Origin of the sequence: Methanoculleus nereidis (genome assembly GCF_032944295.1) — an archaeon.
Lineage (GTDB): Archaea > Halobacteriota > Methanomicrobia > Methanomicrobiales > Methanoculleaceae > Methanoculleus > Methanoculleus nereidis.
Genome location: NZ_JABFFQ010000001.1, coordinates 164,811 through 218,476, shown reverse-complemented (window position 1 = coordinate 218,476; position 53,666 = coordinate 164,811). Strand labels below are relative to the sequence as shown.

At 63.8% G+C, this 53,666-nt stretch carries 64 protein-coding genes and 1 other RNA gene (2 of these 65 cut by a window edge); 32 read left to right on the top strand and 33 right to left on the bottom strand.

The window, feature by feature from the left end:
• A protein-coding gene (locus HL657_RS01225) for a tyrosine--tRNA ligase (RefSeq protein ID WP_317295036.1) crosses the window boundary here: on the bottom strand, positions 1–518 show its 5' portion. Its footprint begins 430 nt before the window's first position; the window shows 518 of its 948 coding nt (coding positions 1–518); its start codon is at positions 516–518; its stop codon lies beyond the left edge, outside the window.
• 64 nt (positions 519–582) lie between these two features.
• On the bottom strand, positions 583–1,608 hold the full coding sequence (locus HL657_RS01220; protein WP_317295035.1) for a type II glyceraldehyde-3-phosphate dehydrogenase: 1,026 nt from the start codon (positions 1,606–1,608) through the stop codon (positions 583–585).
• Between the two features lie 285 nt (positions 1,609–1,893).
• Here HL657_RS01220 and HL657_RS01215 point away from each other — a divergent pair, with 285 nt between their 5' ends.
• Together HL657_RS01215 and HL657_RS01210 are read left to right on the top strand one after the other, a co-directional pair.
• Entirely contained in the window at positions 1,894–2,463 is a 570-nt protein-coding gene (locus HL657_RS01215) for a GNAT family N-acetyltransferase (RefSeq protein WP_317295034.1), read from the top strand.
• An 11-nt stretch (positions 2,464–2,474) separates the two neighbouring features.
• Entirely contained in the window at positions 2,475–3,062 is a 588-nt protein-coding gene (locus HL657_RS01210) for a GNAT family N-acetyltransferase (protein ID WP_317295033.1), read from the top strand.
• Between the two features lie 190 nt (positions 3,063–3,252).
• Here the strand turns inward: HL657_RS01210 and HL657_RS01205 are convergent, their stop codons facing one another.
• Together HL657_RS01205 and HL657_RS01200 are read right to left on the bottom strand one after the other, a co-directional pair.
• Positions 3,253–3,462: a hypothetical protein gene (locus HL657_RS01205; protein ID WP_317295032.1), complete on the bottom strand. Its 210-nt coding sequence runs from the start codon at positions 3,460–3,462 to the stop codon at positions 3,253–3,255.
• Between the two features lie 52 nt (positions 3,463–3,514).
• Positions 3,515–3,808, bottom strand: a complete 294-nt coding sequence (locus HL657_RS01200) for a DUF5661 family protein (RefSeq protein WP_317295031.1) — start codon at positions 3,806–3,808, stop codon at positions 3,515–3,517.
• 112 nt (positions 3,809–3,920) lie between these two features.
• Between HL657_RS01200 and HL657_RS01195 the strand changes: the two genes are divergently transcribed.
• The 3 genes from HL657_RS01195 (at position 3,921) to HL657_RS01185 (ending at position 4,901) form a co-directional block, all read left to right on the top strand.
• The gene (locus HL657_RS01195) at positions 3,921–4,325 is read left to right on the top strand and encodes a hypothetical protein (RefSeq protein WP_317295030.1); all 405 of its coding nucleotides are present in this window, start codon (positions 3,921–3,923) and stop codon (positions 4,323–4,325) included.
• Positions 4,326–4,403: 78 nt separating this feature from the next.
• On the top strand, positions 4,404–4,616 hold the full coding sequence (locus tag HL657_RS01190; protein WP_317295029.1) for a KTSC domain-containing protein: 213 nt from the start codon (positions 4,404–4,406) through the stop codon (positions 4,614–4,616).
• A 45-nt stretch (positions 4,617–4,661) separates the two neighbouring features.
• Entirely contained in the window at positions 4,662–4,901 is a 240-nt protein-coding gene (locus HL657_RS01185) for a KTSC domain-containing protein (protein WP_317295028.1), read from the top strand.
• A 12-nt stretch (positions 4,902–4,913) separates the two neighbouring features.
• Here the strand turns inward: HL657_RS01185 and HL657_RS01180 are convergent, their stop codons facing one another.
• Genes HL657_RS01180 through HL657_RS01170 form a run of 3 tightly spaced genes read right to left on the bottom strand, consistent with a single transcriptional unit; the run spans position 4,914 to position 7,300 of the window.
• Entirely contained in the window at positions 4,914–5,339 is a 426-nt protein-coding gene (locus HL657_RS01180; protein ID WP_317295027.1) for a metal-dependent transcriptional regulator, read from the bottom strand.
• A 15-nt stretch (positions 5,340–5,354) separates the two neighbouring features.
• Positions 5,355–7,070 carry a ferrous iron transporter B gene (locus HL657_RS01175; protein ID WP_317295026.1) on the bottom strand — a complete coding sequence of 572 codons (1,716 nt, stop codon included), beginning with the start codon at positions 7,068–7,070 and terminating at the stop codon, positions 5,355–5,357.
• Positions 7,067–7,300, bottom strand: a complete 234-nt coding sequence (locus HL657_RS01170; protein WP_048113041.1) for a FeoA family protein — start codon at positions 7,298–7,300, stop codon at positions 7,067–7,069. Before HL657_RS01170 ends, HL657_RS01175 begins: the two co-directional genes overlap by 4 nt.
• A gap of 171 nt (positions 7,301–7,471) precedes the next feature.
• Between HL657_RS01170 and HL657_RS01165 the strand changes: the two genes are divergently transcribed.
• From HL657_RS01165 to HL657_RS01155, 3 genes are read left to right on the top strand one after another with little or no spacing between them, the layout of a single operon-like run.
• Entirely contained in the window at positions 7,472–8,398 is a 927-nt protein-coding gene (locus tag HL657_RS01165; RefSeq protein ID WP_317295025.1) for an ROK family protein, read from the top strand.
• Positions 8,399–8,407: 9 nt separating this feature from the next.
• Positions 8,408–8,917, top strand: a complete 510-nt coding sequence (locus HL657_RS01160; protein ID WP_317295024.1) for a dual specificity protein phosphatase family protein — start codon at positions 8,408–8,410, stop codon at positions 8,915–8,917.
• The gene (locus tag HL657_RS01155; RefSeq protein ID WP_317295023.1) at positions 8,914–9,282 is read left to right on the top strand and encodes a YigZ family protein; all 369 of its coding nucleotides are present in this window, start codon (positions 8,914–8,916) and stop codon (positions 9,280–9,282) included. The genes HL657_RS01160 and HL657_RS01155 overlap by 4 nt, the downstream gene beginning before the upstream one ends.
• Here HL657_RS01155 and HL657_RS01150 read toward each other — a convergent pair.
• The 3 genes from HL657_RS01150 to HL657_RS01140 form a co-directional block, all read right to left on the bottom strand.
• Positions 9,272–9,664, bottom strand: a complete 393-nt coding sequence (locus tag HL657_RS01150) for a hypothetical protein (RefSeq protein WP_317295022.1) — start codon at positions 9,662–9,664, stop codon at positions 9,272–9,274. The two genes, HL657_RS01155 and HL657_RS01150, sit on opposite strands and share 11 nt — an antisense overlap.
• A 73-nt stretch (positions 9,665–9,737) precedes the next feature.
• Positions 9,738–11,150 carry a hypothetical protein gene (locus tag HL657_RS01145; protein ID WP_317295021.1) on the bottom strand — a complete coding sequence of 471 codons (1,413 nt, stop codon included), beginning with the start codon at positions 11,148–11,150 and terminating at the stop codon, positions 9,738–9,740.
• Positions 11,137–11,853: an ABC transporter ATP-binding protein gene (locus HL657_RS01140; protein ID WP_317295607.1), complete on the bottom strand. Its 717-nt coding sequence runs from the start codon at positions 11,851–11,853 to the stop codon at positions 11,137–11,139. The genes HL657_RS01145 and HL657_RS01140 overlap by 14 nt, the downstream gene beginning before the upstream one ends.
• 347 nt (positions 11,854–12,200) lie before the next feature.
• Between HL657_RS01140 and glgP the strand changes: the two genes are divergently transcribed.
• From glgP to HL657_RS01125, 3 genes are all read left to right on the top strand, one after another.
• The gene (glgP, locus tag HL657_RS01135; RefSeq protein ID WP_317295020.1) at positions 12,201–14,414 is read left to right on the top strand and encodes an alpha-glucan family phosphorylase; all 2,214 of its coding nucleotides are present in this window, start codon (positions 12,201–12,203) and stop codon (positions 14,412–14,414) included.
• A 189-nt stretch (positions 14,415–14,603) separates the two neighbouring features.
• Positions 14,604–15,563, top strand: coding sequence for a hypothetical protein (locus tag HL657_RS01130; protein WP_317295019.1), 960 nt, complete (start codon positions 14,604–14,606; stop codon positions 15,561–15,563).
• Between the two features lies 1 nt (position 15,564).
• Entirely contained in the window at positions 15,565–16,182 is a 618-nt protein-coding gene (locus HL657_RS01125) for a hypothetical protein (protein ID WP_317295018.1), read from the top strand.
• Here the strand turns inward: HL657_RS01125 and HL657_RS01120 are convergent.
• The 3 genes from HL657_RS01120 to HL657_RS01110 form a co-directional block, all read right to left on the bottom strand.
• Complete coding sequence (locus HL657_RS01120; RefSeq protein WP_317295017.1) at positions 16,179–16,850, bottom strand: hypothetical protein; 672 nt, start codon at positions 16,848–16,850, stop codon at positions 16,179–16,181. The two genes, HL657_RS01125 and HL657_RS01120, sit on opposite strands and share 4 nt — an antisense overlap.
• Positions 16,851–16,942: 92 nt before the next feature.
• Positions 16,943–17,443 carry a HEAT repeat domain-containing protein gene (locus HL657_RS01115; protein WP_317295016.1) on the bottom strand — a complete coding sequence of 167 codons (501 nt, stop codon included), beginning with the start codon at positions 17,441–17,443 and terminating at the stop codon, positions 16,943–16,945.
• Positions 17,444–17,678: 235 nt separating this feature from the next.
• Positions 17,679–19,499, bottom strand: coding sequence for a PAS domain S-box protein (locus tag HL657_RS01110; protein ID WP_394804636.1), 1,821 nt, complete (start codon positions 19,497–19,499; stop codon positions 17,679–17,681).
• Positions 19,500–19,764: 265 nt separating this feature from the next.
• On the opposite strand from HL657_RS01110, the gene HL657_RS01105 reads away from it, so the two are divergent.
• Positions 19,765–20,502 (top strand): SAM-dependent methyltransferase, encoded by a 738-nt coding sequence (locus HL657_RS01105; protein WP_317295014.1) that lies wholly within the window; start codon positions 19,765–19,767, stop codon positions 20,500–20,502.
• A gap of 75 nt (positions 20,503–20,577) precedes the next feature.
• The gene (locus HL657_RS01100) at positions 20,578–21,270 is read left to right on the top strand and encodes a DUF72 domain-containing protein (protein ID WP_317295013.1); all 693 of its coding nucleotides are present in this window, start codon (positions 20,578–20,580) and stop codon (positions 21,268–21,270) included.
• A 268-nt stretch (positions 21,271–21,538) separates the two neighbouring features.
• On the opposite strand, the gene larC is transcribed toward HL657_RS01100, so the two are convergent.
• Positions 21,539–21,883 carry a nickel insertion protein gene (larC, locus tag HL657_RS01095; RefSeq protein WP_317295606.1) on the bottom strand — a complete coding sequence of 115 codons (345 nt, stop codon included), beginning with the start codon at positions 21,881–21,883 and terminating at the stop codon, positions 21,539–21,541.
• A gap of 166 nt (positions 21,884–22,049) precedes the next feature.
• Positions 22,050–22,541, bottom strand: coding sequence for a DUF367 family protein (locus HL657_RS01090; RefSeq protein WP_317295012.1), 492 nt, complete (start codon positions 22,539–22,541; stop codon positions 22,050–22,052).
• Positions 22,542–22,576: 35 nt separating this feature from the next.
• On the opposite strand from HL657_RS01090, the gene HL657_RS01085 reads away from it, so the two are divergent.
• A complete protein-coding gene (locus HL657_RS01085) occupies positions 22,577–23,416 on the top strand; it encodes a nucleoside 2-deoxyribosyltransferase (protein ID WP_317295011.1) in 840 nt (279 codons plus the stop codon).
• Here HL657_RS01085 and HL657_RS01080 read toward each other — a convergent pair.
• From HL657_RS01080 to HL657_RS01070, 3 genes are read right to left on the bottom strand one after another with little or no spacing between them, the layout of a single operon-like run.
• Entirely contained in the window at positions 23,408–23,815 is a 408-nt protein-coding gene (locus HL657_RS01080; RefSeq protein ID WP_317295010.1) for an ATP-binding protein, read from the bottom strand. The genes HL657_RS01085 and HL657_RS01080 overlap by 9 nt on opposite strands.
• Positions 23,815–25,182, bottom strand: coding sequence for a PP2C family protein-serine/threonine phosphatase (locus HL657_RS01075; RefSeq protein ID WP_317295009.1), 1,368 nt, complete (start codon positions 25,180–25,182; stop codon positions 23,815–23,817). Before HL657_RS01075 ends, HL657_RS01080 begins: the two co-directional genes overlap by 1 nt.
• A gap of 26 nt (positions 25,183–25,208) precedes the next feature.
• Entirely contained in the window at positions 25,209–25,565 is a 357-nt protein-coding gene (locus tag HL657_RS01070) for an STAS domain-containing protein (RefSeq protein WP_317295008.1), read from the bottom strand.
• A gap of 619 nt (positions 25,566–26,184) precedes the next feature.
• Between HL657_RS01070 and HL657_RS01065 the strand changes: the two genes are divergently transcribed.
• The 6 genes from HL657_RS01065 to HL657_RS01040 all read left to right on the top strand — a co-directional run bounded on the left by HL657_RS01065 (position 26,185) and on the right by HL657_RS01040 (position 32,447).
• Positions 26,185–27,861, top strand: coding sequence for a PAS domain S-box protein (locus HL657_RS01065; RefSeq protein WP_317295007.1), 1,677 nt, complete (start codon positions 26,185–26,187; stop codon positions 27,859–27,861).
• 122 nt (positions 27,862–27,983) lie between these two features.
• Complete coding sequence (locus HL657_RS01060; protein WP_394804640.1) at positions 27,984–28,559, top strand: LemA family protein; 576 nt, start codon at positions 27,984–27,986, stop codon at positions 28,557–28,559.
• A 6-nt stretch (positions 28,560–28,565) separates the two neighbouring features.
• Positions 28,566–30,389 (top strand): DUF2207 domain-containing protein, encoded by a 1,824-nt coding sequence (locus HL657_RS01055; RefSeq protein ID WP_317295005.1) that lies wholly within the window; start codon positions 28,566–28,568, stop codon positions 30,387–30,389.
• Between the two features lie 123 nt (positions 30,390–30,512).
• Positions 30,513–31,691: a putative hemolysin gene (locus HL657_RS01050; protein WP_317295004.1), complete on the top strand. Its 1,179-nt coding sequence runs from the start codon at positions 30,513–30,515 to the stop codon at positions 31,689–31,691.
• An 85-nt stretch (positions 31,692–31,776) separates the two neighbouring features.
• Positions 31,777–32,139 (top strand): STAS domain-containing protein, encoded by a 363-nt coding sequence (locus HL657_RS01045; RefSeq protein ID WP_317295003.1) that lies wholly within the window; start codon positions 31,777–31,779, stop codon positions 32,137–32,139.
• Positions 32,136–32,447, top strand: coding sequence for a HEAT repeat domain-containing protein (locus tag HL657_RS01040; RefSeq protein WP_317295002.1), 312 nt, complete (start codon positions 32,136–32,138; stop codon positions 32,445–32,447). The genes HL657_RS01045 and HL657_RS01040 overlap by 4 nt, the downstream gene beginning before the upstream one ends.
• A 7-nt stretch (positions 32,448–32,454) precedes the next feature.
• On the opposite strand, the gene HL657_RS01035 is transcribed toward HL657_RS01040, so the two are convergent.
• Positions 32,455–33,456: a DUF3821 domain-containing protein gene (locus HL657_RS01035; protein ID WP_317295001.1), complete on the bottom strand. Its 1,002-nt coding sequence runs from the start codon at positions 33,454–33,456 to the stop codon at positions 32,455–32,457.
• Positions 33,457–33,792: 336 nt separating this feature from the next.
• Here HL657_RS01035 and HL657_RS01030 point away from each other — a divergent pair, with 336 nt between their 5' ends.
• Positions 33,793–35,301: an SLC13 family permease gene (locus HL657_RS01030; RefSeq protein WP_317295000.1), complete on the top strand. Its 1,509-nt coding sequence runs from the start codon at positions 33,793–33,795 to the stop codon at positions 35,299–35,301.
• A gap of 42 nt (positions 35,302–35,343) precedes the next feature.
• Positions 35,344–36,699: a coenzyme F390 synthetase gene (gene ftsA, locus HL657_RS01025; protein WP_317294999.1), complete on the top strand. Its 1,356-nt coding sequence runs from the start codon at positions 35,344–35,346 to the stop codon at positions 36,697–36,699.
• 12 nt (positions 36,700–36,711) lie between these two features.
• On the opposite strand, the gene HL657_RS01020 is transcribed toward ftsA, so the two are convergent.
• Positions 36,712–37,251, bottom strand: coding sequence for a hypothetical protein (locus HL657_RS01020; protein ID WP_317294998.1), 540 nt, complete (start codon positions 37,249–37,251; stop codon positions 36,712–36,714).
• Positions 37,252–37,401: 150 nt separating this feature from the next.
• Between HL657_RS01020 and HL657_RS01015 the strand changes: the two genes are divergently transcribed.
• The 3 genes from HL657_RS01015 (at position 37,402) to HL657_RS01005 (ending at position 39,893) form a co-directional block, all read left to right on the top strand.
• The gene (locus tag HL657_RS01015; RefSeq protein WP_317294997.1) at positions 37,402–39,045 is read left to right on the top strand and encodes an MBL fold metallo-hydrolase; all 1,644 of its coding nucleotides are present in this window, start codon (positions 37,402–37,404) and stop codon (positions 39,043–39,045) included.
• A gap of 76 nt (positions 39,046–39,121) precedes the next feature.
• Positions 39,122–39,397: a glutaredoxin family protein gene (locus tag HL657_RS01010; RefSeq protein WP_317294996.1), complete on the top strand. Its 276-nt coding sequence runs from the start codon at positions 39,122–39,124 to the stop codon at positions 39,395–39,397.
• Entirely contained in the window at positions 39,390–39,893 is a 504-nt protein-coding gene (locus tag HL657_RS01005) for a ferredoxin-thioredoxin reductase catalytic domain-containing protein (protein ID WP_317294995.1), read from the top strand. The genes HL657_RS01010 and HL657_RS01005 overlap by 8 nt, the downstream gene beginning before the upstream one ends.
• Here HL657_RS01005 and codB read toward each other — a convergent pair.
• Positions 39,886–41,166: a cytosine permease gene (gene codB / locus HL657_RS01000; RefSeq protein ID WP_317295605.1), complete on the bottom strand. Its 1,281-nt coding sequence runs from the start codon at positions 41,164–41,166 to the stop codon at positions 39,886–39,888. The two genes, HL657_RS01005 and codB, sit on opposite strands and share 8 nt — an antisense overlap.
• Before the next feature lie 227 nt (positions 41,167–41,393).
• Between codB and HL657_RS00995 the strand changes: the two genes are divergently transcribed.
• Entirely contained in the window at positions 41,394–41,609 is a 216-nt protein-coding gene (locus HL657_RS00995; RefSeq protein WP_317294994.1) for a hypothetical protein, read from the top strand.
• A gap of 1 nt (position 41,610) precedes the next feature.
• Here the strand turns inward: HL657_RS00995 and HL657_RS00990 are convergent, their stop codons facing one another.
• Positions 41,611–41,976, bottom strand: coding sequence for a hypothetical protein (locus HL657_RS00990; protein WP_317294993.1), 366 nt, complete (start codon positions 41,974–41,976; stop codon positions 41,611–41,613).
• 70 nt (positions 41,977–42,046) lie between these two features.
• On the opposite strand from HL657_RS00990, the gene HL657_RS00985 reads away from it, so the two are divergent.
• Together HL657_RS00985 and HL657_RS00980 are read left to right on the top strand one after the other, a co-directional pair.
• On the top strand, positions 42,047–42,280 hold the full coding sequence (locus HL657_RS00985; RefSeq protein ID WP_011845280.1) for a winged helix-turn-helix transcriptional regulator: 234 nt from the start codon (positions 42,047–42,049) through the stop codon (positions 42,278–42,280).
• On the top strand, positions 42,277–42,594 hold the full coding sequence (locus HL657_RS00980; protein ID WP_317294992.1) for a transcriptional regulator: 318 nt from the start codon (positions 42,277–42,279) through the stop codon (positions 42,592–42,594). The genes HL657_RS00985 and HL657_RS00980 overlap by 4 nt, the downstream gene beginning before the upstream one ends.
• Before the next feature lie 4 nt (positions 42,595–42,598).
• On the opposite strand, the gene HL657_RS00975 is transcribed toward HL657_RS00980, so the two are convergent.
• Positions 42,599–44,275: a phospholipase D-like domain-containing protein gene (locus HL657_RS00975; protein WP_317294991.1), complete on the bottom strand. Its 1,677-nt coding sequence runs from the start codon at positions 44,273–44,275 to the stop codon at positions 42,599–42,601.
• A 40-nt stretch (positions 44,276–44,315) separates the two neighbouring features.
• Between HL657_RS00975 and HL657_RS00970 the strand changes: the two genes are divergently transcribed.
• The 3 genes from HL657_RS00970 to HL657_RS00960 are packed head-to-tail and all read left to right on the top strand — an operon-like array spanning position 44,316 to position 45,385.
• Entirely contained in the window at positions 44,316–44,918 is a 603-nt protein-coding gene (locus tag HL657_RS00970) for an amino acid kinase family protein (RefSeq protein WP_317294990.1), read from the top strand.
• Positions 44,919–44,963: 45 nt separating this feature from the next.
• Positions 44,964–45,128 (top strand): zinc finger domain-containing protein, encoded by a 165-nt coding sequence (locus HL657_RS00965; RefSeq protein WP_394804635.1) that lies wholly within the window; start codon positions 44,964–44,966, stop codon positions 45,126–45,128.
• 2 nt (positions 45,129–45,130) lie between these two features.
• Positions 45,131–45,385 (top strand): elongation factor 1-beta, encoded by a 255-nt coding sequence (locus HL657_RS00960; RefSeq protein ID WP_317294989.1) that lies wholly within the window; start codon positions 45,131–45,133, stop codon positions 45,383–45,385.
• A 23-nt stretch (positions 45,386–45,408) separates the two neighbouring features.
• Here the strand turns inward: HL657_RS00960 and HL657_RS00955 are convergent, their stop codons facing one another.
• The 4 genes from HL657_RS00955 to HL657_RS00940 all read right to left on the bottom strand — a co-directional run bounded on the left by HL657_RS00955 (position 45,409) and on the right by HL657_RS00940 (position 48,143).
• On the bottom strand, positions 45,409–46,362 hold the full coding sequence (locus HL657_RS00955; RefSeq protein WP_317294988.1) for a malate dehydrogenase: 954 nt from the start codon (positions 46,360–46,362) through the stop codon (positions 45,409–45,411).
• An 11-nt stretch (positions 46,363–46,373) separates the two neighbouring features.
• Positions 46,374–46,683: signal recognition particle sRNA (gene ffs / locus HL657_RS00950), an RNA gene on the bottom strand.
• 12 nt (positions 46,684–46,695) lie between these two features.
• On the bottom strand, positions 46,696–47,721 hold the full coding sequence (locus HL657_RS00945) for a hypothetical protein (protein WP_317294987.1): 1,026 nt from the start codon (positions 47,719–47,721) through the stop codon (positions 46,696–46,698).
• 29 nt (positions 47,722–47,750) lie between these two features.
• Positions 47,751–48,143 carry a SpoIIAA family protein gene (locus HL657_RS00940; RefSeq protein ID WP_317294986.1) on the bottom strand — a complete coding sequence of 131 codons (393 nt, stop codon included), beginning with the start codon at positions 48,141–48,143 and terminating at the stop codon, positions 47,751–47,753.
• A 127-nt stretch (positions 48,144–48,270) separates the two neighbouring features.
• On the opposite strand from HL657_RS00940, the gene cls reads away from it, so the two are divergent.
• A complete protein-coding gene (gene cls / locus HL657_RS00935; RefSeq protein WP_317294985.1) occupies positions 48,271–49,704 on the top strand; it encodes a cardiolipin synthase in 1,434 nt (477 codons plus the stop codon).
• 6 nt (positions 49,705–49,710) lie between these two features.
• On the opposite strand, the gene HL657_RS00930 is transcribed toward cls, so the two are convergent.
• The 6 genes from HL657_RS00930 to HL657_RS00905 form a co-directional block, all read right to left on the bottom strand.
• Positions 49,711–50,577 carry a PHP domain-containing protein gene (locus tag HL657_RS00930; RefSeq protein WP_317294984.1) on the bottom strand — a complete coding sequence of 289 codons (867 nt, stop codon included), beginning with the start codon at positions 50,575–50,577 and terminating at the stop codon, positions 49,711–49,713.
• An 80-nt stretch (positions 50,578–50,657) separates the two neighbouring features.
• A complete protein-coding gene (locus HL657_RS00925; protein ID WP_317294983.1) occupies positions 50,658–51,050 on the bottom strand; it encodes a SpoIIAA family protein in 393 nt (130 codons plus the stop codon).
• Positions 51,051–51,092: 42 nt separating this feature from the next.
• Entirely contained in the window at positions 51,093–51,707 is a 615-nt protein-coding gene (locus HL657_RS00920; protein WP_317294982.1) for a hypothetical protein, read from the bottom strand.
• A 119-nt stretch (positions 51,708–51,826) separates the two neighbouring features.
• Positions 51,827–52,348 (bottom strand): DUF1269 domain-containing protein, encoded by a 522-nt coding sequence (locus tag HL657_RS00915; protein WP_317294981.1) that lies wholly within the window; start codon positions 52,346–52,348, stop codon positions 51,827–51,829.
• Positions 52,349–52,421: 73 nt separating this feature from the next.
• Entirely contained in the window at positions 52,422–53,444 is a 1,023-nt protein-coding gene (locus HL657_RS00910) for an AI-2E family transporter (protein ID WP_317294980.1), read from the bottom strand.
• Between the two features lie 48 nt (positions 53,445–53,492).
• A protein-coding gene (locus HL657_RS00905; protein WP_317294979.1) for a SulP family inorganic anion transporter crosses the window boundary here: on the bottom strand, positions 53,493–53,666 show its 3' end. The gene runs 1,473 nt beyond the window's last position; only the last 174 of its 1,647 coding nucleotides appear in the window; its start codon lies off the right edge, out of view; its stop codon occupies positions 53,493–53,495.

The following is a 53,666-nucleotide window of genomic DNA, read 5'->3' as shown; positions in this document are numbered from 1 at the left end:
TCGATTCCCCCGACGGCGGCGTCCACCTTCAGGGTCGCGATATCGACCATCTGCATGATCGGGTAGACCATCTGAGAGACCGTCGGGTTATCCATCTGCCGCCCGACCTCGTCCATGCTCCTCTTCGCCCGGTTGAGGGTGATCGCCTGGGAGAGTTCGAGGACGGCAAGTTCGTACTCCGGCGTGAGCTGCACGTCCGAGCCGAGGACATAGTTTGCGCCGCGGAGGCCGAGCCCCTCGAAGCAGAGGCGGTTGTACTCGGCCGTCTCCCGGATCTCCTCCATGGTCCCCTTGCGGTTTAAGAACGCGTGGAGGTCGGCGATGAGCACCGTCACCTCGAACCCTGCCTGCTGCAGGTCCATCAGCTTGTTCACCGTCACCATGTGGCCGAGGTGGATCTCCCCGCTCGGCTCGTAGCCGGTGTAGACCCGCCTGACCGGACGGTCGATGAGCGCTCGCAGTTCCTCGTCGGTGACAACCTCTACCGTATTTCGCGTCACCAGTTCGTACGGATCCATTAAAAAGAATGGGTTTGCCGGGGAGTTAATCCTTCTTCCTCCTCCGGCTCCCCTGCCCGGCCGTTCACCCTATGGCGACGAGACCGAGCGCTTCGTTGGTCATCCGGATGGACTCCTCCGGATCCTTTACCGTTCCCACCAGGGCGCGGATGCAGTCGATGTTCTCAGGGACGACGTCGGCCTCCTGGTGGATGGCCTGGAAGCAGTAGAACTCCTTGCCGTCGAGGATAGAGACCGATTCCTCGAAGACCCCGTTCTCCCAGAGGTCGGTTCTCGGCCGGCCGAGGTCCTGGGTGTACTCCCGGAGCTGGGCGTTGCTCTTGATCCCCATGGTCTTGCGGACGAGCCCGATCCGGCTGTGGTTCTCAAAGACCTTCAGCACCTCGTCCCGGGTGGTCTCCTTCTTTAAGTCCATCTGGATGCTGTGCATGTGCATAAACGTCGTCGGGACGATCATCGCGAGGGTGACGATGTTTATGTGTGGGAGGACGGTCTGGAGATCGGGGCCGTGGTGGCTCGGGATGGACGCCGGGTTGAGAACGATCGCGTCGATCGGTCCCTTTTTCACGTCGTCGGGGTCCGCTCCGCGCCGGACCATCACTGCCCGGACCCGCTCGACGCCGAAGGCCTGATCCATCGCATGGATGACCCGGACGAGCCCGGTAGTGTTGCACGAGACGACCCGGGCAAACTGGTGTCCTTCGGCCTCGTTGTAGTTCGCGTGGGCGTTGAACGAGAATCCGGCGACCTCGTGGTCCTCGCCGCCCTGGAAGATCGCTTTTTTGCCGAGTTTCTCGTAGATCGGCCGGTTCTTCTCCCCGACGCCGCCGGGGGTGGCGTCCACGATGACGTCGGCGGCTTTCAGCATCGCATCGACGTCACCGGTGACCTCGATGCCGGCCTTCTCGAACGTCGGCTTTTTGCTGAGATCTGCGATGTAGAGGGGATACCCGCGCTCTTTTGCGATGTACGCCTCGGCGGAGACGCTGGTCTTTGAGACCCCTATCACTTCCATGTCGGGCTGTGCGGCGACCGCATCGGCGACTCGCTTACCGATGGTGCCGTACCCGTTGATCGCGACTTTGATCATGCATGTTGGAATACAGACCAAAAATTAATAAAGGTTGCTGGTTTGCGAATAGGAAAGATATGAACGATTATTATACAAAAAGGGTATTTATAATCATTCATAATCCTTGTTATTCAGCATATATGCGCCGGACGTGACCTCAAAATATAAACCGGGATGGTTTTCATGCAGGCTCATCGATCGGGGAGGCGGGTTCTTGCCAGACTCCTTGGATCGTTCTCTCGCCGCCGGTCGAGAGACGGCGCGGCAGGATTTATATCAGGCCGGTGCCATGAGCATATATTCATGGAGAAACAACCTACCCTCGCAACCGGCCGCCTTCTCCTGCGGTCGTTCAACCTTGCGGACGCCCGTGCGGTTCAGCAGCTCTGCGGAGACTACGCCGTTGCTGCGACGACTCTTCTTCCCCATCCGTACCCGGACGGCCTCGCCGAGGCATGGATCACCTCCCTCTGCGAGGGTATCGAGCGCGGTGATGCCGCAGCCTTCGCCGTCACGCTCGCCGGGGAGGGGACCCTCATCGGCGGCGTCCGCCTGCGGATCGATCCGGATCATGCCCGCGGGGAACTCGGGTTCTGGGTCGCGAAGCACTACTGGGGCCGTGGGTATGCCACCGAAGCGGTTCGGGCGGCGATCGAGTATGGGTTCTCGGTCCTCGGGCTGCACCGGGTCCATGCCATGCATTTCTCCCGCAACCCTGCATCGGGCCGGGTGATGGGGAAGTGCGGGATGGTCCATGAGGGCCGCTTCCGGGGGCACATCAGAAAGTGGGGCGTCTATGAGGATGTCGATCTCTGGGGGATTCTCCGGGATCCGGTCAGCCAGCCCGGGATGCACACCTTCTCACCCTTATGAAGGACAACTCCATGATCGGACAGCCCACCCTCGTAACCGATCGCCTTCTCCTGCGGCCGTTCACCCTCGCGGATGCCCCGGAAGTGCAGCGGCTTGCCGGCGACTATGAGGTTGCGTCCCGTACGCTCAATATCCCCTATCCTTACCCCAATGGAGCAGCTGAGGACTGGATTGCCACCCATCGGCCCGGGTTTGAGAAGGGGATGCACGTTGTCTACGCCGTTACCTGCCCGGAGAAGCAGGGCCTTGTGGGCGCGGTCGGGCTCGTGGAGGTGCATCGCCGTCATGAGCGGGCGGAGCTCGGCTACTGGATTGCGAAGCACTGCTGGGGCCGTGGGTATGCAACCGAGGCCGCCCGGGCGGTGATCGAGTATGGGTTCTCCGTGCTCGGGCTGCACCGGATTTACGCCACGCATTTCTCCAGGAATCCTTCGTCGGGCCGGGTGATGGAGAAATGTGGGATGGTGCACGAGGCGCATCTCCGCGAGCATGACCGGAAGTGGGGCGTCTATGAGGATGTCGACGTCTGGGGAGTACTCCATGATGAGTGGCGGGAGCAATGCACGGTCCCGGCGATCCGGGAGTGCCGGATGCATTAAACCGGCCGGTTCAATGCTCCTACTCCTGCCGTACGGGGAATATATCAATCCTCGGCGCGATGGTGTAATGGGGAATGTGGATGGGGTTCACCCCACCACTCTGTTGCTGCCCCGAACGAAATCACCCGAAAATGCATCCGCCTGTTCAGAATACTTTGTTTGCCGGAGAGGCGGCCGGGCGGCGGGAGCCTTATCTTCTGACAAAGACGGCGTAGCCCCGGTACCCGCCCTCGCTTGCGGTTGCGAAGACGAGGACGTCCGCTCCTCGATACTGCAGTTGCCGGGCATAGGTTTTTGCCGCCTGCTGGGTATCGTAGAGCCGTTCGGCGTAGTACTCCTTCTCGTCGATGACCCGCCGCTGCCGTATCCTGACCCACTCGGTGTTCGGGCGCCGTTCCATGCTTTGTAGTTGCAGCGAGCGGGCAATAGTTGTTGCGCATTCTCCTGCCGGCTTACGGTGTCTGCGGCGACTGCGCCTTTCGCTCCGCCCAGTACGCCTCCGCTTCTTCCTCCATCTTCTCGAGCCGGTCGTAGTAATCCGGGAACTCGTTTAAGTGCGCAAGCGCTATCTTTGCCGTCAGGAAGAGGTCGTCGTCGGTGACGTTCGTCGCCGGAGCATGGAGGCCGTGCTCGAGTTCCACGACCATACCGCGCCGAAACTGCTCGACGTCGAACTCCTGCCAGGTGATGCCGAGCTGCTCGCCCATCGCCTTTGCTTCTTGTGGGGTTACGTCTCTTCGTGCCATGTGGGTAGCCTCGATGAGTGAGATAGCTTCCCGGGGTTATGAGCCTGACGGAGCTCGGGTGCAAAGACAAGCCGGAATCTCTTTCCTTCCCTGAAGAGCAGTATACGTACGGATGACCATGACGGAACCGGTCAACCTCCATACAATGGGCATCCCCGGTGCGGGAGGGGACGCCCCGGTGGGAGAGAAGAAGAACCCGGTGTTTGCGGCGGGGCTTTCCCTCCTCTTCCCGGGGCTCGGTCAGGTTTATAACGGAGAGACGGGGAAAGGCATCCTGGTTCTTTTTCTGGTGCTCGCGGGGCTTCTTGTGATGCTCATCCCCGGTGTAGCCGTCTGGATCTTCGGGATGTATGATGCCTGGGCAACAGCCCGGCGGATGAATGAGGGTACCGTCCCGTTCCGTGAGGTGCGCCTGTTGACGATCGCCCTCTTTATGGTGCTCTGGACAGTCGGGGTGCTTGCCCTCCTCACACTCGCGGCGCTCGCGGCTTTTACGGCCTTCACCGTGGCGATATAGATCTCTTACCGACCGCCGTCGCCCGCCGGACCCTGCCCCCCACAACTCTTATCTCCCACGACCCCTCTACTTCCGCCCATGCAGCGCCAGCTCGTCGAGTCTACCAGCATAAAATCAGTCGGCTACGACCCGGAAGACGAGGTCCTGGAGGTCGAGTTCCACAGCGGCGGAGTCTACCACTACGTCGGCGTGCCGCCCGCGGTCTACGAAGGAATGCTCGCGGCCCGGTCGAAGGGCCGCTATTTCGGGGATTTTATCCGGCTGCGCTACCCTTACGAGAAGGTCCGGTGAGAGCCGCCGCAACCGCTATCACCACCGCCGATCACAACCCCCCGTATGTCTCAACAGCCACCTGGACGTACCGGCGGCGTACAATCCGTCGGCTATGACCCTGTAACGAAGACGCTCCTCATCATCTGCGAGAACGCCAACGCTTACCGCTACGCCGGTGTTCCAAAAGATGTCTACAGCAACCTCCTCGCGGCCGCGTCGAGGGAGCAGTTCGTCCGCGAGTCCATCGAGGGCAGGTACCCGCGGGAGAAGTATCCCTGTCTGGCGGTGGGGGAGGACGTCTGATACGAACCGGCCTCACTGCTGCTGCTTGCGGAACTTTTCGAACGCTTCAAGGCACCGCCGGCCGTCCGGGCTCTCGCTGAGGTACTCCAGGAAGAGGCGGAGGCGATCCAGCGTCTCCGGGCTCACGTGGTGCTCGAACTGGCAGGCATCGCCCTCTGCAATCTCCCCGGTGACGCCCAGGAGTCCCAGCAGGTCGGCAAACGTGCGGTGTCGCATCCAGAGATCCCGGGCCATCTTCTCCCCCGCCGGGGTCAGCCTCGCGCCCGCGTAGGATTCGTAGACGATGAGCCCCTCCTGCTCCAGCTTCTGGAGCATTGACGTGACCGACGGCGGTTTGACGTCGATCGCCTCCGCGATCCTGCCGGTCTGCGCCCGCCCCTCTTGTTTCTCGAGCAGGCAGATGATCTCGATGTACTCCTCCGTTGTCTTTTTGCGCATCTCTCCTTCCTCTTCCTAAAACCCGATCAGGATCACCCGCAGCGCGCCCCCGACGAGGAGCGCCGTCGTCACCATCACGCCTGCTGCGGCGAGCATCCCACGCGCCCCGAGTTCACGGAGAAGCACCACGAACGTCGCCACGCACGGGAAGTAGATCGTGAGCATCGTCACCGCGATCACGAGCTGTTCCGGGCTCATCCCGAGCGGCACCAGCATCCCCACCGCGAGATCCTTTCTGAGGAACCCGACGAGGAGCGCGACGGCTGCTCCGGCAGGGAGACCGAGCCAGGTTTCCATCACCGGGGCGAAGGCGGCCGCGAGCAGGTCGAGGAACCCGACCGAATAGAGCAGGTTGACGACCAGAATACCGAGGAAGAGGTAGGGGATCGCCTCGCCGACGAAGCCCCGCACCCGCATCCAGGTCTTTGTAGCGGTCGCCCGGAGATCCGGCGCCCGGTAGGGCGGGATCTCCAGGAATATCTCCGGGCACTCGCCCGGCACGACCCGGTTCAGGATCAGGCCCGCAACGACGTAGACGAGCGCGAGGGTCGCAAAGACCATCACCACGTACTGGAGGCCGAACGGCCCGAGAACCCCGAAGACCATCGCGATCTGCGCCATACACGGTATCGCAAGCGACATGAGGGTGGCGGCGATGAACCGTTGCTTCTTCGTCTCCAGCACCCGGGTGGCGAGCGCCCCCGGCACGTTGCACCCGAACCCGAGGAAGACCGGGATGATGCCGTAGCCGTGCATCCCGAGCCGGTGGAAGAAGGTGTCGGCCAGCGTCGCGAGCCTGGGGAGGTAGCCGGTGTCCTCGAGGATCGAGAGGATGAGGTAGAATGCCACGATGTAGGGAAGGATCATGGCGAACGGGACAAAGAGTCCGGTGGTGAGGAGTCCCATCGACTCGACGTAATCGATCTCGCCCCCGATGAGCCGTCCGATCAGGATATCGTGCAGGATCCCGGGGCCGAGGAGTTCGCTCGCCCTCATGACGATTGGGGTGTAGAGGTCGAAGAGCGGCTCGAAGACGAACGATATGAGCCCTTCGCCGATCCACCTGACCGCCAGGAACGCGGCGGCGATGACCGCGAGGGCTATGAAGATACCGCTGGTCGGCCGGATGCTCGCCTCCGCGAGCCGGTCGGCGAGGGTGTGGTGCCGGTGGGCGATCTTCTGCACCTCCCCGGTGATCCGGCCGACCGCCACCCACCGCTCCTCCTCGCTCATGGGCTGTATCGTCGCCGAGGGACGTGCCTCGCCGAGCCGTTCCACGAGTTCCCGGATCCCCTCCCCGGAAAGCCCCACGGTCGGGACGACCGGCACCCCGAGGAGTTCCTCGAGCCCGTCGACGTCGATCGTGATCCCCTGGTGCCCGGCCTCGTCCCAGAGGTTGAGCGCGACGGCCGCCGGAACCCCGCGCTCCAGGGTCTCGAGGGTCAGGTAGAGGTTCCTCTCCAGGTTGGTCGCATCGACGACGTTGACGACAACGTCGGCCTCTCCGAGGATCTCCGCGGCAACTTCTTCGGCCGGGTTCGTGGGGGTGAGGGAGTAGGTGCCGGGTGCGTCGATCACCTCTGCAGGGCCGTCCGGAAGACGCGTCTTCCCGCGGGAGACATCGACGGTGGTCCCGGCGTAATTCGAGGTGATGACCCGGGTGCCGGTCAGCCGCGAGAAGATCCCACTCTTCCCGACGTTCGGGTTGCCCATCAGGACGACGGTCTTCATGCGGCAACGTCCACGACGACTCTTACGGCCATTCCCCTGCCGAGCGTCACTTCCCGGCCGTCCACTTCGATCACCACCGGGCCGCCGAGGGGGTGGCGGGTGACGACAGTGAGGTTCTTGCCTTCCCTGATTCCGATGGTTCTGAGTTTCCGGACAAAGCCCGGATTCCCGATAAATCGGGCGATGGTTCCCTGCATGCCCGGTTCCAGATCAAGCAACGTTTTTTCCATGGTGATCATTTTTAGGTATACCTAAATCTTGGGTGCGGGAGGTAGATATACCTTGCTTCCGTAGCCGTGGGCTGTGTCCCGGCTCCGCCGTCCCGTGCGGAAGCAAGGTTTATCCGGGTGGTTCACGTAATCCGAGAAGAGAAGCACCTGCTACCCAGAGGAGTGACCCATATGCCGACCGTGATTGCCGTTGACCTCGGCGGAACCAACCTCCGCGCCGCCCTGGTAGGCTCCGACGCGACCCTGCTCGCCCACGACGCCGTCCCGACGCCGACTGCAGGAGCATCCGGGGAGGTGATCACCACCGCGATCGCCGCCCGGGTGGAAGCCCTCCTCGCGTCGCCGCAGGGGCGGGAAGCCGCGGCCATCGGCGTCGCGTCGGCCGGTCCGCTGGACCCCGGCCGCGGGTGGGTCGTTGGCTCCCCGAACATCGCGTTCCCGGTCGTGGAGATCGTCGAGCCGCTCCGGGAGCGGTTCGGGCTTCCGGTCGCCCTGATCAACGACGCCCGGGCCGGCGTTCTCGGCGAACGGTGGGCGGGCGCCGCCCGCGGCTCCGACAATGTCGTCTACGTCACCCTTTCGACCGGCATCGGCGGCGGCGCGGTGGTGAACGGTCGCCTGCTCCTCGGGATGAGCGGGAACGCCGGGGAGATCGGGCATATCCCCGTCGATACCCGCTACAACCTCGTCTGCGGGTGCGGGTTTGCCGGCCACTGGGAGGCCTACGCCTCTGCAAAGAACATCCCCGGGTTCTTCGCGGCGTGGCGGGAAGCGGCCGACGTCTGGGATATAGCCTTCGACCCCTCCTCCACCCGCGCAATCTTCGAGGCGGCCAGGGCGGAGGACCCCGTTGCCCTCGCCTTCATGGAGGCGCTCGGGGAGATGAACGCCCGCGGGGTCTCGGCGGTCATCGTCGCCTACAACCCCGAGGTGATCGTCTTCGACGGCCCGCTCGCCCGTTACTATGGAGATATCGTGATTCGGCAGATGGAACCGTTCATCGACCGCTATCTCGCCCTTCCCCGGCTTGCCGTATCGGATCTTGCGGGACAGGCGCCGCTTCTCGGGGCGGCGGCATACGCGCTCGAGGCGCGGTGAGGGGGGCATATGATCGAGATCTACCAGAACCTGTATATCGGGACACAGGAGGACTACGAGGTTGCGGTGGAGGCGCACGAGACCTGGTGCGTGGTGCACGCCTGCCGGAGCCCCTACCACTGCCTGGCGGTCACCTACTCGCCCCTTGGCATGGTGCCGCCGGATCACCCTGAGCACCTGGTCGCCCGGCGGGGGAACCGACTGATGCTCAACCTGGTCGATGTGAGGGACCCCGGCGACGTCCCGAAGGCGGCCATCGATGCCGCTCTCGCCTTCATCGACCGGTGTCTTTCGGAGGGGCGGCAGGTGCTGGTCCACTGCGGTTTCGGCGTCTCCCGGTCGGCGGCGATCGGGCTCCTCTACCTCGCGGCCTACACCGATGTCCTGCCGAGGGCGAGGTTTGCCGACGCCGAGGAGGCTTACCGTAAGATATACCCACCCTACAAACCCGGCCGGGGGATCCGGGGATTCCTCGAGGCGCACTGGGACGAGTACGCAAGGAGTCGGGTGGCGGCGTGACCGCAGAACCCCTCGGCGCCGCCGCGATCGAGGTCCGGCGATCGCGGTTCTACGCTCACCTCTACCGGTTCGAAGGATCGGAGGACGCCGCGGGGGTTCTCGCCGGCCACCGTGAGGCCTACCGGAAGGCCGCTCACCACTGCGCCGCCCTCCGGTGCGGAACACTGGAGGAGTTCAAGAATGACGGCGAGGTCGGCCGGCCGGGAAGGATCCTCCTCGACCTGCTCCGCAAGCACGGCCTCGGGAGCCACGCGCTGGTGGTCTCGAGGATCTTCGGCGGAGTCCTCCTCGGTCCGGGGAACGTCGGGCGGGCGTTCCGTGATGCCGGGGAGGCGGCGATCCGCGAGGCAGGGGTTACCCGGTGACGGGAACCTGCCGGCGGGCGGCCGGGATACCCGCGGGAAGGATTGCCGAGACGGGGGCAAACGCGGCCGTCCGGGCAAGAACGGTCCGGAGCGCCGCGGCCGGCACCGTGTAGCGCTCCCCGGTGACGAGCTTGAAGACGACCGCCTTCCCCGTCCGCGACCGCTCCGCGCGGCCGACCGTATCCCCGAGAACCGGACCCCAGTCGTCGTGAAGCAGCCTGATTCGGGCGGGTCGCCGGCCGCCGAGCGCCTGCTGGAGTTCGCCGACCCCGATCCCGAACCGCCTGCCGTCGAGGGTGATCTCGACGATCCGGCAGGGTCTCCCCTCCTCGTCGGCCGCGGCGCACCTGCTGTTCTGGAGGTAGCCTGCTCTCTGTAGCATACTCCCCGGGTCTCCCGCAGGGGTTTAAAAGCCGCGCCGCGCGGGGGGTGAAAGTGAAAGGTGCGGTGGGGTTTTAGTACCCCGGCATCTCCCATGCCTGCCACCTGGTCCGCCCGCGGGCGAGGAGAAGCGCCGCCGGCAGGATGAGGAAGAGGCTTAAGGCCGCGTATCCCGGGTCGAGGATCGAGGCGAAGATGAGGAGCAGGAGCGCCGGGCTTATCGCGAGGAGGTAGCGGAGGAAGACCCCCGCGGAGTAGAGCATCACGTTCGGGTGGAGCCCCGTGAGGTAGACCGTCACCGCGAGGGTGTAGGCCGAGACCGAGGCGAACGCGGCAAGTGCCGGGAGGAACGTCCCCATCCCGCCGGAGGTCGCCGCCGCGAGCACGAGCACTCCGAGCGGGAGGAGGTTTGCGAGGGCGTAGCTCTTCAGTTTCGCGTCGATCACCTCCGAGACCTCCACCGGCAGGAAGGCGTAGGAGGTGAAGGAGTCGAACTCGGTCAGCCAGTTGTAGATGGTGGCTGATATCACCCCGAGCAGAACCGCGAAGACCACCAGCGGGTCGATCCCCGGGATGAACCGGATCAGGACCCTCAGGCAGACCCAGACGAGGCCGAGGGGGAGGAGGAACGAGAAGATCACCTTCCCGGCACCGCCTTCGCTCCGGAGGAGGTCGAGGGCGTCCTTCGCGATGAAGTGGGCGCTCCCGAGGGTGCCGACTCTCTCCGCGAGGGGATCGAGACGGTTGTTAAACCGCTTCGTCCGGTCCGGGTAGTCGACGGTGACGAAGAGCACCGAGGCGGCTGCCGGGACCAGGATGAGCAGGAGCGAGATCGCGAGCGGTTCCACCGCGGGGTCGAGGAAGAAGGCGTACGGGGGGAGGGCGGCGGAGACGGTGATCGTCCCGAGGCGGAACGCCGCAAGCGCGATCACCGCGAGCACCGCGACGGTTCCGGCAAGGAGCGCGGCAGAGCGTGCGTAGAGGGTCGAGAGGAAGCAGACGGCGGAGAGGCCGAGGAGGAAGGCGAGCGCGAGCGAGACGAACGCGAGGACTGCCAGACCCGGATCGAGGCCGATGAACGGCGTCGCCGCGGCAAACCCGGCCGCGAAGGGGAGGACGTAGAGCAGGATGTAGTAGACGGTATCCTTCACGAGAAACGCGCCGAATATCCGCCGCTCGGAGACCGGGAGACTCCGGGAAGCGTAGGCAATCAGGCTCGCCTGCCCGAACCGCCGGTTCATGAACTCGCGGCCCATGAGGCCGAACGATCCCACCATCACGCCCATGAGCAGGAAGAGAGCGTGCGCGAGGAGCGCGACCACGTCGTAGGGAAATACGTCTGCAAAGAGCGGGAGGGTGAGCGACCCGAGAAGGGCAAAGACCGCGATGACCGCCGGGAAGAGGGCGAACCCGAGGCTCCCGAAGATTGTCGAGTGCATCCGCCACTCTTCCTTCATCATCGCGCAGAAGAGGTCAGGCACCGGCATCACCCTTGACCAGGTCGAGGAAGAAAGACTCGAGGTGCCGGCCCGATCCGACGAGGTCTCCGACCGGGCCGCAGTGAAGGATCCTGCCGTTGTGGATGACCCCGATACGGTCGCAGATCTCTTCGGCGATCTCGAGGATGTGAGTGGAGAAGAAGACGGTCCCGCCGCCCTGGACATACTCGCGCAGGAAGTCTTTGACCGTCCGCTGCATGATGGGGTCCAGGTTGATCAGCGGCTCGTCGATGAGGGCGAGCTCTGGTTCGTGGAGGAACGCCTGCGCAAACATCAGTTTCTGCCGGGTGCCCCGCGAGAGGTCCTTGCAGAGGACGTCCCGCTTGTCACCAAACTCCAGCAGGTCGAACCAGCGGTCGCACCGCTCGTCAACCGAATCGAGGTTGCGGATGCTGGCCACGAAGCGGAGGTACTCCTCCGCGGTGAGGAAACTCGGCGGCGTCTCCTGTTCGGGGATGATCCCGACAAGCCCCCGGACCCCGATGGGATCCTTCGCTACGTCGAGCCCCATCACCCGGGCCGACCCGGAGGTCGGCGGAATCTGCCCGGTCAGCATCCGGATCATCGTCGTCTTCCCCGAGCCGTTCGGCCCGAGCAGGCCGAAGAGTTCCCCTTCCGCAACGGAGAACGATACCCTGTTCACCGCGGTGACGTTGCCGTAGTTCTTCGTGAGTTCGGTTGCCTCTATCATCTGCCGCACGCGAGACACGCTCCTTTGGGTTCTTCTTGAAGGAACATCGGCAAGAGGTGCATATAATAACTTTCCATCTGCGTTTGCCGTCCTGACGCCGTATCCGTAAAAAGAACCACTACGAGCATGTTGTTCTTCCGGTATCATCGCCAAAGGCCGTGAGAAACGATCCGCCAACCGTCGTACACCTCCCGCTCCCTGCTCGCGCCCGGCGCCTTTGCAGTGTCTGGGAAGACCGAGAGATCCGGAAGTTCACGGGGCTCGAAGAGCGGCGGTGAGCCGGTTCCCGTCCGGCTGTCCCCGGTGACAGAAGCACTTATCAGGTGCAACAGGTAATGCCCGTCGCGATGAAGACGGAGATTCCCTACGACCGGTTCGCCCACGTTCCTGAACGGATCTTCGGGCTGGTCGACCTCGCGTACAACCTCTGGTGGAGCTGGCACTCCTCGGCGAGCGTGCTCTTCAAGATGCTGAACCGGGCGGAGTGGAAGATGAGCCGCCACAATCCGGTCAGGATGCTTCTCGATACCCCGCCGCGGTTCTTCGAGCGGGCGGCAGCGAACCCGGAGTACCTCCGCCGCTACGACATCATCATGCACCGGTTCCGGGAGTATATGGTGCCGGGAACGAGCTGGTTTGCGCAGCACTATCCCTCACGGACGCCGCTGACGATCGCCTACCTCTCGAGCGAATTCGGGCTGCACCACTCGCTCCCGTTCTACGCGGGCGGGCTCGGCATCCTCGCGGGCGACCACGTCAAGGCGTCGAGCGATCTCGGCGTGCCGACGGTCGCCGTCGGGTTCATGTACGCCGAAGGCTATCTCCACCAGCATATCGAGGGGAACGGGTGGCAGAAGAACGTCGCGGAGATCCTGGACCGCGACGCCGCCCCGGTTCTCCGGGTGCTCAGCGACGACGGGAAGCAGATCGTGGTGCAGGTGCCCTTGATCGAACCGCCGATCTACGTCGCGGTCTGGAAGGTGCAGGTGGGACGGGTCCCCCTCTACCTCCTCGACACCCATATCGACAGGAACCTCCCCGAGAACCGGAGCATCTCCCACCGCCTTTACTTAAAAGAGCTCGAGTGCCGGCTCCGGCAGGAACTGGTGCTCGGCATCGGCGGAAGGAAGGTTCTCCGTACCCTCGGCGTGGAGTACTCGGCGATGCACTTGAACGAAGGGCATTCTGCGTTTTCCATACTCGAACGGCTCCGGGAGCGGCTCAGTGCGGGGATGCCGCCCGACGAGGCGCTCGAGCGGGTCCGGGGCACCTCGGTCTTCACCACCCATACCCCTGTGGCGGCCGCCCACGACGTCTTCCCCGAGGATCTGATGGCGAAGTACTTCCGGAATTACTGCGCGTCGCTCGATCTGACCTGGGACGAGTTCATGGCGCTCGGCGACGATCCCCACAACCCGGGCGCCGGGTTCAACATGACCGCTTTTGCCCTTCGGATGAGCCGGTTCCACAACGGCGTCTCACAGAGGCACGGGGAGGTCGCCCGGGAGATGTGGCAGCCTCTCTGGCCAGACCTCGCCCCTGAGGAGGTGCCGATCGACGCTATCACAAACGGCGTTCACGTGCCGACGTGGCTGAATCACCGTATCGAGGCGCTCATCGACCGACACATGGACCCGGTCTACCCGAACTGGCGGGAGGATTACGACAACCCCATCATCTGGGAGGTGGTCGACGAGATCCCGGACGAAGAGCTCTGGCGCGAGCACCAGTGGCTGAAGATGAAGCTCTTTTCCCGGATCCGGGACCGGAAACGCCGCAAATGGGCGAACCTTCGCGACGAACCTGCAAATCTCGCGGCCGAGGGGCTCATGCTCGACACCTCGGCGCTGACGATCGGGTTCGCCCGCCGGTTTGCCGAGTACAAGCGGGCGGACCTGATTTTTGAGGATCTGGACCGGCTTGATCGGATCGTGAACAACCGCTGGAGGCCGGTGCAGTTCATCTTCGCCGGGAAGGCCCACCCGGCCGACGATCGGGGTAAGCGGATCCTGCAAAGGATCTACCAGTATTCGCAGGATCCCCGGTTCGGCGGCCGGATCGCGTTTGTCGAGGACTACGGCGAGCAGCTTGCGCGTTACATGGTCCACGGCGTCGACGTCTGGATGAACACCCCCGTCCCGCTCATGGAGGCGAGCGGCACGAGCGGTATGAAGGCGGGGATGAACGGGGCGCTGAACCTCTCGGTCCTCGACGGCTGGTGGGTCGAGGGCTACAACGGCAGGAACGGCTGGGGTTTCGAGGGTCGCGCTCCCACCGCGGAGGGTCATCAGCCGGATGCGGAGACGCTTTACGACCTCATCGAGAACGAGATTGCGCCGCTCTACTTCTCACGGACGATGGACGACGTCCCCCACAAGTGGGTCCGGATGATGAAGGAGTCGATAAAGAGCATCGCCCCCCAGTACTGCTCTCTCCGGATGCTCAAGGAGTACGTCACCAGGTATTATCCTTCGGTCTGCAGGTATGCGGCCGAGCCGGGAGAGCAGCTGGCCGGGCTCGAGGGGGTCTGCCCCCCCGGCCCTGCGCCCAGGATGAGGTGATACGGAAGCCGGCGCAAAGCGAAGAGGGGTGTCTCTCCCGCTGACCGGTTCCGGCAGGAAGATCCCCCCGTTCGCATTTTATTCTCATATTAACCCTTTTTGGCGTGATCCGAAACCTGAGCACAACAGTTAACGTTTTTTAACGGTAGATAGCAAACATCTCCACCGGAGGCCATTGTTGGTTCTGCTATGGAGTGGAAGGACGTTCTCCCGGTTCTCGTGGGCGGGCTCGTGATCCTGGTCGTCGCCCTCGTAGTGAAACCCGCCCTTCTCGGGGAGCCGATCGGCTTTGCCTCCTCCGGATCGGTGCCGGCCGGCGACCCGCCCGTATACGTCCCGCCCGCCCCGGTACCGACGGCGACCCCTTTCCCGGATGACGGTGAGGCCTACACCCGGAGTTTCCGCTGGACGGCGATCGACGGCGGCGTCCGGACGACGGAGGTCCGTGTCCCGGAGGCGCTCTTCCTCACGCACCGGGGGACCTCGCGGTTCAGCGACTATAATTCCTGGGGGAGGTATGCGCTTGCGGACGCCGACCGGCCGCTCCTCGAGGATCTTGCCCACCGGATCGCGCCCCCGGCCGCCAACCCGGACGAGGGCTACTTCCGGCTGATGAACCTCGTCTTCTTTGTCCAGCAGATCCCCTACGATAGGGACGATAACACGACCTCTTACATCGAGGGCGTCCTCCCCAGTCACGCCATGTACGTAAAAGACGGCGTTGAGTATCCGAAATACTCCGTCGAGACGCTCGTGGACGGGCGGGGGGACTGTGAGGATGCGGCCATCCTGATGGGGGGGCTCCTCGACGCTCTCGGCTATGATACAGTGCTGCTCCGATACTCGGATCACATGGCCCTCGGCATCCGGATGAACGAGTTCAATCCCTACTACGCGAAGTATACGCCGAGACACTTCATGTATGGGGGGCAGCACTATTACTACGTCGAGGGGACGGATTTTGATTGGGGGAACATCTCGGTCGGCTCGACGGCGATCTGGGGGAGACCGCACCCCATCGGGGACACTTCCGGCACGGGTATCCCGAGCGTGCAGTCGGAGACCCCGCAGATCATCCCGCTCCGCTACGTCCCCGAGCCGGGGGAGTACCAGATCCGTCCCGTCCGTCTGCCGGCGGGGGGAGCGTGAGATGGATCCCGACACCCCCGAACCGTCCGGCCTGAGGATCCCGGATCTGAAGATCCCGGGACTGCTGAAGTTGACCGCCGATCGGAGGAAGGCCCTTGCCACCGCCGCGGCGGCTGTTGTTGCGATAGCGGTTCTTCTGGTCGGAGGGATGGTCTTTGTGAGTTTTCATGAAGGCCAGCAGGTTGCGGCGTTCAACAGCCACGTCTCGGCATCGGAGGCCGACCTCTTCCTGGTCTCCGGGAAGATCACCTCGCATATGCGCACCCCCACAAACGATCTTTCGGTTGCCGAATGCGACGCTCATGTGCGGGAGTTCGCAGCAATCGCGAACTACGGCAGGGCCGTTACGGCCTACCACCGCCGGATCGTCGCGGTCGATGCCGTCCCGGAAGCCTACGCCGGAGCGCAGTCGGCCTACGTCCGGGCGCTCGACAACCTGAATCGTGCGTTCACGTTCTGGTCGTCGGCCGCGAGCGCTTACGAGGTGCGGGATTACAATGCGGCAAACCGGAACATCGCAGAAGCGGATAAGGCATGGCAGGAGTACAACGCCGCGATCACCGATTATGACCGCGAACTCCGCGTCGTAGAAGAGGGGCCGGAAGTGCCTCCTGCCTAGACAAGGTATTTCTCCGGAACCCTGATGGTGATGGTGAGCGACTTCAGCGACTCCGAGCGGATGATGAAGTAATAATCGTCGTACCCTTCCCGGATGATGAACGTCTCTGCCTTCACTATAGGCTTCCTTTCTGAACGGTTCGTTGTTGAGGTGTTCCCATAATGGAGTATATCACCCCGGAAATACCGGATCTCCTTGACGACCCGGTTCGGGTCGTCAGGATCGCGGATCTCTATCACGAGCGACGGGCAATCATTCATCGGCATTACGCTCACGTTGATGGCCCAGTAGGGAAAGGGGATGTGGTAGACCTCGGTGGCGAGAACGCGGGGGGGATGCTCGCAGGCCACCTCTGCGTAGTCCACCAATTTCTCGGAGATTCGAATGTCTTGTGGCGGTTTCGTCATCGCTATCGTGGGCGTCGGGGTCGGGATATGGTAGGTCGCGGGGTCGACGAACCCCACGCTCTGCGGCTGCTCCGCCCCACGGGCAGGCACGGGCGGCGTGGGAGCCGGCTGGGTCCCTCCCACCGTCTGCGCCTCTGCCGGCGCCGGTGTCGGGTTGAACGTGGCCGGTTGCGCATCCATGGTATCTTCCGGCGCCGTGCAGCCTCCGGCGACGGTGGCCGCCGTCAGAAGGATCAGGAGCAGGATGTGGCGCCCGTACATAGTCTTCTCTTTTGAATGGACCGTATTAGTAATTACGCATCTGCAGCGTCCCAGGAAGCAGTTAAAACCGTGTATGTTCCGGGGGCGTGGATTCACGTCCCCTCAAAGGCCTCCATGGCGAAGCCTGCGAACTTCTCGTCCGACTGCTCGAACGCTTTCTTTACCTCGGCTACGCCGGCCGGATCACTCAGTTTCAGCAGGGCCGCAGCGGTCAGGGCCCGGCAGCACTCGGACTGGCTGGTCCGGAGGGTGCCGACCAGCGGGTCGACCGCCCGGGGATCGCCTATCTCGGCAAGCGCCCAGATTGCCGGGTTCTTGATATCGTCGTCCGCGACGAGCACGACCCCGACGAGCGGCTCCACCGCTTCAGCCCCGGCCCGGGCGAGTGCCATCGCCACGGTCCAGCGTGTGTCACTGTCGACGCTGAGCAGGGCCTGCACCAGCGGCCCGACCGCCGGAGCCCCGATGGCCCCGAGGGCGCTGACGGCCCGCAGGCTGGTGTAGGTGTCGGCGTTGAGCATGACGTGCATCAACTCCTGGACCTGTGCCGTGTCCCCCTCCTTTACTTCTCTCCTCTCGATGGTCTTTTGCATCTTTGCACCTCCTGGCACGAACGCATGATGCAGTCGGGTTACAATAAACCTTTACAAACCAAAATCGCCGTGCAGTACTGCGAAACGGCATTGCCGGGCATAGATTTTTACACCCCTCTCGGGTGGTCGGCAAAAGATCCGCCTGTCCCGAAGGGACATGCGTCGCCACTCGCACCTGCGGTGCTCCAGCTCCGGCCCTTCGGCCTGTCGCTGCTTGAAAACGCTTCGCGTTTTCTCAAGCTCCGTTCCTTCGGAACGTCGCTGCCGCCATCATCCCGAGCACCCTGCCGTCTTCGGCCACGATCGGCGTCCCGAGGAGGTCTGTCCGGAACGCCGCACCATCACTCTGGATGCCGGTCTGCTCGCCGTGCCAGGACCCGCCGTCGATGACCGTCCGGACGATACCCCGGATCTCATCAGGACGCTCCCAGAACCGGGAGAAGTGCGATTCCTGCACCTCTTCCGCGGTTGGGTAGCCCCAGAGGGCCAGGAAAGCGGCGTTCGCGTAGGTCACCACCCCGCCCGGGTCGAGGATCGCGACCGCCCGGCGGGTGGAGGCTATTGCACGGTCCTTGAGAAGCATCTCCTGCTCCCGCCGCCGCAGGTCGGCGATATCCGCGACGAGGATCCGGTAGGCCCGCGCCTCTTCGGTGATATCCTCGCAGTTGACATACTGTGTCCCGTCGCAGAGGGTGACGGCGCGGGCGAGGACCGTCTTCCTCGACCCGTCCCGGGACCGGACCGTGAGCGTCCGGGGCCTGATCTGGCCCGAAACCGATCGCTCGAGATCCGACCGCCAGGCACTGAAGGCTTCCTGCCGGGCCGCTTCGTCCGGGAAGATCAGCCGGGTCCACTCCGCGACCGTCGGTGCATCGTCCGGCCCGTAGCCGAAGATCTCCACGAACCTCCGGTTAGCGTAGATGAACCGCCCGTCCCGGTCGATGAGGGCGACGCCACAGGGGGACGAATCGACCATGGTCCGGAACCGCACCTCGCTCCGCCGGAGCCGCCCGGCGGTCTGCCGCCGGGCGAGGGCGATCGAGGCCTGCCGGATGAACGACTCGATTGTCTCGCGGTTTTCAAGTTCCCTTCCCGGGTGGAGGAAGATGCCGGTGATGCCGAAGAGCTGCTCGCGCCAGACCAGCCCCATAATGCATAGTTTCGCAATATTGAACCGGGTGAGAAACTCCTCGCAGACCTCTTCTGGGAACGCCTCAAAGCAGAGGTCGTAGAACGACCACGAGGATGGTTCGGGGCGGAGAACGAATTCCTGGAGGCCGCGCAGCGACCCGGGGGTCTGGTGATAGGGGGCGTCGAAGACCCGGGCGACCGGGAGGACCAGGCCGATGGGGTCCCGTCCCAGGAGTTCGGTGAGCGCATCCCGGAACCCCTCTCCGGCGACTACCCGGACGACGAACCGGTGGCTGGCCTCGTCCCAGGAGAAGAGGTAAGCATACGCTCCCGGGACGAGTTCCATGAGCCGGTCGACGATGTACTGGTATATGTCATCCACCGGCGGCAGGTCGACGAGGTCCATTGCCGTCCGGGCGAGGAATGACGTGTTGCTGATGTAGTGCTTCCGCTCGGTGATATCTTCGAGCACGATCGTGCACCCTTTCTCCCCGCCCTCAAACGTCGTCGGGATCGCCTGCATCTGGTAGAAGAACTCTCTGCTGTCATCCCGCCGGTAGCAGATATCGGTGATCACCTGCTCCTGCTCGAGCCCCTCGACGACGGCGAGGGCTTCGGGGGAAGAGACGACGGGGAGGCCGGCCTCACGCAGATTTCGACCTACAATCTCTTCTTTGTTTCGCCCAAACCGCGCAAGACACCGGTCGTTGGCCTGGACGATGGTGAGGTCGGCATCAAGAATCAGGATCAGGTTCTTTGTGAAACAGAGAAATGCTGATATGGGTATGCGTTGCGCAAGAGAATAGACCTTGGCGTTGCCGACGAGCCGCCCCTCGACATGGCCTTCCGCCTGCATCACCTCAAGGTACTTCGAGACCGAGTTCCGGTTTGCGCCGAGGGCTCTCGCGAGTTCGGTGATCGTCATGCCCTTTGGCCGGAACTTGAGGGTTCGCAAAACCCTTCCCGGGATGTCCTGCTCGGGCGGCACACAGCGTCAGTGCTTAACTCTTCAGCAATGGTATATATAGCATTCCCCTTTCGCGCCAGGGCTCCCTCCCCGGCGAACCTCTCCTGCGAGGTGCCGGCGCTTCCAGAACCGAACAGCAGTAAGGGTCTCCTGGTATGCGGTGATTTATAGAAGGTCACGGCGTACCCTCTAGAGTAGGCCGGCGCCTGGAGGACCACCGATCATGGATATGAACGAACTCGTCAGTATATCACAGGGAACGCTCGCGATCATGAACCCCACGACGCCTGAGAAGGTGCTCGCCGCCGGACGGGCGGCGGGGCTCCGGGAGGGTTCCCGGGTCGTGGAGATCGGATGCGGGAACGGGACGATCCTCGCTCTCTGGGGGCGCGAATATGGGATATCGGGCCTCGGCGTCGAGGCCCGTGAGGATGCCTGCAGCCGGGCGGAAGAGACGTTCCGGGCGGCGGGGCTCGGCGGCCGGCTGGCCGTCCGGTGCATGGACGCCCGCAGTTACGTCCCCGGCGGGCCGTTCGACTGCGCCGCGTCGATCGGGGCGTCGCATATCCGGGGCGGGTTTGCGGCGACCATCGACGCGCTCCTCGATCTCGTCCACGATGAGGGGACCATCGTCATCGGCGACCGCTGCTGGCGGTCCGACCGCACCCCGCCCGAGTTTGCCCGGGAGTGGCCCGATGTCCTGACCGAGTACGAGATCCTCGGTGTCGCGCGGGAGGCCGGACTCGACGTCGCCGCAGTCATCCGGTCGGGCGCGGACGACTGGGACCGCTACGAGTCGGGGATCTGGCAGTCGGTCATCTCCTGGCTTGGCAGCCATCCCGATCACCCCGACCGCGACTTTATGATCGACTACCTCCACCGCCTCCAGGACGAGTACTTCGGCTACGGCCGCGAGCACATGGGCTGGGCGCTCTTCGTCCTGGTACCCGGGTTTTATTAGGCGGTTCAGGCTTCCCGGGGCACCTCCGGTTGCGGCCGGAAAGATTGTATTGCCCGCCCACCGAAGGGCCCCGGCATGGAAGTCCATGTCGGCACGAGCGGCTGGTCATACGCGTGGAACCGGGGGAGGAGCCTTGTGTGGTTTGTCGAGCACTCCGGTCTTGACGCCATCGAACTGAACGCGAGTTTCTACGGGTTCCCGTCGGAGAAATCCGTTCGTTCATGGGCCGCTGCGGGGTCAGGGCTGCGGTGGAGCGTCAAGGTGAACCGGTCGATCACCCACCGGCACCGGTTCAACGAGAAGGCCATCCCCGTATGGGAACGGTTCCTGGAGAGGTTCCTCCCGCTCGAAAATCTCGTCGACTTCTACCTCTTTCAGGCCCCGCCGACGTTCGGGGACGTCGATCGCATCATCGCTTTTCTCGAGGCGATCGATCTTGAGACGCGGTGTGCCGTGGAGGTTCGCAATCCTGCGGTGCTCGGCGACGACGAGGCGTGCCGGAGGCTGCAGGAAACGGCCGTCCTGGTCTCGGTCGACTCGCCTGATTTTTGGGAGCGGATATTTTCCGGCGACGTCGTCTACCTCAGGATGCACGGGAGGGAAGGCTGGTACCGGCACGACTATACGGAGAATGAACTCGCCGGTGTTCGGGATCGGATCGCCGGTATCGGCCCGGAACGGGCGTATATCTTCTTCAACAACGATCATGCCATGCTCGAGGATGCGAGAGCCATGGCGCGCCTCTTCGGGCGGCAGCCACCCGTCTGACGGCAGGAAACGATTGTCTTCTCTTTATGGCGTCATTTTCTCGTTTATTTCAATTCAGGAGCCGTGACGCAACAATAGTACGGGAAAATACCAGGCCTTTTGAAAGTTGTTCGGCAAATTGGGGCAAAAAAGGGGATTGATGGACGATATGAAATAGAATCGTATAAATATCGCATGCATCATCTAATATCTTGGGGAACTATTACCCCGGTGACATGAGAGAACTGTAGACGCGAGTGGGACACTTCCTACGGGGGAGTGTCCGCACTCACTCGTCGCGTGCGGCGTTTGCCGCGTTTGGGCGGTCTGGTGGGCATCCACCCCCTGCACCCCCTCTAATGGTGGCACGCTCTCTTTTCCATTCCGATATGCGTAGCCTGACCTCCTCGTCCACGAACCGGAGAGGAATGCCCTGTTCCCGCGCGATCGCGGAGAGGTCGTCGTACTCGGGTTTCTCTGCGATCAGACGGCCGTTCACGGTAGAGGTCTTCACCCGGACGGGATACACCCTGCCGCCGAGGCTGACCGGCACCGTCTCCTTCTCCCGGGCGGCCACCACCTTCCGGAACTCGTACACCCGCACCCCGAGGGTCCCGGTCTCATCCATGAGGATCTGGATCAGGTGGTCTTAGTCGGGCTTGAACGTCACGGCGTGGGCCGCCGCAAGGAGCGCCCTCTCTCGTTCGGTATCCATGATCCGGTAACCTCCTGTTCCTGGACGCGGACTGGAGGCTCCAGACATAAAAACGTGCCGCCCGGGGAGGTGCCGGGGGTTCCGGTTACATATACAGCGCCTGGAGGGCGACGACCTCGGCGCTGTCCTTTGCCCGCGAATAGTCCTCGAGAGGGTCGGTGTTCACCTCGAGAAAGCGCAGCCCCCACCCGAACGGGGCAAGGATGTCATGTGCCTGCTCCTTCTCGCCGATGATGTAGAGCACCGCGGCCATCGCCTCCACCGAGGTGAGCCGGAACGGCCGGCCGAAGTTCACCGGGTTTGCGGCCACCAGGAAGGGGAGCGCCCGGCGGTTGCGCCAGGAGGCGACGGCCCCGGTATCGAGCACCTCCCAGGAGCAGTCGAGCGCCGTTATCGAGGGGAGGTGCCGGTCGGCGGGAGAGACCGCCTGCTGTGCGGTCGGGTCGAGGAGGAGGGTCGAGCGGGGGATCTTTGCGATGCTCGGGACGATCCGGAGAAGCCCGCGCCGGGCAAGTTTCTTCACCGTGCACTTCCGGGGGTCGCAGGTGTCGTCCCGGTAGGCGTAGAGCGGTATCATCTGCTTTGTTATGGTACGCCGTCGAGGTACTATCAATGTACGTGCTCATCGCCCCCTGCATCCGGAACCCCGCATGCCGCGCCCGCGGGATAACGACCGATGAGGACATTCGCTGCTTTAATCATGCCGTGGAGCGGTGTCGGCGCTTTTCGATTGAGATGGTCCCGCTCCCCTGCCCGGAGACGATCTACCTCGGCGCCGACCGGGAGCCGGGATCATATCTTGAGCGGCTTGCGACCGACGAGTTTGCCGCGCTCCTCGACCGGCTCGAATCAGAGGTCCGTGCCTTGATACGGGAGCGCGGGGAGCCACCGCTCGTGATCGTCGGGGTGGACTCCTCCCCGACCTGCGGGGTGAACGCCACCTACTACTCATCGGTAAAACAGCCCGGGCGCGGGGCGTTTCTCACCAGGTTCCCGGATATCCCGGCAATCGACGTGAAGGAGTTCGCCCGCTACCGGGTCTACCTCGCAGGCCCGCTCTTCTCGGAGGCTGAGAAGACCTACAACCTCGCACTCCGGGAACTTCTCGAAGCGCACCTCTTCGACGTCTACCTCCCCCAGGAAGTAGGGGACACGAGCCACACCCGGTGCCGGGAGGAGCACCGGGCCATCTTTGCGCAGCACACCGCGGCGCTCCAGGACGTCGATACCGTCGTCGCCGTCGTCGACGGCGCTGACGCCGATTCCGGGACATCCTGGGAGATGGGGTACGCGTATGCTCTCGGGAAGATGGTCGTCGCGCTCCGCACCGACTTCCGGGTCGTCGGCCACCACGAGCGGGTCAACCTGATGCTCGAGGAGTCCGCGGCCGTGGTCACGGCAAAAGAGGACCTTCCCCGGGCGCTCAGGTCGCCGCTTTTGGCTTCAGGGTGACGCCGGCCGCTTCTTCTCCATCGAGAGGACGTTCTTTCCGTCCTTGCGGGCGTAGGTTACGCTGTCCATCACCGTCCTGATGAAATGGATCCCGAGCCCCCCGATAGGCCGCTCTTCTGCGGGGACGTCGAGAGGCGGCGGCGGGGCGGTGAGCGGGTCGAAGGCAACGCCGTCGTCGATGATCGTCACCCGGACAGCGTCGTCGTCTGCGGTGCAGGCGATCGTGATCGTCCCGGCCTCCCCGCCATACCCGTAGAGAATGGTGTTGCTGCAGGCCTCGTCCACGGCGAGCTGGACCGCAAAAACGAGTTCGTCGCCGCACCCGGCGAGCGTCTCCGCGAGGAAATCGGCGATGTTTGCGAGTGCGCTGAGATCCGCCTGCACGGTGAGTTCCGCCATCAGACCACCCGGAGGACCATGAGGGTCAGGTCGTCGAATTGCGGCTCGTCTCCCGAGAATTCCATGACCGCGTCGCGGACCCGGTCGACGATCTCGGTCGAAGGCCGATCGAGGGAGCCAGTGACGGTCTCGATCAGCCGCTCTTCTCCGAACTGCTCTTCATCGGGGTTGATCGCCTCGGTGATGCCGTCGGTGTAGAGCAGAAGGAGGTCCCCGCTCTCGAGTGCGACGGTCTCCTCACCGTACTCGGCCTCCGGCATGACTCCGAGGATGATCCCGGTCCCCTTCAGTCTCACGGGCCGGCCGCCGCCCGACCGGAAGAGGAGGGGCGGGTTGTGCCCCGCGTTGACGTAGGTGAGTGTCTTGTTTGCCGGATCGGCGGCCGCGTAGAAGAGGGTGACGAACATCCCGGACTTCGCGTCCTCGGCTATCAGCATGTTGGCCTCCCGAATGGCATCGCGTGCGCTCCGCGGAACCAGCGAGTTCGCCCGCAGCACCGTCCGCGAGAGCGCCATGAAGAGCGCTGCCGGGACACCTTTTCCCGAGACGTCGGCGATGACGAAGGCGGTCCGGCCGCCGGGAAGAGGGATGGCGTCGTAGAAGTCACCGCCGACCTCCTTTGCCGGGACCGAGAGGGCGGCGAGTTCAAAGCCGGGAACCGCCGGCAGCCGTTCGGGGAGGAAACTCATCTGGATGTCGTGCGCGATCCGGAGTTCGGCCTTTTTGCGCTCGAGTTCGGAGAGGTAGGTATCCCGCTCCGCCTTTGTCTGCCGCTCGGTGATCAGGTTCCCGATGATGAACGCGAAGATGAAGACCCCGGTGGCGTTGGCGACGATCATCGGGAAGGCCACCCCTTCGACGACCTCCAGCGCCTGCTCAAATGGCCGGCAGAGGAGGAGGGTGAGCCCCATATGGGATGTCTCCATCCCGACGGCGAAGAGGACCGCGCCGTGCATCCCGATAAATTTCCGGCCCGCAGCAAGGAAGATCAGCCCTCCGAAGAGGCCCGCGAGGATGGTTGCGGTCGCGCACGGGACGGCGGTGAACCCTGCGAGAGAGAAGCGGTGCGCCGCGCCGATCAGCCCGGCGCCGAGCCCCACCACCGGGCCGCAGGCGAGCCCCCCGACCATGGGGCCGAGGTCGCGGACGTTCGCGGTGGCGCCGAGGATGGTGATGCCGCTCTCGGTGCCGTAGATAGAGAGGGCCCCAAACAGGAGGGCGAGTATCACCTGGCTCTTCCAGGTGAATATGCCGTCGAGCACCTGCGTGAACGACTTCGTCCGGGTGATCAGGTAGGCGACCACGATGATGACGCAGATCATCTGCAGGAGCACGAGGAACATATCGCCAAAGACAGAGAACGCCATGCCGATCTACCCTCTCGTAGTTCCGCTCAGGTCTCCGCCGCGAATTCGGCAAGCGCCGCCGTTTCGTCGGGGAAGAGGGAGAAGATCCGGTGAAACCCCGCCATGGTGAAGACCTCGAGGATCTGCGGTTGTGCGCAGGCTATCCTGAGCGTCCCGCCGTCCTTCTTCAATCGCTTCAACGCGGCAAGCAGCACCCGAAGGCCGGAACTACTGATGTAGTCGAGGTCGCAGAGGTTGACGAGGAGGATTCTCCCCCCGGCATCGAGCACCTGGTTGATCCGTTCTTCCGCCTTCTCCGAAGAGCCGGCGTCGAGCCTCCCTTTTATAGTAATGATATCGACGGCGCCCGCTCTTCTTTCGGTGATCTCAACATGCCCGCTCATCAAGCGAGTTTTCAATCTGATTGGTGATAGATGTTGCTTTCCGCTCCGAGCGTTTCTTACGAAGAGAGCAAAAAGCCCTGGCAGCGTTGTATATCCTCTCACGCGTGAGGTCATATCGCGCGCCCGGCAGGAACCACACCGTTGGCCTCTGTCGACAACCGGGTGGTATCTGGAGGTGGTTTGAAGCACTTCTGCGGCGTCGTCAAAAAAAGAGGGTGTATTGTTGGGTGTGTGATAACCATGCGGTGGCTGCGGGCAGTTCCGGAGCGGTTGTGCCGCCCGCCCGGGCCCCCATCCACCGTGCCGGTATGAGTGTTTAGAGAGGTGTGCCTGTGTACCGGGGGTTTCCCGGCGTGTTGTGACGTTGACGCAATCAGCGTGGTGAATGTTTTGTTCACCGTTCCCAGCCGTTCTTGTGCCGGTCCGAACCACATGTGCCAGTGCAGCCCGGTTTGTCGAGGAGATTCCCCATCTCCCGACTCTGGGGATCATACATTGATCTGTTCCATTTATATTGTTTTTGGTCAATGCTTTGCATTATGGTGTGGCGTTATGTGTGGCATCATAGCATGCGACACTGCAAAACCCTATATCCCCCGGCGCGAAACTCTGTTTGCACATGGATCCCACTACCGACGCACTCTCTCTCTTGCTTGGCGCCTTGAAAGAGCACCCGCGGGGCATGTCGGTCTCCGATCTTGCCGCCGCCGTCGGGATCAACCGGAACACCGTCTCCCGGTACCTCGACGTCCTTCTCGTATCGGGCCAGGTGGAGATGGAGACCTACGGGAAGGCCAAGGTCTTCTACCTCTCGCAGAGAGTTCCGATCGCCGCCATGCTCAACTTCTCGTCGGATCTTGTGCTGGTGCTCGACCGCGACCGCCGGATCGTCCAGGCAAACGATGCCGTCTGTACGTTTGCAGGGAGGGAACGCGATGAGATCATCGGGAACGATATCGAGACGTCGCCGCTTGCTGCGTTCGACCACCCGCTAATACGGAGCCGGATCACCGATGCCCTGAACGGCCGCGAGGTCACGGAGGAACTCCGGTTCCTGCGGCTCGATAAGGAGCTCTTCTTCCGGATCAAGTTCATCCCCACCGTCTTCAACGACGGGGCGCCGGGAGTCACCATCATCCTCGAGAACATCACCGAGGGGCGGCGGGCGGAGGAGGCCCTCCGCGAGAGCGAGATGCTCTTCCGGAACCTCGTCGAGAACATCAGCGACCTTATCCTGAACGTCAACGAGGCCTGCACGTTCACCTACGTCAGCCCCAAAAGCCAGGAGATTCTCGGCTACACACCCGAGGAGATGCTGCAAAAGACACCCTGTGACTTCATGCCCCCTGAGAAGGTGGACCGGGTCAGAGAGCAGTTTGCCGAACTCTTCGCCGACCCGAAACCGGGAGTTCTCTTTGAGTGGACGATGCTTCATAGGGATGGGAGCCCCGTCATCCTCGAGGTGAGCGGCACGCCGGTTTACGACATGATCGGCGACTTCACCGGCTACCGGGTGGTCTGCCGTGACGTCACCGAACGGGCGCATGCCGCAAAACGGGTGGCCCAGTGGAAGTCATTCCTCTACTCAGTTGTCAATAACATCCCGAGCATGGTCTTCGTCCGGGAGGTGGAGGAGAACACGTTCGTCTTCTCGAATAAGGCCGCCGAGACGTTCCTCGGGATGACACAGGAGGAGATGGGGGGAAAACGGGCCACGGATCTCTTCCCGCCGGAGATGGTGACATTCTTCGCCGACGGCGACCGGGACCTCCTGGAGCGAACGGTTGCTCTTGAGGAGAAGGCCCACCTCGCAAGCGGGCGGACCATCTCCATGAAGAAGATCCCGATCTTCAACTCCCGGGGTATGCTGAAGTACATGCTCGGGATCGCCGAGGACGTCACCGACCGCGCCGCCGCCGAGGACCTCCTGATTGCCGAGCGCGACCGGGCGCAGGGCTACCTGGAGGCGGCCGGCGTGATGATCGCGGTGATCGGGGCGGACGGCACCATCGACCTCGTCAACCGGAAGGGGAGCGAGATTCTCGGGTATACCGAGGGGGGCCTCGCCGGGAAGAATTGGTTTGGGACGGTCGTCCCGGAGCGCCTGCGCGACCGTCTTGCCCAGAACTTTCAGCGCCTCGTGGCCGGCCGGATCGAGCCGCCACCTTTCGAGGAGAGCCCGGTCGTCACCCGGGACGGCCGGGAGCGGCCGATGCTCTGGCACAACGCCCTCCTGCGCGACGCTGACGGCAACGTCGTGGCGATGGTAAGCTCCGGCGAGGAGATCGTGGAGTAGCCGGCCCGGGTCACGGCGATACAGAGATCCCCGGGGGATCCGGCCGTATCATCGCTTTGCTCTTCCTTTCTACGGTTTCGGGGGTAATCCCTTAAATACGCCGCAGGGCACATAGAGTAGTGGTGACAACGTTGGTGGACATCATCTCCCTTGTCCTTATCGTCGTCGTGGTGCTGATCGTCATCGGCATCGTCGCGGCCGGCGTAGGCATTTACAACCGGTTCTTCTCCCTCAAAAACTCCGCGGAAGCGACGGTCGGGCAGGTGAAGGTCGCGATGAAGAAGCGGCTGGACATGATCGAGCAGCTCCTCGGTGCGGTGAAGAGTTACGCGGCCTTCGAGAAGGAGACCCTGACCGAGGTGACCGCGATGCGGTCACGCATCGGCAACGCCGGCCCGGGCGACCTGAACGAGCTCGAACGCGAGTCCCGGTCGGTCCTCGGGCGGCTGCTCGCCGTCGCTGAGAACTACCCCGACCTCAAGACCTCGCAGACGGTGCAGAACCTGATGGGCGCGGTCCAGGGTGTCGAGGACGAGATCGCCCGGCACCGCTACACCTACAACAACATCGCCCAGCAGTACAACACCATGACCGATACGATCCCCTCGAACCTGGTCGCCGGCGTCATGGGCTTTAAGAAGCTGGAGTACCTGGAGTTCGGTGAGGAGATCGAGCGGGTTCCGACGATAGCGTTCTGATGAAATATGCGCGTAACTGAACGGCAGCAGATTCTCGTCCTTGTTGCCATCACCCTGATCGTCGGGGTGATGGCGGTCGTCGGAGCGAACGCGCTCCCCGCCATCTTCCGGGGGAACCTGGACGTCGAGCAGTATGATGCCGTCTTCTACGAGAACGGGACCCTGGTCGAGCGCTATACCTACGACGTCCGTTCGGCTGGGGAGTACCGGATGCTCTTTCGCTACTGGGACGCGCCGCTCGCCTTCGCTTCCATCGACCGGCCGCATATCGAGTTTGTTGGGATGACCGCTCCGCCCGGAACCATCGGCTACGTCAAGGATCACCTGGGCGAGGTGCGGACGGCCGCCGGGACCGCGACCACCTCCGATCTCGCGGCGATCCAGAGCCTTGCGTTCGACGACGAGGTGGGCCTTTACAACCCTGACTACTTCGCCCCGGGCACCTATACGGTGGAGTACCGCTACATTGTCCGGCCGCCGATCGAGTATGACAGCCAGTGGGCGCACCTGAACCTGAAACTCGTGGACGAGCACGTCCCTTACCGCGACCTCCGGATAACCCTGCCGTTCTCCGGGCAGATCGAGGAGGTCTACACGCACCCCCCGACCCTCGAGATCGAGCCGGCGGGAGAGGCCGTCATCATCACGGGGAGCGCCCCCCAGGACGACGCGCTGAACGTCGAGATGATCCTCGACCCCGCGTTCATGGAAGGGATCGACGGATTCCCTGAGTTCGTCCCGGACGTGCAGCAGCAGGCGGCCGACGCCAACCGCTGGCCCCCGATCCTCTACGGCGCGGCAAGCGTTCTCTACGGCCTTGCGACCGCCCTTGTCCTCGCGATGCCGTTCATTCTCCTCGGCGTCTACCTCCGCTACGGCAGGGAGAAGCAGTTTACCGTGCCGGAGTACCTGAGTTTCACGCCGAATACCGCGCTCAAACCCTGGCAGGTGAACCTCCTCTTCAAGGGCGACGCCCTCGAGTTCGACGATAACGGGTTCTATGCGACGGTTCTCGATCTCCACCGGCAGAAAAAGATCGTGGTCGCCGAGAAACCGGACGGCGACGGTGTCACGGTCAGGATCGTCTCGGGGGAGTCGAGCGACCCCTACGAACAGCGGGTGCTCAATTTCCTCGCAAACATCGCCGACGACCATGTCGTGGACACCACCGGGCTTGAGAAGTTCGCCCAGACCGCCCGGCGGAGCCCTGGCTACCAGCACCGGATCCTGCAGTACCAGCAGTCGCTTGCCGCGCTGACCCGGGACGTGGATACCACCCTCGCACGGCGGTATGTGAAAGACGGCCGGACGATGATCCTCCCGCTCGTCTTCCTCGGCGCCATCCCCTGCGGGCTTGCGATTCTCGCGTTCATTCTCGCGCCCGGCGCGGCCTACCTCCTCATCCCGGCAGGCGTCCTCTCGTTCATCGTCGCAGTCCAGGTCGGGATCGCGGCCCTCTTCCCCTCGACGCTCTTTGGGTTCTGGAAGGGGGATCATTACAAGGAGAAACTCGAGTGGGACGCGTTCGCCTACTTCCTCTCGGACCTCGCCCTGATCCGGCAGTACTCCCCCGCAGACCTCTCGATGTGGGGGGAATGGCTGGTCTACGGGACAGCGCTCGGCCTTGGCGATAAGGTCGAGCAGGCGATGAAGAACCTGAACATCAACCTCCCGGACGTCGGGATGCCGCTCTACTCGAGGATGCCGGTGATCTTTGCCCCGATCGTCCTCTACTCTCCGCCGTCAAGCGGCGGCAAAGGAGGGTTCGGTGGCGGCGGGTCCTTCGGTGGTGGCGGCGGCTTTGGTGGCGGCGGCGTCGGGGGACGCTGACGCTCTCTTTCGACACTTTTTTCGCCCGGTACATAGCCTCGCCGGGTAAATAAGTCCGAATCCTTTCGTAGTTAAGGTAATCTACTTACCTCCAGCGGGAGAATGTATCCCTGTTGATGCCTTATGACGGGATCCTATCCAAACTATATGGTCATCGTCCTTGTTCTCTTCGGGGCCATCATCGCCTGCGGGTGCACGACCGCCGGTGAAGAGAACGGGCTGGCCGAACACGTCTCCGGGAACGGCACGATCGTTTTCGTCGATCTCGAAGGCGGGTTCTATGGTATCGTCGCCGATGACGGCGAGCACTATCTCCCCACCGATCTTCCGGCGGAATGCCGGCAAGACGGCCTCCGCGTCGCGTTCGTCGTCGATATTATGGAGGATACAGCGACCCTCCAGCAGTGGGGGACGCCGGTCGAGATCGTCGAGATTGAGAAGGGCGACACCCGCCGGACGGTTGCGACGAACGGTACGGTCACCTACATCGACCTCGAGGGTGGTTTCTATGGCCTCGTCACCGATGACGGCAGGAACTACCTGCCCGGAAACCTTCCGGCGGAGTACCGGCAAGATGGTCTCCGGGTGCAGTTCAGTGCTGACGTGCAGGAAGATGTCGCGGGAATCCAGATGTGGGGAACGCCGGTGGAGATCCGGTCGATCGAGCTGATCAGAGGCGCCTTGCTCGTCTCCGGAAATGCCACGGTCACTTACATCGATCTTGAGGGCGGTTTCTACGGCCTCGTCGCCGACGACGGCGGGCACTACCTCCCGCTCAACCTGAACGAGACCTGGCAGGTCGATGGGGCGAACGTGACGTTCGTCGCCCGGGTGTTGGAGAACACCATAACCATCCAGCAGTGGGGCACCCCCGTCGAGGTCATCGCCATCGATACGGCGGAGAACGCGACCTACGTAACGAAGACCGGGAAGGTCACCTATGTCGACCTTGAGGGTGGGTTCTACGGTATCGTCGCCGATGACGGCGAACGCTACCTCCCGCTCGACCTGAACGAGACCTATCACGTCGACGGGAAGTGCCTTACCTTCGCCGGTAAAGTCGCCCGTGACGTCGCGACGATCCAGCAGTGGGGAACCCCGGTCGAGATCATCGACGTCCCGTGGACTTGCGCAGCGTGCAGCGGAAGCGCCGGCATCGCGAACCCGGCCGCGGTCTGGTGCATCGAGCAGGGCCACACCTACGAGATCCGGAAGAACCCCGACGGCAGCGAGTATGGCGTCTGCATCTTTGCGAACGGCACTGAGGTCGATGCCTGGGACTATTTCCGGCAGACCCACTGACCACCCCTTTTTGGAGAGCGCACGTTTCGCGTGAACCCCGGTACAAAACGAGCGCTTTTTTCCTTGCTGCGCTGATAGGAATGTCATGGACGTAACAGTCAGTGAGCGGGAGGATACGGCGGTCGTATCGGTTGACGGCAGGATCGATGCAGAATCGGCAGAACGCCTGGATACGGCGATTTCCTCGGTGCTGGCGCGGGGCGGGAAACGGGTGCTCGTGAACCTGGAGAAGGCGGCTTACATGAGCAGCAGCGGCCTACGGGTACTGCTCGGCAAGTTTCGTGCTTTGAAGCGGGTGGATGGAGAGATGGCACTCTGCGCGCTCCAGCCCGACGTCTATCAGGTCTTCCTGATGGCGGGTGTCCACGAGGTCTTTCCTATCTACGTGGGCCTGGACGAGATCCTTGCCTCGAGCGAGCAGGAGAAGAAGGAGAACGAGTCGCCGTGACGGGCAGAACGAATGCGCTGATCGGTATCCTCCGCGACGGCGGGAGCGCCGACCGGATGTCGGCGGCGGCGGAGCTTGCTGCCCTCGGCCCGACCGCCCTTCCAGCCCTTCTTACCGCGCTCGACGATCCAGATCCCCGCATCCGGATGTGGGCGGCCTACACCCTCGGGATGATCGGGGATGTTGGAGCAGCCCCGGCGTTAATGGAGGCGCTCGAGGACACCGATCCGGGCGTCGTAAGATGGGCGGCCGCCGCCCTCCGCCGGATCAGGGACGCGGCTGGGGGCTGCGGCTGCCGGTTCTGCTGATTTTTCCTTACCATCGTCTGCCGGCGAGCGTCAGGGCGAACCCGATCGCTGCTACGGCCAGGGCGGCGGGGAGCGGTGCTGCGGTCGGCGTGGGGGTTGCCGGCTCCGTCGTCGCGGTTGTCACCGGTGTGACCGTCTCTGTTATCGTCGGTGCGGTCGTGGGCGGAGTTGTCGGGACCGCGGTCGTCGGCGTGGCCGTCACGGTTGCGGTGGGCGTCGGTTTCGCGGTCGTATCAACCCCGACGCGGTTTGCTACCGTGAACGTCACCGCCTCAGAGTCTGAGGCGTAAGCGTCGAACCCCGCCGGTGTTCTCCACACGGCCCGGACGGAGTAAGTTCCCGACGCACCAAGGTCGCCGAGCCGGACTGCGCCCGGCATGCCGGAGTCGTCGGTGTAGAACCGGGTCGAACTGACGTTCAGTCCGGCAAAGTTGTTACTGCCGATCCTGGTCGTCTCCGCACCGCCCGGTGTGGTGAGCACGAGGTCGATCGTCGCCGGGTAGACGCCGCCCGCCTGGTAGAACGCCCCGACGTCGGGGGTGACTACCCGGAACGCGATCCGGGTGTTCGGTGAGACCGTAAGCCCGGCCAGGGGCTCGTTGTGGTTGGGGCTCGCGAGCACAACATCGAGGAAGATCTCGGGCTCGCGGATGAAGACGAGCGCTGTGTTGCCGTCCGTGGGGTTGGAGGCGTAGTAGGGCCCGTAGTCGTCGCGCACCAGGAACTCCTGCACGTTGAAGTTGGTATCGTCAGTGACCGTGATACTTCTCGTGACCGCCCGGTCGGGGTTGTCGTCCTGGTACTTCCGGAGCGCTGTGACAGGGTTACCCGTGGCTGCGCTCCTCAGCTGCGAGAGATCGAGCCCCTCTTCGTAGACGAAGATCGTGTCATAGGGCTGGATATCGCTGATCGTCGGGCCGCGGGCCCCGGCAGGCCCCACGCAGAGTGCAAGAAGACAGACGGCGAGGAGGATCGTGAGGCCTCGCCTGCGAATCCAATATGGTGCCATGACACTCTGTGTGCTGATTCTGCTGATATAGGTTGGCGTGGCGGGGTCCGGCCCCTCCGTGCGGCCGGCCCTCCGCGCACAGCCCCGTCACGACGCCGGCGCCGCGATCCCGCGGCCAGGGCGATATTGCGCCCGGAGGTCCCGCGTGCTGATTTCTGCTGACAGGACAGTGTAACGCCGCTATGGCTCCTCTCCGTGCGGAGCAGGCCGTAGGGCCGCAGGAAACGGCGTGGAGGGGTGGGGGGCCCGAATTGGCCTGGTTTTCCTCCACATTCTCTGTAATCTTCTGCAAGAAGATTCCTTACGCTTAAATAATCTCTTCCCCAATTTCTGATGATGAACAGGGTCGCCGCTATCATTGCATCACTCCTCGTCTTCTTCGTGGTTCTGGCGATTCCCGTCGATCCCACCGTCCTTGCGCCCGAGGCCAAGTCCGTCGCAGCAGTGACCATCCTCATGATCCTGCTCTGGGTCACGGGCGTCATCCCCCTCGAGGCGACCGCCCTGCTTCCGCTGGTTCTCTTCCCGGTGCTCGGGGTTCTCTCGCCGGTGAAGGTGGCTGAGTCATACGGCAATGAGGTGATCTTCCTCTTCCTTGGGGGGTTCATCATCGCGATGTCGATGCAGCGGTGGGGTCTGCACCGGCGTATCGCGCTGCATATCATACGCCTCGTGGGGACGAGCCCGAGGCGCCTGGTGCTCGGATTCATGGTCGCCACCGCGTTCCTCTCGATGTGGATCTCGAACACCGCAACAGCGATGATGATGATCCCGATCGCGGTCGCGATCATCCTGACGATCATCCCCGGGAGCGAAAAAGCCCTTGAGAGCCTCGGCGTGAAAGATCAGGCACTCGCCCGCTGCCTCCTCCTCTCCATTCCCTACGCCGCGAGCATCGGGGGGATTGCCACGATCATCGGCACGCCCCCGAACGGGATCTTCATCTCCCAGCTCGCGACGATCTTTCCCGACGCGCCCACCATCGATTTCTTCACCTGGATGAAGTTCGGCGTTCCGTTCGCCGCCGTATTCCTCCTCCTTTCCTGGCTCTGGCTGATCGAGGTTCCGTACCGGCAGATGGGATCGAGCCTCCCGAGCGCCCGGGGGATCATCCGCGAGGAACTCGCGAAACTCGGCCCGATCTCCGCCGGCGAGCGGTGGACGCTGATCGTCTTCGCCCTGACCGCCCTCGCCTGGGTATTCGAACAGACGAAGGAGATCGGCGGGGTTGTCATCCCCGGCCTCGACATGATCTTCCCCGGGATCAAGGACTCCACCATCGCGATCTTCGGTGCGCTCCTCCTCTTCGTCCTCCCGGTCGACATGAAGAAGGGGATCTTTACGATGGAGTGGGAATGGGCGGTGAAGATCCCCTGGGGCATCCTGCTCCTCTTCGGCGGCGGCATCGCCCTCTCGAACGGGTTCCTCGCGAGCGGACTTGCCGCGGCGATCGTTGAATCGCTCACGCTTATCCACGGCCTCCCGGTCATCCTCCTGATCCTCATCGTGGCGCTGGGAGTCTCATTTGCCTCGGAGATCGCCTCGAACACGGCCATGGCCGCCGTCCTGATGCCGATCATGGCGGTCACGGCCGTCAGCATGGGGTTGAACCCAATCGTCCTGATGATGACCGCCGCGGTCTGCGCCTCGATGGCGTTCATGCTCCCGGTCGCCACCCCGCCGAACGCCGTCGCCTACGGAACCGGGTACATCGAGGCGAAAGACCTTCTCCGGTCCGGCTGGGCGCTCGACCTCATCGGCGTCGCGCTCTGGATGATCTGCCTTTACACGATCGTTCTCTGGGCGCTCGGGGTTCCCCTGGAGATTCCCGCCTGGGCGCTCTGATCCCCCGGCACCTATTTTATCCCCTGCGCCTATCCCGGCCGGATGACAGGCAACCGATATCATGATCCGGCGGTGGAGACGCTTGCGCGATCGGATCTCGATACGCTGATCGACGAGCGGATCCGCCTGACCGTCCGGTACGCGAGGGAGCACTCCCCCTTCTACCGCCGGTGGTTCGAGCGGCACAACATCCGCCCGGAGGCTATCCGGGAGCACGAGGATCTCCGGGATCTCCCCATCATCTCCGGGGCGACAATCCGGCGGTATCAGCCCCCGCACGAGAAGGAGTTCTGCTTCAAGAGCGTCCCCTGGGAGTCGGTCTTCACGGTCAACGAGACCTCCGGGACGAGCGGTATCCCGAAGAGTTTCTTCCTCACCTGGGAGGACTGGGAGCGGTATGCGGAGAAGTATGCCCGGCTTTTTGTCTCGCAGGGCTTCGAGGCCGGCGACCGGGTGGTGGTCTGCGCCTCCTACGGGAAGAACGTCGGCGCGAATACCATGACCCTCGCCGCCCGCGACATCGGGATGGCGATCGTCCCGGAGGGGAAGTGCACCTTCCCGGTCAGGGTGATGGAACAGTACCGCCCGACGGCGTTGATCGGGAGCGTCTTCAAGTTTCTGCGGCTCGCCCGCAGGATGGAGGCGGAAGGCCACCCGCCACAGGAGGCGGGCGTGAAGCGCCTCGTCGTCGGGGGCGAGAGTTTCGCCCCGGAGTCGAGGCGCTACCTGGAGGAGGTCTGGGGATGCCCGGTCTACAACTCCTACGGGAGCACCGAGGGGACGATGTGCGGCGAGTGCACCCGCCAGGTGGGGCTCCACGTCCCCGAGGATCTGGTTCACTTCGACCTCTACGACCCCGGGATGAACCGGTTCGTCCACGATGGCGAGACCGGGCGGCTGGTCTACACGACGCTGCTTGCGCCGGGCAAGCGGGCGGGGACGCTTCTCATCAACTACGATACGGAGGATACCTGCTCGGTCGCCTCCCGGGAGCGGTGCGACTGCGGGCGGACGCACATGCGGATCGCCACCCCCCGGCGCGAGGCGGAGACGGTCCGGATCGGGGATATCGCGCTCAACCGTGTGGATGTGGAGGCGGCGGTCTTTGCGCCCGAGAACATGGCTCACCTGAACGGGGAGTACGAGGCGTTCATCTACGGCGGCGACGAGGCGGGGGAGACCGTCCTCCGGGTGAGCATGGAGTGCTTCGATCCCGCCCGCGTCGATGCGGGCGAGGTCGGGGAGACGTTCCTTGCCGCCCTTTTGCGGTCGGTTCCGGGCCTTTCGGCGGCATACGAGGATGGCTCTCTCCAGATCCTCTGCACCGTCACGCCGCCGGGCGGGCTCGAACTCCACCGGGCGCCCGGCAGGCCGAAGCGGATCGTGGACCGGCGGTGAGGAGTATCCCCCCTACCGCCCCCGCATCAGGTAGCCGGCCAGCCCTGCCGCGAGGGCCGCCGCCACCGGGAGAGCAGGCCCTGCCGCGGTCGGGGTGGGGGTCGTCGCCATCGTCGTCGACGGCGTGGTGGCGGCCGGGGTCACCGTCGGCGTCGGGGTTGCCGCCGCCGCCTCGGCGATGGTGAAGATGGTGCTTGCGGCGGCGTCGCCCTCGACCCACTCCACGGTCACGCTGTACTCCCCGGGCTCAAACCCGGTCGTGTCGACCTCAAACGACCAGGTGTTCGCGGTGTTGTTCCCCTCCTCTACGACGGCCGTCCCGGCCGTCCCTCCCTGCACCGGGGCGTTCCCCGGCCCGAACCCGACCGGCGTCACCTCAACAAGCAGGCGGTTGCCGGGCGCAAGGTTCGTCGTCCCGCCGATCGTGATCGACTCCCCGGCGGTGACCATACCGATCTCGTTGATGCCCGTCTGCTGTGCGGCGACAGTGCCGCAAACCCATGCCGCAATCACGAGCGCGGCCGCGATTCCGGCAAGTCTTCTGACACTCATACGTTCACCTCACTTCTCCTTCCTGCACAGTGGGATAAGAAACTACCCGAGCCCCGCCATCCGGCCGGGCGTTCCTCTTTACGGGGAAAACCAGCCTGCTTTTTCTCCCCTGCAGTCTAACACTGGTCAGTTATCCTTGCAGGTGCAGACATGCTCAACGACCAACAATGGCAGCCGGTGCCGGGTACCGCCGGTGCCGAGATCTACCCCTTCCTCCGGAAACCAGACGTCACCTGCTCGAACGCCTACCTCATCCGGACACCCGGCGAGATCCTGCTCGTCGATACGGGGGCGGACCCCGGGCAGATGGAGCGGATCCTCGAACAGGTGGACGATCTCCTCGGGGAAACCCCGCGGCCGGTCACCCTCTTCCTCACCCACTGCCACGCCGACCACTGTTACCAGGCCGCCCGGGACCGGCGGTTCCGGTCTCTTCCGCATCTTTGCATCGCCGCAGAGGAGACAGGAGCCCGGGCGCTCGAGGCCGGCGATGCGGCCCTGACGGTTGCGGAGCTCATGGGGTGGGAGGTCGAGCCGCTTCCGGTCAGCCTCCCCCTTCTTGCTGCCCGCGACCGCGAAACCCTGGAGACAGACGGCGGCATCACCCTCCACCGGCAGCGGATCGCGCTCCGTTCCGGAGATGTCCTTTCGGTCTACCACACCCCCGGGCACACGCCCGACAGCATCTGCATCCGGCTCGGCGAGTATCTCTTCATCGGCGATCTCCTCTTCTCCGCGAGCCCCGGGATCGCCGGGCTTGCCGGCTGGGACCAGCCGGCGCTGCTTGAGTCCGTAGGAAGGGTCCGGTGGATCGTTGCCCACGAACCCGTGAGCCTCTGCTGCCCGGGCCACGGCAGGAGCATTCCGGCCACGGCGATGCCGGCGCTCCTCGACCGGCTGCAGGGGGAGACGGAGAAGATGGCCGACATCGGCACCTTCGACCGGGAACGGCTCGCTGACTCCCTGGAGCACGCCGTCGACCTGCTCCAGGAGGTCAACCGGACCTTTGCGGTGCTCGCGGGGCGCCTTTACGCCCTCGCCTACCGCCTCGACGACCTCGGCGAGGCCGAAGAGGCCCGGCGCTACCTGGAACTCCTTGAGTCCGACCAGATTGACGGGTTTCTCACTGACTTTTCACGGTTTACCGACGAGTTCAACGCCGGGGAGAAGTTCGAGGTCCAGCTGGTCCTCAAGGCCGTCCAGGTGATCCAGCGGATCGAGGCCCACTTTGCGGGAGACCGGCTGGATCACGTCGTCGATGCGTCGCTCCTTCGCCGGGCTGGCCGCCTGCTCACCGACTTCATGAACACGATCGTGGGCTACCGGGACACCGCGCACCTCTCCGCTGCCGACCTCCCGCCGGTGCTTCGCGAGCTCGTGGCCGGTCTCCTGACCCCGCCGTTCTCGGACGAGGCGTTCATCGAATCGGCGGACGACCCGGCGGCATACCGGGCGGAACTCGTCTCCCGGCTCGCCTACCTCCCGTTCTTTGAGGACGTCGATCTGGTTCTTGACGCCGGAGGTCCACTCCCGCCGGTGCTGATCGACCGGGAACGGTTCTGTGACGAAGTCGTCGGCGTCCTCGAGGATATGGCGACCGCCGGCGCCCGGGAGATCCGGCTCACCCTCCGGCGGGAGGGGGATGCGGTCGGGCTCCTGATCGAGGGTTCCGTACTCCTCTCTCCCCGGAGGCTCCGGTTCTACCGGCGGAAGTTCGGGCTCTCGGGAGCGTCGCTTGCGATCTCCGGGAATGGTGCCAGCCTGTCCCTTCTCCTTGAGCCCGCTTCCTCCTGACCCACCCCGCTCCAGGGCAAGCTACTTACCTTCGGCCCCCGTAGCAGGGTGAAACGGAGGAGGTTTTTTGGTAGAGATGCAGCACGTGCCTGGCGTCGACCGCGGCAGGGTAATGCTCTACGCCCTGAGCACCTGCGGCTGGTGTGCCCGGACGAAGGAACTTCTCACCGACCTCGGCGTCGGGTTCTCGTACGTCTACGTGGATCTGCTCGCGGGGGAGGAGCGTGATCATGTGGTCCGGGAGGTCGAACGCTGGAATCCCCAGGTCTCGTTTCCGACGGTCGTCATCAATGAGACGAAGGTGATCGTGGGGTTCCGGGAAGACGAGATCCGGGAGGCGGTCGGTGCCTGACGCGGTGAGTGACGGGGAGGTCGACCGGTTCACGCGCGACCTCGCCCGCGAGGCAGAGGCGGGCGGTTATCATCTCAACCCGGACCGGGAGTTCACCCGGGACCTCGTCAGGGGGCTGCTCGCGAACCAGGAGCGTTACGGTTACATCTCCTGCCCGTGCCGCCTCGCCTCGGGAGACCGGGAGGACGACCTCGACATCATCTGCCCCTGCGACTACCGGGACCCCGATCTCGACGATTACGGCGCCTGTTACTGCGCCCTCTACGTCACTGCCAACGTGGAGGCCGGGAAGCGTGCCGCCGATCCCGTCCCGGAGCGGCGGCCGGGGCCGGCGGAGCGCAAGCGGCAGAAAGAGGAGCGTGCTGCAGTCCCGGGAGACCTGAAGTACCCGGTCTGGCGGTGCCGGGTCTGCGGCTACCTCTGTGCCCGGAACGAACCGCCCGAGATCTGCCCGATCTGCCGGGTGCCCCGCGAACGGTTCGAACGGTTCATGTGAGCCGGACGAGGCACGCATAGGCGAGGCACGCGACGACGATCCCGTTCACCGGAGGAATGCCGGGGCCCACGAGGGCGGCGATGGAACCGGCAGCGTATGCTGCGAGCCCCGGCAGGTTGAACCGGGGAGTGGCCACCTCCCCGAGCGCGGGGTAGCGCCCCCGGTGCCGGATGAAGAAGTCGGCCATGATCACCCCCCCGAGCGGCGGAATGAATACCCCAAGGAGGGTCATGTAGGGGATCAGCCAGTCATACATCCCGAGGAGCGCGAGCAGCGTTCCCGTGGTTGCGCCGGCGAAGGTGACCAGCCGCCGGCGTTCAGTCCTGAAGAGGTGGCACCCGGCGACCGAGAAGTTGTAGATGGTGTTGTCCTGGGTCGTCCAGATGTTTAAGAAGAGCATCAGGACGCCGGCGGAAAGAAGACCCTGGACTGCCAGCACCTCAACGATGTCGGAGAGGCCGTATACGGCGGCGCCGACGGCCCCGACAGCGATCATCAGCCCGTTCCCGAGGAAGAAGGCGAGGAACGTGGAACCCACCGCGATGCGCGCTGATCCGGCGAATCGCGTCCAGTTGGCGACCTGGGTGCCCCCGGAGACGAAGGTGCCGACAACGATCGTGAGGGCTTCGGGGAGCGTGAGCGCGCATGCTGTTCCCGACGGGAGGAGGGCAGCTCCGTTGCCAGCATCCTGGAGGGCGACCGACACGCTCGCGACGATGAGAAGGAGCATCGCGGGGACCGAGACACGGGAGAGAGCTGCAATCCCGCGGTAGCCGATGTACGCCGTCAGGCAGAAGGCGAGGCCAAAGCAGACCATCAGGGGTGCCTGCAGCCGTGTATCGAGGTCCAGCAGGCGGGTGAGGATGATCGTGATCGTCGCGGTCCCCCAGGCATACCACCCGATCTGGGTGAACCCGAGGAGGGCGTCGGACCACCGGCTTCCCAGTTCACCGAAGGCGAACCGGGCGGAGAGGGCGGTGGAGAGGCCGCTTTTGTAGCCGACGTACCCGAGGCCGGCGACGTAGACTGCAAGGATCGTGCTCCCGCAGAGGATGATCACGGCGAGGTCTGGCCAGAGCGGGAACGCAACCCCGAGATTGCCGCCACCCCACATCGTGGCGGAGAAGAAGGTGAACCCGAGCAGCACCAGACTGATCGGCCAGAATCCCCGTCTGGCGTTGCCGGGGACGGCGGATAGCGGGTAATCCTCCGCACCGCTCCGGCCCGTTGTGTCGCCGGCTCTCTCTCCCCGGGTTACTGCTGCTCGCGCAATGGTTGCATATTTCTGTTTCTGTGTGGAAATTTTTTCCGGATCTCTGCCGCGTAATGCCCGCGCGGCGGCACGGCACGGTGCAAGGACCAGTCCTACGTCCGCTCCCCCCTCTGATCGCTGCCTCCTGCCTGATGGGTGGGGGGAGAGCGGCTCACTGTATCCAAAAATCCAGTATCATCGGCGGTTGATCCAGAGGTGTCATATAGCGGGCCGGGCGATTCTCCTGTATGCCGAGCGTGCGGATTAACGACGGAGACCTGCCCTCCGGGACCGGTGTGGAGGGACGACGGAAGGAGAGACGCGACGAGACCCCGGCCCCCGCTCGCCGGGAGCCTGAACCGGAGGTCAAAAAGGCGGAAGAAAACCCTGAAAAACCCCGGCGTGGACAGCCCCTCTTCGGGGACGCCGACGATGCTGATATCTTCTACACGAAGACAAAGTAGGTCATTTCACCACCCGGATATCCCCGGCAGAGGACACCACCACCTCTCGCGTCCCGCGGTAGGTCTGGACGATCCCGTAAAGCGTTATGTTCTCGTTCTCGTGGAGCTCGAGCCCGGTGGCCACGTTCTGCGGCAGAAAGACAGGGGTGCCGTTAATGGTGAGGATCAGGTGTCCACCGGTCGATGTCTCCCTGATCCCTTCGATGCTCCCTTCGAGGAGGACCAGCGCTCCATCGGGAACCTCTTCGGAATACGGATCCGCTACCAGCGACTGGCCGAATGCGGCGAAGAGAAGGTGTGCCGCAAGCACGATCCCGACGACGCATACGAGGACGGCGAGTGCTGCTTTCTCCTGTCGTTCCAGCATGGTACTCCTATCGACTCCCGGGCTAATAACTTCCGTCAGTTTGATATGTTAACAGCGTTAACTCACTTACATGGATGATGTGAACCTTCCCCCCTCCTCCAGAAAGATCCTCCTGCTGCTTGAGGGTGGGGGTGCCCTGACCCATAAGGAGCTCGTCCGTCTCAGCAGTCTGGCCCCCCGCACCGTGCGCTATGCTTTAAAGAGGCTCAAAGACAACGATATGATCGTGGAGAAGTTCAACTTCAGGGACGCCCGACAGATCCTCTATGAGTACAAAGACTCCCAGATGGTGTCTGCACAATGACCGAGCCTTATTCCTGCGACATCATGCGTTGCGATACCCTCGCACGAAGGCTGCTTCCCCAGATGCGCGCCGAGATGGTCTACCGTCTGGTGAACGAACGCGGGATCAGCCAGAGCGAAGCTTCGAAGCGGCTCGGGATCAGCAGGGCCGCGATATCCCAGTACATGAGCAGAAAACGCGGATTTAATCGGGAAAACTTCCCCGGAGACCTCGAATCAGTCATTGAACGGTGGGTCTCCGCCGTCGCCTCGGGCGAAGGAACGATCACCATCTGCGACGTCTGCCGCTCCGCTGACCTTGCCGGCAGACGGTGAGGCCTCAGATGCGTCTCCGCCGGTAGATATAGAGCCCCGTGAGCCCGGCGAGTATGCATGCCGCCGCCACAATCTTGAGCAGGTCCGGTCCGGGAGCATCTCCCGCTCCTTCTTCTTGCGCGGCGTTCCAGTCGTCTTCAAAAGCCTCTCTGTAGTAGGCAGCGATATCCGGTTGCTCGATGATCACACCGGCTTCCCGGTTGAACGCCGGTGAGTTGGCGTTCCAGTTGATGCTGCTGACGAGCACCGCCCGGTCGTCGACGATGACGCCTTTATTATGGATCTTCGCCAGGTTGTTCGCTTCAAGGTCGGCGAGCCGCGCTTCGAGCGGCAGCCCTTCGGCGGCCGCAATCCGGTTGATGGTCTCGACCATCTCGTCGTTGTCCGCGTTGCCCTCGGTGTTGAACCAGACCGAATCGAGGAGCACCCGGACAACGACTCCCCGCCGTGAGGCGTCGATCGCGGCCGTGAGGTAAGGGTTGAGATCGTATGGCGTCTCGTTCGTGATGTAGGCCTGCTCGATCGCGATACTCTTTTCCGCCCCCTCGATCAGCCCGAGAATGAGCGTGCTCGTGTCCGGGGAGAGGACGGGGGTCACCCGGGCTTCTTCCGCCCGGCAGGGAGCGAACTCCACGGTGTAGTCGGGTGCCCAGGGTGTGCAGAGCTCGGCCGCTGTCACTTCAAGCGGGACGATATCCCCTCCCGCCGAGTCGAAGAGGAAGACTTCCCGGAAGTAGGCTGCGAGTCCCGGGTCCTCGAGGAGGACGCCCCAGCCGCGGTTGCCCTGCAGCCCTGGTGCCGGGTAGCCGCCGGGCTTGAAGTTCTCGCTCCCGAGCAGAACGGTGCTCCCGTCGATGACGAGGTACTTCGCGTGGTCGTAGCGGTACTTCGCGTGGGCGGCATCCGTCGTCGTCATCGCAAGAACCGGGATGCCGCTCCGGTTGAGGGCGCCCGCGACTGCTCGCCCTTCTGCGGAGACGCCGCCCACCGGCCCGCCCTCGAGGAGAACGGTCACGCCCACCCCCCTATCAAGGGCGCAGATGAGGTCGTTTGCCATCTTTTCGTCGGTGAACTCGTAGACATTCACCAGGATCTCGTGCTCCGCCTCCGCGACGGCCGCCGAGAAGATCTCGTAGGAGCAGTCCGGGGCGACGAACGCGGTCACCGCGACGCCGTCGAACGTCGCGGGTAGAAGACGGGACTGGCCGATAAAGAGCGGGCGCGGGTCCCAGACGCCGTCCTCCAGGTAGTGAATCTGTCCTTCCCGTGGATGGACGTCACCGGGCCAGACGATCTGCTGGACGAGGGTGGTCCCGTGGTAGAGGAGGAGTTCGTCGGCCCTGTTCGCCATCAGGAGGTTCCCGTTCGGGATCACGTCCGGCACGGCCGCTGTCCGCGCCTCGATCTCGAAGTCGGGAAGGTAGCCGTGCGCCTGCTCGAACGCCGGCCCGCCTCTCGCGATCACCAGCCGCCCGTCGATCCGGGTTCCCGGCGGGAACCGGTAGCCGCCCTCGCCGTCCGAGAGGACGTAACCATCGAGCACCCCTGTCCCCTCGAGCGCGAGATACTCGTCGGGATCGCCGGGCTGATAGGGGTCTGGACAGAACTCGACAATCTGAATACCACCGGCCGTGCCGGCAAGGAGGCATAGGAGTATTAAAACGGCGGCGATCAGGCGCATACGCAAAGTTATGTCTTTTCCGGTTTAATAGCAAAACGATATGACTTCGCCTGCATCCCCGCTGGTCGTCAAGGTGGGCGGAAGCCTCTTTGACCGGACTGTCCCCCTGCTCGGGATCTTCCTGGAGGCCGGGCGCCCGGTGCTGATCGTGCCCGGCGGCGGAAAGTTCGCCGACCTCGTCCGGCGCCTCGACGTCTCCGAGGACGCCGCCCACTGGATGGCGGTCGCCGGCATGGAGCAGTTCGGGTGGTACATCGCCTCGCACGGCATCTCGGCGGTTTCCACCCTCGCGGACCCCACGGAGGTGGCGGTCTTCCTCCCCTACTGCGCTCTCCGCAAGACCGATCCTCTCCCCCATTCCTGGGACGTCACCTCCGACACCATCGCCGCCTGGGTCGCGCACGAACTCTCGGCCGATCTCCTGCTCCTGAAATCGGTCGACGGCATCCACCACCGCCGCAAGCTCCTCACGCAGGTCGAGGATCCTTCCATCACCTCCGACGAGGTCGATCCTGCGTTTTTCCGGTTCATCTTCGAGCACAACATCCGGGCACGGGTGGTGAACGGCAGGCACGACGACCGGGTCCGCCGGGCCCTCCGGGATGAGACGGTCGTCGGGACTCTCGTAGATCCGAGATTTTAATTGCTGCGGGGGCGATATGATAGGTTAACATTCGAGGAAACGACGATGATAGCGAGAGATCGATGTACCTCATGCAACGCCACATTGGCTGAGGAAGGATCCACCTGGTTCCCGTGCCCGGTGTGTGCGCACGAGATTAACAGGTGCTACCGGTGCAGGGAGCAGAGCATAGGTTATACATGCCCGAAGTGCGGGTTCCAGGGGCCATAATAATGGGAAATGTAGCCATAATCGTGAAGATAATGCCGGAATCCCCCGATGTTGACCGTGAAGCGCTCAAAGCAGCGGTCAAGGCAGCCGTCCAGGTCGACGATATCCGGGAAGAACCGATTGGGTTCGGTCTCGTGGCGCTGAAAGCCGCCATCGTCGTCCCCGACAAAGCCGGGGCTCCTGATGAAGTCGAAGCAGCACTCCAGCAGATCGAAGGCGTTGCAAGCGCCGAGATCATCGAATCCACGCTCGTATAAGTGGATTCCCGATACTCTTTTTCTTAACGAGCCGCTTCGAGCCGTTCCATCACGTCGGCAGTTACTTTGCGGATCTTCTTGACCGACTCGCGGAATCCGGCGACCTCGTCCTCTTCGAGGCTGAGCGGAACTGGAAAGACGCCGTCACGGTTGATGCGGGCGGGTACGCCGATGCAGACATCGCCGATCCCGTGAATCTCGCTTTTGATGTAGCTTGAGACGGTGAGGATACGGTTTTCGTCCCCGAGGATCGTCTTCACAAGGGTTGCAATTGCCTCCCCCGGCCCGTAGACGGTAGAACCCTTATCCCTGATGATCGCCTCGCCGCTTGTTCTGACAGCGTCGATCATCTCCTGCGCGGGCAGGCCCGAGAAGGTGGGCAGGCTGTTGATCCGGATGCCGCCGATTGTCGTTGCCGACCAGAGCGGAACCATGCTGTCGCCGTGCTCGCCGATGATACGCGTATGCACCTCACTGACGTGAACGCGGAAGTACCGCGCAATCAGGGATTTCAAACGCATCGAGTCGAGGTGCGTTCCGAGGCCGAAGATCTGTCTCGGCTGGAGCCCCGAATACTTCAGGGCGACGGCGGTCGTGACGTCGACGGGGTTTGTTACAAGAAAGAGAATGGCGTCGGGTGAAGACCGGCCGATGGTTTCGGCGGTTTCGGCGATGATCTTTGCGTTCTCAAAGGCAAGGTCGTTCCTGTCCTGTCCCGGCCGTCGGGGCACACCCGCCGTACATATGATGATGTCTGAGTCTTTTGTGTCTGCAAGACTGGTTCCGTATGAAAGCCGGACGTCAGTGCCTCGTGCAGCAAACGAGTCGGATAAGTCACGGCAGCAACCCGCGAGGAAATCTTCGCGTCCGGGCCTCCCAACAAGCAGCATATCGCTGACATACGGGATCTCGGATATGGTGTGGGCCGCAAATACGCCGACGTTTCCTGTAGCCCCAAGAATCGTTACTTTTGCCATGGAAATCGCCGTTGGGGACACGTCCTCGGTCGGCCGTGCGCACAAGCATTCACCGCTGCATCCCTCCTCCACCCCGCGACCCCATGGGCGCCGAACGTCCACGGTAAGTCTGCTCCCTTCCGGGCCTGAACCGGTACCCGCGGCAAAAGGTCGCCGCCCCCTCCGGGGCATTGATCCCTTTCCGCCGACCTCATGGGACGAGGCTTCTCAGTCGGGACGCAGAGGATCCTGCAGGCCGCTGCGGCCTTCCTCAGACTTCGCCCCCCGCTAACGGCGGTTTCGGGTGACAGGTGACGCCGAGCCACCCGGGCTAGTCCCCGTATATACTGGAGTCTATGGGATAAAAATAGCTCCGCCCACCCGGGCACGCCAGGCCCGGGTGATCGCTTCGATCTTCCCGGCGTCCTTCTTCTCGAAGAGGTCAAGGGCGGCAAGGTCGATCCCTGGCGGGAGGACAGTCGGAAGCAGCCGCAGATCGCCCTGGTAGATCTCGATCTCGTGCGCGCCGTTGGCAGTGGCGACGAGGATGGGGTCCCGCGCGACCGGCAGGCGTCGGAGGTCATCGTAGGACCGGTGCATCGTCACCTCCCCAACACCGCAGGATTCCCGGTTCACCCGGAGGTTGCAGGCGGTCCAGTAGGCCGCCGCGTACCAGGCGTCGTTCGCAATCACGTGGGGGATGCCCGCCCGGGCAGCGGCAAGGCTGAGGGTGCCGGCGCCACAGCAGGCATCGACGAACATCCGGGGTTGGTGCCGATCCATCTCACGTTCGAGCGAGAGAATCTTTGGGTCTCTTTCCCGGGGGAACTCGATGTGCAGGGCCGACTGCTGCTTGTAGATAACGATAGGTCCCGCACGGGTCGTGAAGACGTCGGACCGGACGTCGCACCCGGCAAGCAGGGCGTGCTCTGCGGGCTCCGCACCGGTATCGCTGACCCCCGGGGTCCCGGGACCCGTCCGGACAACCCCCCGGATCTCGGGAACTTCGGCGACCAGGCGTCCGGCGGTCCGCTCCCTGGCCGACCGGGAGAGGAGGACGAGCGATCCGGGCGGCAGGTAGGGGGCTGAGCGCATGGCAAACCCCGGGTGGACGAGTGGCGTCCCGACGGCGGCGAGGGGTTCGGTCCCGGCGAGATCCCCTGCAGCGGCCATCACCCGGTATATGTGGGCGAAGACCTCGTCGATGAACCGTTTTCCGCAGGCAGGGCAGGGCTCGGCCGTATCTATATCGGGTGGGGGACTCCTCTTGTCGTAGACGAGCCCCATGCAGTCTGGGCACGGGGCGAATCGACCGGGAAGTTCCGCAAGGACTGTGCGGGCGTCCGTGACGCAGTCGTGCCCGCAGACCGGACAATGCATACCGATGCGTTGGGGTCCACGATATATAGTCATGCGACCTGCGGCGCGACCACGAGCCCTTCGCGGAGCCAGCCCCAGGCGTCCCGGAGACGGCTCTCCGGGAAGTAGCGCACGTCGACCCCGTTAAAGCCGACAAAGAGCCCCGGCAGGTGGTTCATCCATTCCCGCCACCGCTCTCCGCCGACGACGGCGATGCGGTCGACCCTCTCGAGACCGGGCCACTGCCTGAAGGCTTCCCAGCCCTCTCCCGGCCTCCAGCTGCGGAAGCCCTCGATCTTTAAGAGGACCCGGACGTTGTGGTGGTCGTTCATCGCTCGCTCCAGTTCCGGGATCAGGATGGTGGCGTAATCGCTCTCGCTCAGCTTTCCGTCGAACCGGAACCCGAGAACACTCCCCGAACTTTCCTTCATCCGGTCAAGCATGGGTGCTCCTATAGCCCTCCGAAGAAAAAAAGGTATGGCTGACCGCCGGGTGATATCCCGGCGGGTATGTATATACCCCTGCGGGGAGATAGACAGGAACGCCCTGTTCCGGCAGGGGGTTTCTTGAGTGGAACTGCTGCTCTCGATAGGGTTCATCCTGGCCCTCAACATCGTCTTCGCCGTCACGATAGTCTTCTTCGAGCGGAGGAACCCGACGGCGACGACGGCATGGCTGGTTGTTCTCTTTCTGCTGCCCCCCGTCGGGTTCGCCCTCTACCTCTTCTTCGGGCAGAACTATACTCGGCAGAGGATGTTCGTCGTCAAGGAGCACGAGGACCGCTGTTTTCTCCAGGGGGTCTTCGAGAGACAGCACCGGGCGCTCGCCGGCAACCATCACCGGTTCGCCACCCCGGCGGCGGAGGAGTTCCGCGCTGCGATCTTCCTCCTCCTCCGGAACAACCGGGCGTACCTGACCGAGGGGAACCGGGTCGATATCTACACCCGAGGCCAGGATAAGTTCGACGCGCTCTTTGCCGCGATCCGGGGAGCACGCCATAGCGTCCACCTGGAATACTTCGTCATCAACGACGACGAACTCGGACGGGCGGTCGTCCGCGCCCTTGCAGAGAAGGCCCGGGAGGGTGTCGAGGTCCGTCTCCTCTTCGACGCGATGGGATCCCGTGCCGGGGGCGGATCGCGGAAGGCGTTCTTTGAATTGGAGGACGCGGGCGGGAAGCTTGGCGTCTTCTTCCCTTCGGTGTACCGGATAAACTACCGCAATCACCGCAAGATCGCCGTCATCGACGGGGAGGTAGGGTTCATCGGCGGGTTCAACATCGGGGACGATTATCTCGGGAAGGGGCCGCTCGGCCGCTGGCGCGATACCGCCGTCCGGATCACGGGAGACGCCGTCCGGATGCTCCAGCTCCGGTTCTTCCTTGACTGGAACTACGTGACCGGCGAGTACCCGGGCCTCGAGACCTGCTATTTCCCTGAGGAGGATGCTCCCGGCACGACACCCGTTCAGATCGTCTCCGGCGGCCCGGATACCCGGTGGAACCCGATCAAGGAGGGCTACCTCAAACTGATCAACTCGGCCCGGGAATCGATCTGCATCCAGACGCCTTACTTCATACCGGACGAGAGCGTCGCCGACGCCCTGCGGCTCGCGGCACTCTCCGGGGTCGACGTCCGGATCATGATCCCCTGCAAGCCCGATCACCCGTTCGTCTACTGGGCGACCCTCTCGTTCATCGGCGACCTGCTGGATGCCGGGGTGCGGGCCTACACCTACGACGGGGGGTTCCTCCACGCGAAGACGATCGTCGTCGACAAAAAGGCAGGTTCGGTCGGGAGCGCGAACTGGGACGTCCGGAGTTTCCGGCTGAATTTCGAGGCGAACGCGTTCTTCTACGACGCTGCCGTCGGGGCCGATCTTATGCGGGCGTTCGAGGAAGATCTCGCCGCGTCCACCGAGATCACGTCGGAGAACTACCGGGATCGACCCTTCGGCGTCCGGGTGAAGGAGTCGGTCTCCCGTCTCTTCTCGCCGCTCGGGTGAGATCTCTCACCGGTTCAGCCGGCCCTGGACGAATTTCCTGATCCGGGGGAGGCCCTGCTCCCAGCGGGCCTGGAGGATGGGAACGGTGTAGGGGAGATGGTGCGGGAGGACCGCGGTTCCCATCACCGCCTTCTCGTAGAGCGGCCGCTCGCGCCCGATGATGACGGTCTTTTTTGCCCGGATTGCATCCAGGAACTCCTCGACGGTATCGGCCTCGGCGCAGGTGACGACCCCCCCGAGTTCGTGGAGGAGGTGACCGTCGGTCCCACCGGTCCGCCCGAGACGGTGGGTGACGGCGAGCCCGGCCGCTCTCAGGTTGTGGGACCGGGCCATCCCGCCGCAGATCACCTCGAGGGCGTCGAGGCGCGAGAAGATCTCTTCGCCGATGCACTCACCGGCGACGCACCGTTGCACTCCTCTGTTCAAGAAGGCGTAGCCGCAGGGGTGCGCCTCGGCGGCGATGCAGGCGTAGCCCTCCCGGCGGTCGAGGATCTCGGGGGTGTCGAGGCGTATCGCGGTGAACGGGCCGTCCCTCCGATTTCTCTCGATGTGGCGCCGGTAGAAGTCCCGCAGATCGGACGCCGAGTAAAAGTAGAGCAGGATGTGCGGGCCGTCGTTGGCGCTGACCTCGATCCCGGGGACGAGGGGGACCCGGATCCCCTGCCGCTGTGCCTCGGCCACGCCGCTGACCTGGTTGTGGTCGGTGATCGCAAGCCCGACTCCCCGCCGGGCCGCGAGTTTCAGCGCATCGCGGATGCGGGTGGCGGAGTCGGAGTGCCGGGTATGGAAGTGAAGGTCCGCCGGGAGCAGCCCGAGACGCCGGATCTCATTGGGCAGGGGTTTCTGGAATACGATGTCTTTATAATACTGCATGGGGTTTCTGTCTGATCACCAGTAGGTGTCCAGGGATGAAAAAGAGTTGCCTGTTCTCCGGAAACGGACGGTACCGGCACCTATCTACCTTCCAGTTCAACGGGTATCGGCTCCCGCAGCCAGCCGATGGCTGCGTCCAGGTGGTCGTCGGTGAAATAGCGGACGTCGATACCCGTAAACCCCACGAAGAGTCCCGGCAGGTGGTTCATCCACTCTTCCCACTTCTCGCCGCCGACGATCGCGATCCGGTCGACTTTCTCCATCCCCGGCCAGTCCTTGAGCCTCTCCCAGTAGCCGTGCGACTTCCAGCGGTGGAATTTCACGATATGAAAGAGTATCCGGAGAACCGGGTGGCTTTTCTCCGCGTCCAGAAGTGCCGGGATCAGCGTCCCGTCGTAATCTCCTGCCGTCATCTCGCCGTCGAACCGGAACCCGACGACTTCTCCCGCACCTGTTGCCATCCCCTCGAGCATGGCCCCCCCCTCTCCGGGGCGGATTAAAAAAGGTTCCGGCCGTCATTCGGCGGGGGACTCTTCCGGGATCACCAGTGTGTCGGTGATCTCCTCCTTCGAGAACCGGGTGAGGTAGCGGTTCCCGGCAAGCGCGACGATGACCGACCCGACCAGAACGAAGATCATGTCGAGCATGGTGTCGTCGAGCCCGTGCTGGAGGTTTGTCCCGAGGAAGGTGTCGAAGAGCCATTCGTAGATCTCCCAGAATCCTTCCATCGCCATCGCGGCGATGACGACGAACCCGACGATCATCCACCGGGAGAGGTTCAGCCTGCTGAACCGGTCGAGCAGCAGGACGATGACGAAGGCGAGCACCGAGACGGTTATCCCGGAGATAAGGTGGGCGATCTTGTCGTAGTAGGGGTAGTAGAGCATGTAGAATCCCCGGGTCTCGCCGGCGATGTGGAGGTAGAGCGAGAGAACGATGAGGAGGTTGACCTGCCAGGGGAGCGTGATGCTCCACCGGTGGGTGGCGACGGCGGGGACCAGGGTTAAGCCGAGCGCGATGACGCCGGTAAATACCTGCGAGTATTCGCCGAGCGAGAGCGCGAGGAGGACGTTTGCGGCGATGAGGAACTGGAAGAGGTAGGCGAGGTAGAGGCCGATCGGTCTCTTCATGGTTCACGGGTTGGGCGGCGTCTCGTAAACATCTTGTGCCGCCGCCAGGCATATGCGGTGGAGAACGGAACGGCGGCAACGATCGTGTTCCGGAAAAGGAGTGGAGACTGTCGCACCACTCACGCGGCGGGCGGCGGAATTTCGGCCGTTGCCGCCGTCCCGGTGCCGAAGGCGTCCCGGAGGTTCGCCTCCTCTGTCTCCGAAAGCGACGTCCGGATGACGCGGCCCCCGTACTCTTTGATGGCAGCGACCACTTTATCCGGCGTCATCTTCTTGACGAGCAGGAAGACCACGGAGTTGCCCGGCCCGACGTTCTCCGCGACTTCTTTGATGAACCTGTCGTCGATGCCGTAATCTGAGAAACGGCCGGCGAGTGCGCCGGCGATTGCACCGATGGCAAGCCCGAATATCGGCGCGAAGAAGATCAGGCCGATCAGGAGCCCCCAAAAAGCGCCGGAAAGCGCCCCCATGCCGGCAAGGTTGGTAGCCTGCTTGATCTCGGTCTTCCCATCCCGGCGGTGGACAACGACCACCAGGTCTTCCGGCTCGATGACGTGTTCCTTCGTCAGGTCGACAAGCCTGTCCCTGACCCGGAACGCGGTCTCTTCGCCGTCGTACGCGATAGCAATCAAATCGCTCATGGCTCCTCCTGCAGTTGATGCGGCCGAAAATAGGATCGAGCGTATATATTCCCTGCGGTCGGCCCGGCCCCTGCTACTTGCGGTCGCCGTTGCCCAACAACTCCCCCATCCACCGCGTCTCTTCCCAGCTCTCGAGGAAGAGTTTCACCGCGATCGTCAGCGGTATGGCGAGGAAGATCCCGACCGCCCCGAGGATGAATCCCCAGAAGATGACGGAGAAGAGGACGACGAACGGCGAGAGGTTGAGTTCCCGCCCGGCTATCCGGGGGAGGACAAGGTTCTCGGCGGCGGCGTCGATGAGGGCGACGGCGGCGATGACGGCAACAGCTCCGGCCGGCCCGAACTCGATGAGCGCGAGGAGGGTGGGGGGGATCGCGGCCACGACCAGGCCGATGTAGGGGACGTAACTCAGGACAAAGGCGATGAACCCCCAGAGCACCGCGAAGTCGACCCCAAGGAGGGTGAGAAAGAGCCAGGTCCCGACGCCGGTGATCAGGTTCACCTTCGTCCTAACCACCACGTAGTCGATCAGGATTGTACCCGACTGCGATAGGTGCCGGTAGGGGGTGCTCTCCTCTCCCAGGTAGCGCGCGAGAACCGCCGCAAGACGGGGTCCTTCCAGGAGAAGGAACCCGATCCCGACGAAGACGAGGAAGACGTCGACGGCGATGCTCCCGATCTGCCGGGCAAGTTCGGTCGCCTGCTGGAAGACGAGCCCCTGGTCGATGTAATCCCATATCGTGAATCTGCCGATATCGATGCCATAGTCGGTGAGGACGGCCGCCTGGGCTTCGAGGCTCGCCTGGTACTGCGGAAGGGTTCGGATGAACCCGGTAAAGGCCGCACCGAGGAAGATGATCATTCCGGCGAGGATCCCGATGAGCCCCGCGACCACCGTTGCGGCACCGAGGAGCGGGGGGACTCCCCGCCGGGTCAGCCATCTCATGGCGGGGGCGGTGATCATGGCGAAGAAGACGGCGACGAGGAGCGGGCCGAGGATCGGAGTGGCCACCCGGACCCCCGCGAGCACGATGACGACCGCCGCCCCGACGATCGCGATCCGGGCAGGGGGAGGGAAGTTTCCGGCGATGTTCACAGGAACGGTATGGGTGCTCCACAGGGAAAGAGTTTTCCGGCAGGGCTCTCACGCTCCGGCCTCCGCCGCCCGGATAGCCGCCCGGAGCGACTCGCCGATGACCGGTGTCGCAGGGAAGATGTTCCCGGGGCCGATGGCCCCGGTTACGCCTCCCTCTTCAAGTCCTGCAAGGAGGTGGGGGTCGACCTCGGCGAGGATGAGCCGGTTCCCCCCGGCCGTGAC

Excerpts from the sequence above, each read along its gene's own strand:
- HL657_RS01220 (WP_317295035.1), bottom strand. The coding sequence starts at position 1,608 with ATGATCAAAGTCGCGATCAACGGGTACGGCACCATCGGTAAGCGAGTC.
- HL657_RS01215 (WP_317295034.1), top strand. The coding sequence starts at position 1,894 with ATGGAGAAACAACCTACCCTCGCAACCGGCCGCCTTCTCCTGCGGTCG.
- HL657_RS01210 (WP_317295033.1), top strand. The coding sequence starts at position 2,475 with ATGATCGGACAGCCCACCCTCGTAACCGATCGCCTTCTCCTGCGGCCG.
- HL657_RS01205 (WP_317295032.1), bottom strand. The coding sequence starts at position 3,462 with ATGGAACGGCGCCCGAACACCGAGTGGGTCAGGATACGGCAGCGGCGG.
- HL657_RS01200 (WP_317295031.1), bottom strand. The coding sequence starts at position 3,808 with ATGGCACGAAGAGACGTAACCCCACAAGAAGCAAAGGCGATGGGCGAG.
- HL657_RS01195 (WP_317295030.1), top strand. The coding sequence starts at position 3,921 with ATGACCATGACGGAACCGGTCAACCTCCATACAATGGGCATCCCCGGT.
- HL657_RS01190 (WP_317295029.1), top strand. The coding sequence starts at position 4,404 with ATGCAGCGCCAGCTCGTCGAGTCTACCAGCATAAAATCAGTCGGCTAC.
- HL657_RS01185 (WP_317295028.1), top strand. The coding sequence starts at position 4,662 with ATGTCTCAACAGCCACCTGGACGTACCGGCGGCGTACAATCCGTCGGC.
- HL657_RS01180 (WP_317295027.1), bottom strand. The coding sequence starts at position 5,339 with ATGCGCAAAAAGACAACGGAGGAGTACATCGAGATCATCTGCCTGCTC.
- HL657_RS01175 (WP_317295026.1), bottom strand. The coding sequence starts at position 7,070 with ATGAAGACCGTCGTCCTGATGGGCAACCCGAACGTCGGGAAGAGTGGG.
- HL657_RS01170 (WP_048113041.1), bottom strand. The coding sequence starts at position 7,300 with ATGGAAAAAACGTTGCTTGATCTGGAACCGGGCATGCAGGGAACCATC.
- HL657_RS01165 (WP_317295025.1), top strand. The coding sequence starts at position 7,472 with ATGCCGACCGTGATTGCCGTTGACCTCGGCGGAACCAACCTCCGCGCC.
- HL657_RS01160 (WP_317295024.1), top strand. The coding sequence starts at position 8,408 with ATGATCGAGATCTACCAGAACCTGTATATCGGGACACAGGAGGACTAC.
- HL657_RS01150 (WP_317295022.1), bottom strand. The coding sequence starts at position 9,664 with ATGCTACAGAGAGCAGGCTACCTCCAGAACAGCAGGTGCGCCGCGGCC.
- HL657_RS01145 (WP_317295021.1), bottom strand. The coding sequence starts at position 11,150 with ATGCCGGTGCCTGACCTCTTCTGCGCGATGATGAAGGAAGAGTGGCGG.
- HL657_RS01140 (WP_317295607.1), bottom strand. The coding sequence starts at position 11,853 with ATGATAGAGGCAACCGAACTCACGAAGAACTACGGCAACGTCACCGCG.
- glgP (WP_317295020.1), top strand. The coding sequence starts at position 12,201 with ATGAAGACGGAGATTCCCTACGACCGGTTCGCCCACGTTCCTGAACGG.
- HL657_RS01130 (WP_317295019.1), top strand. The coding sequence starts at position 14,604 with ATGGAGTGGAAGGACGTTCTCCCGGTTCTCGTGGGCGGGCTCGTGATC.
- HL657_RS01125 (WP_317295018.1), top strand. The coding sequence starts at position 15,565 with ATGGATCCCGACACCCCCGAACCGTCCGGCCTGAGGATCCCGGATCTG.
- HL657_RS01120 (WP_317295017.1), bottom strand. The coding sequence starts at position 16,850 with ATGTACGGGCGCCACATCCTGCTCCTGATCCTTCTGACGGCGGCCACC.
- HL657_RS01115 (WP_317295016.1), bottom strand. The coding sequence starts at position 17,443 with ATGCAAAAGACCATCGAGAGGAGAGAAGTAAAGGAGGGGGACACGGCA.
- HL657_RS01110 (WP_394804636.1), bottom strand. The coding sequence starts at position 19,499 with ATGACGATCACCGAACTCGCGAGAGCCCTCGGCGCAAACCGGAACTCG.
- HL657_RS01105 (WP_317295014.1), top strand. The coding sequence starts at position 19,765 with ATGGATATGAACGAACTCGTCAGTATATCACAGGGAACGCTCGCGATC.
- HL657_RS01100 (WP_317295013.1), top strand. The coding sequence starts at position 20,578 with ATGGAAGTCCATGTCGGCACGAGCGGCTGGTCATACGCGTGGAACCGG.
- HL657_RS01090 (WP_317295012.1), bottom strand. The coding sequence starts at position 22,541 with ATGATACCGCTCTACGCCTACCGGGACGACACCTGCGACCCCCGGAAG.
- HL657_RS01085 (WP_317295011.1), top strand. The coding sequence starts at position 22,577 with ATGTACGTGCTCATCGCCCCCTGCATCCGGAACCCCGCATGCCGCGCC.
- HL657_RS01080 (WP_317295010.1), bottom strand. The coding sequence starts at position 23,815 with ATGGCGGAACTCACCGTGCAGGCGGATCTCAGCGCACTCGCAAACATC.
- HL657_RS01075 (WP_317295009.1), bottom strand. The coding sequence starts at position 25,182 with ATGGCGTTCTCTGTCTTTGGCGATATGTTCCTCGTGCTCCTGCAGATG.
- HL657_RS01070 (WP_317295008.1), bottom strand. The coding sequence starts at position 25,565 with ATGAGCGGGCATGTTGAGATCACCGAAAGAAGAGCGGGCGCCGTCGAT.
- HL657_RS01065 (WP_317295007.1), top strand. The coding sequence starts at position 26,185 with ATGGATCCCACTACCGACGCACTCTCTCTCTTGCTTGGCGCCTTGAAA.
- HL657_RS01055 (WP_317295005.1), top strand. The coding sequence starts at position 28,566 with ATGCGCGTAACTGAACGGCAGCAGATTCTCGTCCTTGTTGCCATCACC.
- HL657_RS01050 (WP_317295004.1), top strand. The coding sequence starts at position 30,513 with ATGACGGGATCCTATCCAAACTATATGGTCATCGTCCTTGTTCTCTTC.
- HL657_RS01045 (WP_317295003.1), top strand. The coding sequence starts at position 31,777 with ATGGACGTAACAGTCAGTGAGCGGGAGGATACGGCGGTCGTATCGGTT.
- HL657_RS01035 (WP_317295001.1), bottom strand. The coding sequence starts at position 33,456 with ATGGCACCATATTGGATTCGCAGGCGAGGCCTCACGATCCTCCTCGCC.
- HL657_RS01030 (WP_317295000.1), top strand. The coding sequence starts at position 33,793 with ATGAACAGGGTCGCCGCTATCATTGCATCACTCCTCGTCTTCTTCGTG.
- ftsA (WP_317294999.1), top strand. The coding sequence starts at position 35,344 with ATGACAGGCAACCGATATCATGATCCGGCGGTGGAGACGCTTGCGCGA.
- HL657_RS01020 (WP_317294998.1), bottom strand. The coding sequence starts at position 37,251 with ATGAGTGTCAGAAGACTTGCCGGAATCGCGGCCGCGCTCGTGATTGCG.
- HL657_RS01015 (WP_317294997.1), top strand. The coding sequence starts at position 37,402 with ATGCTCAACGACCAACAATGGCAGCCGGTGCCGGGTACCGCCGGTGCC.
- HL657_RS01010 (WP_317294996.1), top strand. The coding sequence starts at position 39,122 with ATGCAGCACGTGCCTGGCGTCGACCGCGGCAGGGTAATGCTCTACGCC.
- HL657_RS00995 (WP_317294994.1), top strand. The coding sequence starts at position 41,394 with ATGCCGAGCGTGCGGATTAACGACGGAGACCTGCCCTCCGGGACCGGT.
- HL657_RS00990 (WP_317294993.1), bottom strand. The coding sequence starts at position 41,976 with ATGCTGGAACGACAGGAGAAAGCAGCACTCGCCGTCCTCGTATGCGTC.
- HL657_RS00985 (WP_011845280.1), top strand. The coding sequence starts at position 42,047 with ATGGATGATGTGAACCTTCCCCCCTCCTCCAGAAAGATCCTCCTGCTG.
- HL657_RS00980 (WP_317294992.1), top strand. The coding sequence starts at position 42,277 with ATGACCGAGCCTTATTCCTGCGACATCATGCGTTGCGATACCCTCGCA.
- HL657_RS00975 (WP_317294991.1), bottom strand. The coding sequence starts at position 44,275 with ATGCGCCTGATCGCCGCCGTTTTAATACTCCTATGCCTCCTTGCCGGC.
- HL657_RS00970 (WP_317294990.1), top strand. The coding sequence starts at position 44,316 with ATGACTTCGCCTGCATCCCCGCTGGTCGTCAAGGTGGGCGGAAGCCTC.
- HL657_RS00965 (WP_394804635.1), top strand. The coding sequence starts at position 44,964 with ATGATAGCGAGAGATCGATGTACCTCATGCAACGCCACATTGGCTGAG.
- HL657_RS00960 (WP_317294989.1), top strand. The coding sequence starts at position 45,131 with ATGGGAAATGTAGCCATAATCGTGAAGATAATGCCGGAATCCCCCGAT.
- HL657_RS00955 (WP_317294988.1), bottom strand. The coding sequence starts at position 46,362 with ATGGCAAAAGTAACGATTCTTGGGGCTACAGGAAACGTCGGCGTATTT.
- HL657_RS00945 (WP_317294987.1), bottom strand. The coding sequence starts at position 47,721 with ATGCATTGTCCGGTCTGCGGGCACGACTGCGTCACGGACGCCCGCACA.
- HL657_RS00940 (WP_317294986.1), bottom strand. The coding sequence starts at position 48,143 with ATGCTTGACCGGATGAAGGAAAGTTCGGGGAGTGTTCTCGGGTTCCGG.
- HL657_RS00930 (WP_317294984.1), bottom strand. The coding sequence starts at position 50,577 with ATGCAGTATTATAAAGACATCGTATTCCAGAAACCCCTGCCCAATGAG.
- HL657_RS00925 (WP_317294983.1), bottom strand. The coding sequence starts at position 51,050 with ATGCTCGAGGGGATGGCAACAGGTGCGGGAGAAGTCGTCGGGTTCCGG.
- HL657_RS00920 (WP_317294982.1), bottom strand. The coding sequence starts at position 51,707 with ATGAAGAGACCGATCGGCCTCTACCTCGCCTACCTCTTCCAGTTCCTC.
- HL657_RS00915 (WP_317294981.1), bottom strand. The coding sequence starts at position 52,348 with ATGAGCGATTTGATTGCTATCGCGTACGACGGCGAAGAGACCGCGTTC.